This is a genomic window from Francisella salina (genome assembly GCF_000219045.1).
Lineage (GTDB): Bacteria > Pseudomonadota > Gammaproteobacteria > Francisellales > Francisellaceae > Francisella > Francisella salimarina.
In genome coordinates, this window is the sequence record NC_015696.1 from 1,211,104 (window position 1) to 1,268,774 (window position 57,671).

Sequence of the window (57,671 nt, forward strand, 5' to 3'; positions counted from 1 at the left end):
GAATGCAAATTATGTATAGTTTTTCTGAAGAAGGAAATACAGATTGTTTAGGTATTTTTCCTGAAAAAGTAAAAGCTTTTAAGAAAACTCAAGGTTTTAGCATTCCACATATGGGTTGGAACAGTTTACAAAATATAAATAAGGATCATTTTCTATTTAAAGATATCGCAGAAGATGATTATGTATATTTTGTGCATAGTTTTTATGCTGAGCTTAATCAATTTAGCATAGCTACTAATAACTATATAAATGATTTCACTGCGATGGTAAATAAAGATAATTTTTATGGCATTCAATTTCATCCTGAGAAGTCGGGTAATGTTGGGATGAAGATTTTAGAGAATTTTATACAGGGAGCTTTGTAAATGAATATATTTCCAGCGATAGATCTAATAAATGGCAAATGTGTTCGTTTAGAAAAAGGTGATTTCAATAAAACTACTACTTATGAGCTTGAGCCTAAAGATGTTGCAAAAGCATATCAACAAGCAGGTGCTGAATTTATCCATGTTGTAGATTTAGATGGTGCTAAAAAAGGCCAAACTTGTCAATTTGAAACTATCCAACAGATTAGAAAAAACTGTAATATGACTTTACAAGTTGGTGGAGGAGTCAAAGACTTTGAGACTATTGAAAAGCTTCTGGAGATTGGGGTTGATAGGGTGGTTGTTGGTAGTTTAGCTGTTAAGGATATAGCATTAACCAAGAAATTTTTTGAGAAATATGGTGCTGAGAAGATAGTTTTAGCTTTGGATGTATTTATCAAAGAAGGAATACCTTATATAGCAACGCATGGTTGGCAAGAATCAAGTACAACAACTTTAGATGAGGTATTACAAACTTATCTTGGTGATGGTCTTGAGTATGTCTTATGTACTGATATTTCTCGAGATGGTATGTTACAAGGTCCAAATTTTGAGCTATATAGAATCTATTCATCTATATATCCAGATATTCAGTTTATGGCTTCTGGTGGGGTTGGTAGCTTAGAAGATTTAGAAATTCTAAAAGAGCAGAATACTTATGGTGTCATCATAGGCAAAGCTTTATATGAGAATAAATTTACGCTACAAGAGGCTTTAGAATGTTAACAAAAAGAATAATTCCATGTCTTGATGTCAAAGATGGCGTAGTTGTTAAAGGTGTAAAATTTAGAAATCATAGAATCATTGGCGATATTATTGAGCTAGCTCAGAAATACTCAGATGCAGGAGCTGATGAGCTAGTATTTTATGATATTGGTGCTAGTCCTGATAATAAGCTACTGTCTATCAAATGGATACAAGAGATAGCCAAAAAGATAAATATCCCATTTTGTGTAGCTGGCGGAATAAAATCTGTAGAAAATGCTCGAGCTATACTTAATGAAGGGGCAGATAAAATATCTGTAAACTCAGCAGCATTAGCTAGACCTGATTTGATAGATGAGCTAGTTTATGAATTTGGTAGTCAGTGTGTGGTCGTTGGTATTGATAGCAAATTTATTGATGGTGAATTTAAAGTTTGCCAATATACAGGTAGTGCTGATAAGACTGTACAGACATTATTAGATCCCGTTAGTTGGGCAAAAGAGGTAGAATCTCGTGGTGCTGGTGAGATAGTACTTAATTGTATGAATCAAGATGGTGTCAAAGGTGGTTATGATCTAGAGCATCTTAGAGAAGTTCAATCAAATGTCTCAATACCTGTTATTGCCTCCGGTGGTGCTGGAGAGATTCAGCATTTTATCGATGTATTTAAGTACACAGAGATTGATGGTGCTTTGGCAGCTAGTGTGTTTCATGATGATATTATTGCTATACCTGAGTTAAAACAAGAGCTTTTTAAAAACAATATACCGACAAGAATAGTAAAATAGGATACAAAATGGATAACAAAATTATAGAGTCTATAGCTTGGCAAAAAATGGATAATTTAGTTCCAGCTATTATTCAATCAGCAATTGATAATAGTGTCTTAATGCTAGGCTATATGAGTAAGGAATCTTTAGAAAAAACTTTAGAAATTGGCAAAGTAACTTTCTATAGTCGTAGTAAAAAACGCTTATGGACTAAGGGCGAAGAAAGTGGTAATTTTCTTGAGTTAAAAGATATAGCTGTCGATTGTGATAATGATTCTATACTAATCAAAGCTATACCATACGGCCCAACTTGTCATACTGGTAGCAAATCATGTTTTACAAAAAATGAAGAAAATAGCTCCTTGTATATAATAGACAAGTTAGAAAAATTAATAGCTGAAAGAAAAGACTATTTACCTGAGAATAGCTATTTGACTGGTTTATTTAAAAAAGGATTACCTAGAATCGCTCAAAAAGTTGGCGAAGAAGGAGTCGAAGTTGTAATTGCTGCAATGAAGCAAGATTCAGAAGATGAACTAATTTCTGAGACAGCGGACTTATTATTTCATTTATTAGTTTTACTGAGAGAGAAAGGTATTTCATTAGAACAAATTTGTCAAAAGTTAGTTTCTCAAAATACTTCTAATTAAGTTATAATTATTATTTGAAGTTAACCAAAAATTTACTTATATGAAAATAACAATTCGTACCTTAGCGATTGTCTTCTTGGCATTAGTTACTACATCAGTGTACGCAGTGCCTGCTAAAGGTACATTTACAGCAGAGTCGGCGTGTCAAGCGTATATATCAAAAAACAAAATGACTAACCCTGATAATACTTATGTAATTGCAGGGCAAACTTACTCTATTCAGGAAAAAAATAAAGATACTAATCCTGATTGGTTTAGAGTATTTATTTCAAATGCTAGTGAAAGCCAGTTGCACTGGGTAAGTAGTAGTTGTGGTATCGCAGATATTGAAGAAGGAGGTGATACTCCTGCTAAACAATATGTCCAAGAGCCTGGACTTGCTGATAGCTATGTATTAGCTTTAAGTTGGCAGCCTGCATTTTGTGAGACTTATGGCTTCAGTGCTGGAAAGCAAGAGTGTAAAAATCTACCTGTAGATAGTGCAGCGGCTAAGAGTTTTTCGCTACATGGATTTTGGCCAAATCAAGATACTTGTGGTACTAATTATGGTTTTTGTGATGCTCAGAAACAATCTGATTTTTGTAATTATGCGCCATTAAATTTAGATGATAAAACTATGGAGTTGCTGCATAGTGTGATGCCAGGATATAATGACTCTTCATGTTTACAACGCCATGAATGGTATAAGCATGGAACTTGTCAATTACATGATCAAAACCAATATTATACTCAAGCAGTTACTTTTGTAAACCAAATAAATGATTCAAAATTAGAGCAGCTATTTAGCCAAAATATTGGTAAAGATATAACTATTGAACAGTTTGATAATGCTTTTAATCAAAGCTTTGGGGCAGGTACTAGTAATAAAGTATATCTAAATTGTAAAGATGGTATGCTAGTTGATGTGTATATATCATTATCTAAAAATGCTGATGAGCCAAACCAAAAAGATTTGTCTGCTTTGCTAGCTAATGCACCAAATGCTAACCAAAGTACATGTCCAAATACATTTAAAATTTCTAATTTTTCTCATAATGTGGGTTAGTTCTATAGATATAAAATATCACTCTATTTTGTAATATTTTGGAATGACATAATGAAAAAATGATGTCATCCTATGGCTTGACCATAGGATCTAAAGGATATTGATAACATCTCTACTCTGTTAATGGATACTACGGTCGGAGCCGTAGTATGATGAATAGTATTGATTTTATTTTCTAATAATTTATTTTATGGACTACTAACTGCTAATGTACTGTGATTATATATGTTAATTAATTCAAAACTCGATATTATGATAAGTATTTATTTTATTGAGATTGAAACTAGTTCAGAATGATAGAATAGATAGAGGAACTTGCAAATTTAGTTTTGTATGATATTAAGTAAATCTCTATCCATCAAATGACTAGGTAATACATTTGAAAGCGAATTTAAGATGTTGCTAGGTACTTTTGGATTTTCATGTGCTAGATCTTGGATAAGTTTTTTAACCTTTTTTCTTTTAAGATTTTCTTGTGATCCACATAGGTTACAAGGGATTATCGGAAGCTGCTCTTCTTTAGCAAATTCGATAAGATCTCGCTCTTGAACTAGTACCATTGGGCGAATTACAGTATTTTCACCATCTTGAGTTATATACTTAGGTGGCATAGACTTGATTTGTCCTTGATAAAGTATCGACATTAGCAATGATTCGATCAGATCATCGCGATGATGTCCTAGAATGATTTTATCCATTTTATGCTCTTTTGCATATCTGTAGATGTTACCACGACGAAGTCTCGAGCATAACGAACAATAAGTCTTACCCTCTGGAACCTTATCTATAACAACACCATAAGTGTTTTTTGTTTCAATCTCATAAGATATACCTAGATCGTCAAGATATTTTCTAAGTTGACTATCATCCCAACCAGGTTGAGACTGATCTAATGTATACACATGAAGATCAATATCATAAGTTCCATCTTTGACAAGACCATGCAAAACTTTTAATAATCCAAAAGAATCCTTACCTCCTGATAGACATAGCATAACCTTATCACCTTTTTCGATAAGCTTATAATCAGCTATAGCCTTAGTAATATAGTGACGGAGTTTTTTTTCAGTTTTGCTTATTTTTATTTCAGTCATTTTATCTATGCGCCTTCTTAAAGATTCTATCTTTTTCGCGAGCCCAATCTTTATCTTTTTGAGCCTGACGCTTGTCGTGAACTTTTTTACCCTGAGCAAGAGCTATCTCAACTTTCACACGAGGACCTTTCCAATACATAGCTAAAGGCACACATGTAAATCCCTTTTGCTCAATTCGTCCCATGATTTTATCTATTTCACGGCGATTAAGTAATAGTTTACGATTTGCTGAAGCATCAGCTACAACATGAGTAGATGCTGATAATAGAGGAGTTATTAGACAATTAAAAAGCCAAGCTTCGCCACGCTTGATATGCACATGGCTATCTATCATCTGTACTTTACCAGCTCTGATACTTTTTACTTCCCATCCTTGTAGTACTACTCCAGCTTCAAATTTCTCGAGAATAGTATAATCATGGAAGGCTTTTTTATTCCTAGCAATAGTTGCTGGAGAAACCTTATGTTTACTCATAACTTTATTATTTTTTGTAAAAGATATACAATGTAACGCTATATATTATCAGCAAAACACAAAAGATTAAATAAATGAATAAAGTTAATAAATCTGCAATTGTTAATTATACTGCTTCACAAATGTATGATCTTGTAAATGATATTAAAAGCTATCCTGAATTTTTGCCGATGTGCTATGATATTGAGATTTTTGAACACACGGAAACAGAAGCAAAAGCATCTCTAAAAATCAAATCAGGATTTGTGAAATTGGATTTTGCTACACATAATACAATGGTAAAAGATGAGCATATTCATTTAAATCTTATGAATGGACCATTCAAAAGTTTAACAGGTGATTGGAAATTTGAACCTCAAGATGAAAATTCATGTAAAGTATCATTGGACATGGAGTTTACCTTTGAAAATAAATTTGTGGAAATGGCTCTTGGTCCAGTATTTCGTGGGCTTGCAGATAAGATGTTGGGAGCATTTTGTAAACGTGCAGAAGAGGTTTATAAATAGTGAAAGTAGAAGTCATTTATGCTTTACCTAATGAGCAGAAGTCTTTTTATGTTGAGTCTGATGATTCTCTGACTGTTAGAGAAGCTATTATTCAGTCAAAAATCTTAGATGTTTATTCTGAATTAGACAGTATCGAAAATCTTAAAGTTGGTATCTATGGACAAATGATTGATCTAGATCATGTCCTTGAAGATAGAGATAGAATTGAGATATACAGAAATCTAACTATTGATCCAAAACAAGCCCGTATGCTAAGAGCAGAACAAAAGCGTAAAAGAGAAGGCATTAGAGGTTTTGGTGCTTAAAGTACAAATTTCTGCCATCAAATTATTGGTGATGCAAAGTGTTTTATATAACGATTTCTTTGATCCTCAGTTGCTCTGTTCCTTACCCACTCTCTTATTTGGTATTCGCTAGCAGGAATATTGAAAGTATCATTTGTTATATTAGCCCAGTTGTGAGCAAGTACTTCCCAAGACTGACTCCATGGATTTTTAGTAGCACTTCCATCATTATACACAAGTTCTTTATAGTAGGATGTAAATCTGATTGCTTCTGCCAGTAATGCAATACTTCTTACGTGCTCATCAGCAAACTTAGATTTAAAATTGACTCCATTAAAATAACCTTTTGCCATAAAACTATTCATAATTGTTTCTTTAGTATAGTTTTGATTTTTTCCGTCAACATTTGCATAGTTTTCATTTGTTAGTTTATGGAATTTGTAGCTTGCTAGATCTTCATAATCTAGGTTGTCATCAGTTTTTCTTCCAACCTCTTTAAAGTAAACTCTATTATCAAATTTAAAGGCTATATTTGTATCAGAATTATATATTATAAGTGATTCATTTCCCTTTACTTTATTATTATTCTCATTGGTGTATGCATTCAAAGCACAGCTATGTAATTCTCTAAATTCCATCTGATTATTTACTTCGCAAAAATGATTATTTGCATATAATGAGGTTGCTGTAGATATACATATAATAAATCCAGTAATTTTTTTCATTTTTAATCCTTATTTAAATGATTTCTGTTATTTAGGATATATTATTCATCTTTTAATGTTACTTATTGTTTTAAAATGTAAATTATTGTTAAGTTTAATTCTTTGTAACTCCAGCTAAAGAGTGTGAATTTAGTTGTAATTGCAAAAAATAATGATTTGTACAAATTATTTCTAAGTTAGTAAGAAAATTAAGATCTAAAGTTATCTAGGTCTTAATTTGATTTGGATTTTTTGTGTACAGATTATAGAAAAAAGAGATATCATTATCTAGTAGTATATGAGATACTTTTTTTGTGAAAAATGGTAATGATTTTAAATAAAAAAATAGCTATTATAGGAGCTGGACTAGCAGGATGTTCATTAGCTTATGAATTAAGTAGGTTCGCTAACTTTGGTATAACTATATTTGATAAAAACTCTGATACTGCAACAGAAGCTTCTGGTAATTATGCGGGAATTTTAGAACCATATCTGACTTCAGATAATAATTTTTCAGATCAGTTTCATACACTAGGATATAGTACATTATTAGAGTTTATAAATCAGTATCGTAATGATATCGAAATTTGTAATCAGGGTGTCTTGCAAATATTAAGTGATGAAAAAGAACTAAATAGATATCAAAAGATTTTTACAAAAAGAGTGATAGCTGATGATTTAGCTAGAATAATATCTCATCAAGAGCTTTCGCAATTACTTGGCAAAGATACTCATAACATGGCTGTATATTACCCTAATGCTTTATCTGTGGTACCTAAAAGTATTTGTCAGCTATGGCTTAAATTATCAACTGCTAAATTAAAATTAAATAATGAGCTCTTGGGTATTAAGAAATTAGAGAATAATACTTGGCAATTAGAATTTAATAATTTTACTGAAGATTTTGATATTGTGATATTTGCTGGAGGGTATCCATTATTTAAAAATATTTCTCTGCTGCAAAATATTCCGGTATACCCATCACAAGGACAGCTAACAGTTATCAAAAGATGTTTTGATATCTCAAATAATATTATGGATAAAGGATATATAATCCCTAATTATAAAGATAATCTACAAGTTATTGGAGCAACATTTCGAGATAATAATGATACTAGCGGAGATATAAGACAGAAAGATAATGTTTTTAATATTAATCAAATTAAGCAAATATTTGATGACAAAGATTATAATGTTGAAATTATTAATTCAAGAGTAGCTACGAGATGTGTAACTTCTGATCATTTACCACTTGTTGGTAGGCTGGCAGACTATAATAGTTTTGAACAAGTTTTTTATAAGCCTCTGTCTAAAGGCTATCCAAAATCAAAAATGCCAAATATTGAGTATCAACAAGGTCTATATATATCTTCAGGATTTGGCTCAAAAGGTTTATGTTCATCATTATTAGCGGCTCAGATTATCACAGCATACATAACAAATCAAAATCAAAAATACTCGGATAAATTATTAGAAGCACTTGCTATAGAGCGTTTTTGGACTAGAAGCTTCAAGAAAGGTCAAAAATTTTCATAAAATACTACTTCAGTATGTATATATAGCAATTATTAGCTATAATTGTGAAATTTTTAGGAATCAATTTAATAAGTTCATGAAATTAAAAATAAAAAAGAGTATTTTGTTACTCGCCACTATCATAGCATTATCAGGTTGTTCAATTAAATGGGAGACACCAGTTAATGATAGAGATCCTTATGAAAACTATAATCGTAAGATGTTTCATTGGAATAATGAATTATATGAGGATCTGACACCTGTAGCAAAAGCCTATAATTTCATTATGCCAGAAGCAGCACAAACAGGTATATTTAATTTTTTTCAAAATCTTTTTGAGCCCAGTCGAGTAGCGAATGATCTTTTTCAAGGCGAGTGGAGTTATGCTGGAGATGATAGTATGAGATTTTTGGAAAATACAACTCTTGGGATAGTAGGTATTTTTGATGTAGCTGGTAGTAGGTTTGGATTGCCAATGCGTTATCATCAGGATTTTGCAGTTACTCTTCATAAATGGGGGGTATATAAGAAAGGATATGCTTCACCATATATTGTTTGGCCAGTTTTTGGACCTGGTACGATAGAGGGAGTTAGTAATGGCGTAGATGCTATGTTTAATCCTCTGTCGTATTTGTTTTTGGCTCCAGGAGTAGGTACATTTACAGCCTATGCTGTAAACTATAGTGTATATGGATTATATTATACCAATGAAGGAGTCTCTTATTTACCGGCATATTCAAACTTAGAAGAAGTATCGGTAGATCCATATGCAGCTATGAGAAATGCCTACCTCCAGAACTATGACTATGGTATGGCAAAAGTCCTTAAACAAAAAGATCCATCACTTGATAGTTCTCAAAGTGACCAAGCAATATTAAGTGTTTTAGGTATTAAAAACAAAAATACTAAATCAGAAGTTGCCTATAGTGATGAAAGCTTTGTCCAGGCATATCAAAACACTCCACCAGTTCTAAAAAGTAGTCTTGCTAGTGTAAATAAGGTTACTGAAGTTTAGTCTAAGTTATAAACAAGTCTTAAAAAATATCTTTTGTTTAGCTTAAAAAGTTTTTTTAAGGTATCGTTTTTTGATATCTTATATACTATGTTTGAAAAATAGTTACTGAGGTTTATTAGTGAAAAAACTATTTGTAAGTTTGATGTGTATGGTAATTTTTTTACCAAATTTAGCTTTGATTGCTGCACCAGTACCAACAGGTTATGATTTTATTCCTATTCAAGAAGAGATGCAAATTGCTCAACCAGTAGTTGCAACACATGGTATGGTTTCTTCTCAAGAGTCTTTAGCAAGTCAGGTTGGTTTAGATATATTAAAACAAGGTGGCAATGCTGTAGATGCAGCTGTTGCGGTTGGCTTTGCTTTGGCTGTTACATTACCTAGAGCTGGTAATCTTGGTGGTGGTGGCTTTATGATTATCCACTTACAAGATGGCAATAAGAATATAGCTGTAAACTACCGTGAAAAAGCTCCTGCAAAAGCATCTAAAGATATGTTTTTAAATGACAAGGGAGATGTTGATTATGCTAAAGTTTCTGGCTCATACAGTGCTTCAGGTGTGCCAGGTACTGTAGCTGGTTTAGTAGATGCTCAACAAAAATATGGTAAATTGAAATTATCACAAGTTATTGCTCCAGCTATCAAGCTTGCTGAAGATGGTATCCCAGTAAGCTATGACCTAAATCAGTCGCTTATAACTGCAAAACCATGGCTTGAAAAATCACCAGAAGCTATGAAGATTTTTTATCATAAAGATGGTTCTGCTTATAAGGTTGGAGAAATTTTAAAGCAGCCTGAACTTGCAAATAGTCTGAAACTAATAGCAAAACAAGGTAAAAAAGCTTTCTATGAAGGAGATATTGCTCATAAGATAGCAGATAGTATGGCTAAAAATGGTGGTTTAATCACATTACAAGATTTGAAAAACTACAATGTCGAAGAGATGAAGCCACTTAAAGGTACGTATAGAGGTTATACAGTATATTCTATGCCGCCACCAAGCTCCGGTGGTGTAATTCTGATAGAGTTATTAAATATTCTAGAGAACTTCCCATTAGCTGACTATGGTAACAATAGCGCTAAAACCATTAATCTTATGAGTAATGCAATGAGCTATGCTTATAATGATAGAAACTCTGATTTAGGAGATCCTGATTTTGTTAAGATGGATTTGGCTAAATTCTTGTCTAAAAAATATGCGAAACAGATTGCTCAAAAAATCACTACAGATAAGCATATCCCGAGTAAAGATATAAGTACAGTTGATCCAGAAGATCGCGAAAAGCTTCAGACTACTCAATTTAGTGTAGTTGATAAAGATGGCAATATGGTATCTAATACTTATACGCTTAATTATTCTTATGGGAATGGTATTGTTGTGCCAGGAACTGGTATATTGTTAAATAATGAAATGGATGATTTTGCAGCAAAAGTAGGCGTGGCAAATGTGTTTGGTTTAGTTCAAGGTGAAGCTAATACAGTTGCTCCAAATAAGCGACCATTAAGCTCAATGACCCCGACAATTGTTCTTGATAAAGATGGCAAGCCGTTTTTAGCTACAGGTTCACCAGGTGGAAGTCGTATTATTACAACAACATTACAAGTGATTTTAAACATCATAGACTATAATATGAATCTACAATCAGCAGTTAACAATCCTCGTATACATAGTCAACTATGGCCAGAAGAAATTGGTGTAGAGCAGGGTGTATCTGTGGATACTATCAATCTACTTAAAAAAATGGGTAACACTGTTACTCCTTATGCTGCTATGGGTGCTGCAGAGTCTGTAATGTCTGATGGACAATATGTCTATGGTGCAGCAGATCCACGTAGAGGTAATGCTTTAGCAATAGGCTATTGATTTAATCAAGTTATTTAAATTTTCTCATTCCTTTCTATCTCTAGGCGCAGCAGAGCTACCAGCAAGTATTCCTCCATCAACATTTAGCTCAATACCTGTAACATATTTTGACTCATCAGATGCTAAATATAATGCTGCATAAGCTACATCTTTTGCTTCGCCCATTCTTTTTAGAGGAATATCTTGAGAAATAATTTTTATTGTAGCTTCTTTTTGAGTTTCATCTTTCGGCAACATTTCATCCCACATTGGAGTCAATATAGCTCCGGGATGTATAGAATTACATCTAACTGAATAGTTCATATCAGCACAATATAGAGCAACTGATTTTGTATGATTTCTTACAGATGCTTTACTGGATGCATAAGCTACAGCCTGAGGGATTCCAACAATACCAGAGCGTGAAGAGATATTAACTATACTTCCACCATTTTCTTTCATAAGCTTGATAGCATATTTGCATCCTAATGCCACACCAGTAGAGTTTATAGAATGAATTTTATGCCAAGAATCCATGTCTAAATCTTCAGGGTTATGGGGTCCAGCACTTTCTATGAAACCTGTAATACCAGCATTATTAACTAAAATGTCTAATTTACCAAACTTGGATTCAATATATTTACTAATTTCTATCCAATTGCTTTCATTACTAACATCTAAATGCTTATATTCAGCATTAGCTGATTTAATGTTTTTAACTGTTTGATTACCTAAAGTATCATTTATATCAGAAGCAATAACAGTTGCCCCTTCACTAGCAAATAGTTCTGCTATAGCTTTACCTATTCCTCTAGCAGAACCGGTCACTAAAGTTATTTTATTTTTTAATCTTTTCATAATATGATCCCTAATTTTTTTAAAGGAGTTTTTAGATTAAAGAGAATTATAAGATGTATAAATTGTTATTATTATAGGGGGAGAATTTAATTAAAGCATACCACGAGCAGCTTTTTTACGATCAGACTCTGTTAGATGTTTTTTTCTTAATCTAATAGATTCAGGAGTAATTTCAACAAGCTCATCATCTTCAATAAACTCTAAAGCATACTCAAGAGTAAGTTTGATTGGTGTAACTAATGTAAGAGCATCATCTTTACCAGATGCACGAACGTTAGTTAGCTGTTTACCTTTACAAGGGTTAACCGCTAAGTCGTTATCTCTACTATGAATACCAATAATCATACCTTCATAAACATCTGTGCCATGAGAAATAAACATTTTGCCTCTTTCCTGTAGATTCCAAAGAGCAAAAGCTACTGCTTTACCTGCTAACATAGAAACTAGAGTACCATTCTGACGAGTTTCAAGAGTTTGCTTTTTCATAGGCCCATAATGATCAAATACTTTATTTAAAATACCTGATCCTGATGTAATAGTTAAAAATTCTGTATAAAAACCAATTAAACCGCGAGAAGGGATTATAAATTCAAGTTTTACACGACCTTTACCATCTGGCTCCATATTCTTAAGCTCACCTTGACGTAAGCCCATTCTTTCCATTACAGTACCTTGATGCTCTTCTTCAATATCTATAATTGCTTGCTCATACGGTTCATGTTTTTCGCCATCAACATCTTTGAAAATTACATGTGGACGAGATACTGCAATTTCATAACCTTCACGACGCATATTTTCAAGTAAGATTGAAAGATGAAGCTCACCACGGCCAGAGACCTTAAATTTATCAGGATCATCAAGCTGCTCAACTCTTAGAGCTACGTTTGTAAGTAGTTCCTTATCTAAACGATCTTTGATCTGGCGAGAAGTTACAAATTTACCTTCTTTACCAGCAAATGGAGAGTTGTTAACTTGGAAAGTCATGCTAATAGTTGGTTCATCTACAGAAAGCTCAGGTAACGCTTCTACTTTATCAGGACTACATAGTGTATCTGATATATTCAAACCTTCCATACCTGTTACACAAACAATATCACCAGCTTGTGCTTCAGGTACTTCAACTCTTTCTAATCCCATATAACCTAATATTTGTAAGACTCTACCGTTACGAGTTTTACCATCTTTACCAACAATAGTTACAGGAGTATTTGTTTTAACTTTACCTCTTTGGATACGACCAATACCAATAGTACCTGTGAAGTTAGAATAGTCTAAGGAAGATATTTGCATTTGGAATGGACCATTTTCATCAACAGCTGGATGCTCAACATTTTCAACAATAGCCTTGAAAAGATCTGTCATATCTTCTTTTTGTTCGCCAAGCTCATTAGTTGCCCAACCATTGATAGCTGAAGCATAAATAATAGGAAAATCTAATTGTTCATCAGTAGCACCCAGTCTATCAAATAGATCAAATACTTGATCGACTACCCAGTCAGGGCGAGCGCCATCTCTATCGATTTTGTTGATAACTACAATTGGTTTTAAACCTTGAGCAAAAGCTTTTTCTGTTACAAATCTTGTTTGAGGCATAGGACCATCAACAGCATCAACTAGTAGTAATACTGAGTCAACCATAGATAATACACGTTCAACCTCACCACCAAAGTCAGCATGGCCTGGAGTATCTACGATATTAATTCGGTAGTTATTCCATTTTAGAGCAGTGTTTTTTGCAAGGATTGTAATCCCTCTTTCTTTCTCAATGTCATTTGAGTCCATGACTCTTTCAACTTCTGGGCCACGAGTGTTTAGTGTACCAGATTGTTGTAATAGTTTATCAACCAGTGTAGTTTTACCATGGTCAACGTGTGCGATAATCGCAATATTTCTTAAATTCTCAATCATTAAATTTTACCTATTTTTATAAAATCACCAACAATTATAGACTAATAAGGTTTAAAAGTACCTAAAAATTAAATACTTTGATTTGATAATTGGTTTTCTAATTTCAATATCAAAATAATCTTTTATGAATTTGGGGTTGCTGAATGGTTTTGTTAAAATATAAACTAAACTTATTAGCAAATTATAGTTGGGGTATTTTGTTACAGCTCAATAGAATAAAAGCAATATTTAAAAGTAGAAACTCGTATAATAATACCTATGTTAGTGAACTAATATCATCGATTCATCGTGCTGATGTCAAAGCGGCGATACTATCTATACTTTGGGCAGCTGGACCAGTCACGATTATAGCTATAACTTTGGGGTATTATTTAAGTCATGGTCAAGGAGTTCCGCTAGTTACAGTTGCATATTTTTCTTTTTATGTGTTTTTTGTCGGTTTAGTAGGTTTTATTAGTAAAATAATTTTTGATTCTATCAAGCACCGTGAAAAAGAGTTGATGCAAGATAAGTTTCTATCTGTAATTGAGGAATCATATCAAAGTTTATATATGTCTAAAAAGCTTACTCTTAGTAATCTAACCGATCAGGTAAGAGATAATAAGATTGCTTATGAGATTCTTGCTAAGTCTCATCCAACAAGTAAAGAAATATTTTATGCATTTAAATTACATTTTAATAAGGAAATGGCAGAGTTTGCTGAGATCATATACCTGTATAGAGATAATGGTTTTCCTATAGACACTCCGAGTAATAAGCGTAAATTAAGAAGCTTCTATAAGCAAATAAATAGTAACCAGAATATTCCTGATGATTTAAGGATCAAGTTTCAAAATGCTTTAGTTGGTAAATATTCAGATTTGAAGAAAGGCCTTGATAGGAAAATAGGCTTTTTGTCTAAGATTTACAGTAGTGCAGGGATGTATAACTTGTATGATTTAGAAGATGCAAGTAATGTTATAACTCTTTTTATAGAATTATTATCTGGTAGAAAAATTTATTATTTGAAAGCAGTTTCTAAGTTTGAAGATACTAAAAAAGATTATTTATTTAATTCTATAGAGAAGTTAAGAACAGGAGTTCTTGAAAAATATAATCATATTTTAGGTATTTATAAACAATGTTATTTAGCTGTATCTGAAGTTGCGCCTGATCTAGATTTGATAGAAGTTGTTGATACAGCTCCAGATATAACAAACAATCTAAATCAATTAGAGCAATCAATAAAACAGCTATCTACAAAAAATCAGCCTAAAGAAATCAAAAAGCTAATACAGCAAAATAAAAATAGGTTTCATCAAAGAATGCGCATCATAAAAACTCAGCTTAAAAGGATGAATATTCTATTGAACCAATGGAAGTCTTTAGAGTTTGGTAGTGATGAGAAGTTGAGTAAAAATATAGAACATCAATTAGCTTATATCTTTCTCGAAGAGCAAATGAGAATGTCTATAGCTTATAAAATGTTTGAATATACCAACCATGAGCATGATTTTTCTTCGAAAACTGAGCAAATCAAAGCCTATGCTCGACAGATAGTAAAAATATTACAGGAGCCTCTAGATTTACAAGAATCTACAGTCTTAACGGCTATTGAAAGTTCTCCAAGGGCGAATCTTAGTAGTATAAGGTTTAGTAATTCAACAACAGAGAAGCTTAATACTACATATAATCTATGTAGATCTGTGAAGACAAATATTGTTGAATTAAGAAAGCAATTAAACAAAATATTAGTAGCACAGTATATTTAACAAGTTATTTTGTTAGTCTTGTATATCTAGCAATCATTGTTTCGTTGCCACTAGTTCCACCACAGTGAATATAGATAATAGGCTTTGTAAGTTTATGATGTTCATTTAATAATGCGCGCCAAGCTATAGGGTCGTATAGTAGCTCAAACTCAATTTCTGTCTGCTCTAGAAGCTTTTGGTATATTGCGTAATTTTGGGTATCTAGCTGCCCAAAATGAGTTTTAAAGCTTAAATTGAGAATTCTAGGATGATTTAAACTACTATCAATATCATTAAATTGATTTTTTAAGTATTTATTATCACCAACACACGCAATAGTGTAGACTTTGTTTGGTAGATACTTTTCAAGATATAATGCAGTTGTGCCAGTACCAGATGCCACAACGATACTATAATTATCAATATTATTTTCTAGACAGTACTTTTTGATTTCATTAGCACAGTCAGCTATGCCTTCTTCAGCGAGAGTATTTCTACCACCTTGATCAAAGAAATAAAGGCTATTGTCTATATTGTAATTCGTCTTTATATTTTTTAGCTTTAGAGAGCTTATAGTCTCAAATAACTGCATGCCATTTTCTATAGCTAGTTTTAGGTTGCCACTTTTTGCATTTTTAAGAAATTTTGGTAGTGGTTTTATCCAATAATGGAAATCCCAGCCTTTGATCTTAGCTAGCTGTGATAATGCCAGCATGAAATTAGATTGATTACCACCAAAAGATACAATAGTCTTGACGTGAGAGTATTTATCTGGATTTTTTAGAAGATAAGCTAGTTTTCTAGCCTTATTACCAGAGAAGATAGGGTGATTTAGATCATCTCTCATTACAATGAAATCTTTATTTTCAAAAGATATTTCTTGAAACAAGGAGAGCATTTAGGAAATTATTCTTCTAATAGTTCAAACTCATCCTTACCAACACCACAGTCAGGACATTCCCAATCTTCAGGGACATCTTCCCATTTAGTACCAGGTTCTATACCATCTTCTGGCCAACCTTCAGCTTCATCATAAATTAAACCACAAACGATACAAATGTATTTTCTATATTCCATAATTAACTCTAAAAAAATGATTAGTGAATAAAAAGTTGCAATATTTTAGCATTATAAAAATCGTATATCCAGTACCTTATTAAAACATTACAAAAGGTTATACTTAGATTCATCAATACCAATCTTACGTGATTTATTTGAAAAGAATACAATATTATTTTCAACGAAAAGATCTGTAATTTGTCTAGGTATATCTTTGTCTAAGTGTCTTCTAATGAGTCTATAGAAGGCATCTTGATTTGTTTCATTAAAGTGTTTTTTGAATGTTTTATTAACAACGCTTTCATGGCATGACAGGAATTTTTTGATACGTATTTTAGGATCAGTATTACTATTACCAGTGTCGCATTGGTTAGGAGCAGCAGTAGCTATATTGAATCCCTTACGTGTATAGTATGATGCAATACCTCTAAAAATTCGATCATTACTAAAAATTGTGATGCTAAGGTAAGTACGGAAATCACGATATCTTTCGACATACTCACCAACTTTAGCACAGATATAACCATCCATATTATCTTTGTTGCCTTCACCATAAATTATTGGTACAAGCTCAAAGTTATGATAGATTTGGGTTTTATTGAAGTTTGCTTCTAATTCTTGTGGATTTGTAAAGACAATTACTCTGTCAAAATTACCCTCAGAAATATGAGAGAAGTTGTTATAGTTTTCAGAATCAACTATTGCTAGTTTGAGATATTCCATAACTATTTGACTCCTTATCCTAGCGCTTATGGTATCTATTTTACCTCAAAAGCTATGATATTATCTATACTCTGCTAAAATTATACTAAATTAGTAAAGTATGGATTTTATGATTGATTTACAATATAGTTATACAGACTTATCTAATGAGTTTTATTCACAACAAAAAGTATACAGATATCCTGATGCAAAGTTACTGATTGTAAATGACTGTTTAGCCAAGGATTTAGGCTTAGATTTAGAAGGTAAATCAGCACAAGAGTTATTAAAAAAATTGTTATGGTATAGTAGTAAAAAGCCAATTTCACAAGCTTATGCTGGTCATCAGTTTGGTAATTTCACAATGTTAGGAGATGGTCGAGCTATCTTAATTGGTGAATATAAAAAACCAAATGGGGAGCTGGTTGATTTTCATCTAAAAGGAGCTGGCTTAACTAAGTTCTCTCGGGGTGGTGATGGTAAAGCAGCTTTAGCACCAATGCTTAGAGAATATATAATTAGTGAAGCTATGTATAATCTAGGCATATCTACTAGCCAGATTTTAGCTGTGATATCAACAGGTGAGAATATTCAAAGAAATAAATTACAACAAGGAGCAATAGCTCTTAGAGTTGCAAGTAGTCACATTAGAGTAGGTACTTTTCAGTATGCAGCTATGCTTGGTGAGAATTATAGCCAAGAGTTATTAGACTATACGATTGTTAGACATAATATTCCATACGCTGATAATAAAGCTTTGAGCTTACTTGACTATGTCATTGATAAACAGACAACTTTAATAACACAATGGGAAAGAGTAGGTTTTATTCATGGGGTTATGAATACTGATAATATGACTATTTCAGGCGAAACTATTGACTATGGACCTTGTGCATTCATGGATACTTATGATCCTGATACTGTTTTTAGTTCAATAGATCAAGATGGAAGATATGCGTTTGCTAATCAAGCATCAATCGCTGGCTGGAATATTGCAAGATTAGCAGAAAGTTTGTTGAAACTTATCTCAGAGGATGAGGAAAAAGCTATTGAATTAGCTCAAGATAAACTGCAAAGTTATTCGGAAATTTATAAGCAAAAATGGAGACAAATGTTTCTTAGTAAAATAGGTTTTAGTGTCAATAGCGAATACGATGATGAACTTATTTCCGGTTTGCTCATTGATATGTTTAAGCATAAGTTAGATTATACAAATACGTTCTATAATCTAAGCTATAAAAATTTTGATTACTTGCGGAATAAAGGCTTAAAAGATTGGTTAGATAAATATGTCAATTACGATATCAATTTTGAAAGTATGATGAAATCTAATCCAGTAATAATTCCGCGTAATCATCAAGTTGAAAAAGCACTTGAGTTTGCAGAAAATGGTAATTTTAGTATTCTTCAAAGTCTTCTGACAGCACTTGAAGCACCATATAAACTCAACGCGTTCACTAAGAAATATATGTCAGAGCCTTTAGAGCAAGAGAAAGTTAGATTTACTTTTTGTGGTACTTAAATAGTTTATTAAATATTAGCGTGTTAAGAAGCTTTGGTAGTTTTATCTACTATTACTGCTGTAGTCATGCTTCCATGTATATTTAGAGGTGTTCTAAAACTATCAATAAGAGCGTCTACGCCTAGTATTAAACCAATAATTTCCCATGGTAAATTAAAATATGTAAATACGACGCCAGCGGCTACATACGCAGTGCCAGGAATACCAGAAACACCTAGTGAAGCAAACATGCAGATTAGAGATATAGTAAGTATTGTTGCAAAATTTATATCCATACCTGTTGCAGACATAGCCATAATTGCTAATATTGCAGGAAATACTCCTGCACAACCATTCATGCCCATGGTGGTGCCCATAGTAGGTGCAAATGTAGAAATAGTCTCTGATAATCCATATCTGTTAAGACCATTTATAGATAGTGGTAGGGTACCCATACTTGATCTAGATGTAGCAGCTACAAGTAAAGCTCTCCATATACTTTTATAGAATTTTACTAAATTTGTACCGAATATCAGAAGCAATGCTATATGCATAAGTAAAACTATAAACATAGCTATATAACAAGCTAAAACAAAAGAAATAACTGCAGATATACTTCCTTTATCTAATTCAATACTCATTTGTATCATTAGTCCTAGCACTCCATAAGGTGTAGTTGCAATAACTAACTTTGCTAGTTTTTTGATTACAAAAAAAGCAGAATCAATAAAATTTATAAATGGATCAGCTAGCTTACTATCTTCACGATGAGCTATAAGCATTGAGAAACCAATTAATATAGCAAATATAACAACAGCAATAACATTATTTTTATCCATTTGTTGAAAAATATTATCCGGTAAGAAGCTTAGTATATTCTCAGATAGAGTGGCTGATTTCGCTTCTTTGGTTACTGCAGTCATTGAGCTAAGATCTATACCTTGACCAAGCTTCATTAAAATAGCAACTGTTGAGCCAATCGCAGCACTTATGCCAGTAAGAACAAGTAAAATTATGATTGTCTTTGTAGCAAGCTTTATTATATATGAGCTTTTATGGTTTCTTAGGTTTATTATTGAGTGAATAATTGATGTCAATACAATAGGGATAATTAACATTTTAAGTAAAGAGATATAACCATCACCTAAAATATTACTAATTTGTATGAAACTATTACTATAACTATTTGTCCAATTGTAAACAATGCCAATAATAATTCCTGTAACTAGTGCTAATATCGTTCTAAGGTTGAAGCTAACTTGCTTAACATGTAGATATATTAGAAGAGAGATTGATATTATAAGTAAAACCAACATATTTTTAACCTTATTATATAAAATTGTAGAGATGGATTTTAACATAGTTTACTAGATTGGTATACTACATACCTGGCATGAATTTTTCTTATCAAAAATTAATAACAATTGTCTATATTTGATAGATGTTTTTATTGTAAAAATAAAAAAAAGAAGCCTATAATTGATTACCTATAATTTTTACTTTATCAATTAATATGACAAAAACGCTTATGCATCAAGAAGCTAGTAGTAGTTTCGAAAAAGTTGCCAATCAACTTAAACTTAACAAAGATATCATTAAATCTATAGTCAAAACTCTTAAAGAAAAGAACATTAAAAGAGTTATTACTGTAGCAAGAGGAAGTTCTGATTGTGTGGCAAATTATGCAAAATATTTATTTGAGACTCAGTTTGGATTTAGTGTTTCTTCGCTACCACCTTCTGTAACGACTATTTATAATAAAAATATAGGCGATGAGCATACATTAGCTATAGGTATATCACAATCAGGTGGTAGCCCTGACTTGCGTCTAGCTCTTGAAGGTTGCAAGAAAGCAGGGTGTACTACACTAGCTATAGTCAACGTGGAAAAGTCATCTTTAGCAGACAGCGCAGATTTGGTCTTACCTGTGAGAGCTGATGCAGAAAATGCTGTTGCAGCAACCAAGAGTGTAATAACTTCATTAGTTGCACTAGTAAGTATTGTAGCTGAATATAATCAAGATCAAGCTCTTTTGGAAAGTTTGAATAGTTTCCCTGAAACACTGGAAACAAGTCTAAATTCTGATTGGACTCCAGCTATAGAAGAGCTTAAGAAAAGTAAAAACATGTTTGTCATCGGAAGAGGTTTTGGATTCCCGATAGTCCAAGAGATGGCTTTGAAATTCAAAGAAACATGTGGGATACATGCAGAAGCATTTAGTTCAGCCGAAGTATTACATGGTCCATTTGCTTTGATGAATCAGACTTTTACAACATTTACCATACTGCAACATGATGAGAGCGCTCAAGGTACACGTGATATAGTCAAGAGAATGACTGATTTAGGAGTTGGAACTGTTTTCGCTACAACAGATAATCAATCTGATGCAAAAGTTCATCTACATGTTAATGTAGCAACACATCCAATTCTTGAAACTGTAGTTATATTACAAAAATTCTATTTGATGGTTAATGATCTAGCATTGTCGTTAGGTTATAATCCGGATAGCCCTAGTAATCTAAAAAAAGTTACCGAAACAGTTTAGTTTAGGTATTTACTATAGTTTTATCTTTGAAGGAGAAAACAATGAAAGAAGCTAATAAGCTAAAGGTGTTTATGATTATATTTTTCTCAGCGATGGGTGGAATGTTATATGGTTATGACATCGGTATAATCGGAGGAGCTTTGCCTTTTATTAAATCTGAGTTAGGTATGACTGCTGCTCAAGAATCATTTTTAGGTGGTTCTGTGTTATTTGGAGGAGCTTTTGCAATTCTTATAGGTGGAGTATTAGCAGATATTTTTGGTAGAAAAAATATTATCACGGCATCTGGATTAATATTTGTAGTATCAGTATTTATGATTTACTTTGCTGAAAGTTATAATTTCTTACTTTTTTCGAGGTTGGTACAGGGTGTGGCTGTTGGTTTTATATCTATAACAGTTCCATTGTATTTAACAGAATCTGTGCCTAGCATGATTCGAGGATTGGCCGTTACATGTTTTCAGCTATTTCTCACAGCAGGTATATTAATATCTGTTGCTGTAAGTCTACTATTTATATCAACTGATCCTACAACTGGTTTAGAAACTGGTGATTGGAGAAATATGTTTCTTACAGCTTTAATCCCTGGCTTAATCGTATTCATAGGCGGTTTTCTTTTAATCAAGTCTCCTAGGTGGTTGATTATGAAAAATAGAGAACAAGAAGCAGAGAAGATTTTGACAGAAACAATAGGTGTAGAAGCAGCAAAACAGCAAATGCAAGAAGTTAAGGCTTTGATTGAAAAAACTAAGAATGAAGGTAGTTTATTATCAAGTCTTACTAAAAGACATTATTTGATGCCAATGCTTATAGTATTCTCTGTTGCTATTTTAGCTCAAATGACAGGGATTAATAGTATTTTGCAATATGCTCCAACAATGCTAAAAGAAACCGGCTTAGGTTCTGTCTATGCTGCTGTAGTTGGTGGTGTTGCAATCACAGGTCTTAATTTTGTTACAACAATTATAGCAGTAGCTATAGCAGATAAAATTGAAAGAAAATTTGTAATTACTTTTGGGACCTTAATGGTTTCTATTGTTTTACTGACTCTCGCTGTGCTTATGTATACGATGCCTGATACTTCAGCAAAAGGTATAGTTTTGCTTATAGGATTTATTTTATATATATTCTTTTTTGCAATTGGTCCAGGAGCGTATATATGGGTTATTATGTCTGAGCTTTTACCAACTAATATCAGAAGTAAAGGTTTAGCAGTGGCTCTATTCTTAAATAGTATGGCTTCTGCAATATTAGCTTCTTCAGTGATGCCTGTAACACAATATTTTAATGGAAATTATGGTGTGATTTTGGGTATATGCGGAGTATGTACTTTGGTGTATAGCTTTATAGCATTTAAATTTGTACCAAAAACAAATGGACGTACTCTAGAAGAAATCGAACAAGATTTCATTAAATAATTTTTTTACTCTATATTTTCTCTTATCTTTTATTTTCAATATATCAAATAGTTTAGATAATATCTCTAATAATTGTTATTATTTTAAATTAATTCAATTTGATATAAGGCATATATGAAAAAGAATTTAATAGCTGTATTACTTAGCTCTCAGTGTTTAATTGGTAGTGGATTTGCAACTGATTTTGATGTTCAAAAAATTCAAATAAAAAATATTAGTCAAAATAATCGTAATTTTGATATGAATATTGATGTCAAGATTAATCAAAATCAAACAGGAAATTGGCTTTTTGGTTTTTATATGCCGAGAACTTATAACTCATCTAAGGATGTAAATCCTGATCTTACTCTTAAGGTAACTGATTTAAGCACTAAAAAATCAGCAAATCTAAGTTATGTTAAAAAAGCAGACAATCTGACTACTATGCCGATCTATGCTGATGGTTATAGTAATTTGTTTAGAGCTACTACTGATTTTGAACTAGAGGCAGGGCATACATATAGATTTAATTTTGAGAATAATAACCTGTGGGTTCCTGGTAATATATCATCTCTTCCTCAAAGCTTCTTTTTGATTGACTCTAACGGTAATGTAATAACTTCCAATGCTAATCCAAATGCTTATATATCTAAAAATACTAAGGAAATCTCAAGCATTCAAGGCTATGATTCAGCTAAGATTGATATAGAAATCCAACAAAATTTACAATCATATATTGATAACTCAATTGCCAGTGATTCTTCAGAGTTTGCTAATCAATATCATCTGATACCAACTCCCCTAAGTATTAGTGATATTGGCTCAAAGCAAAATATAAATTTAGACAATGGAGTATATGTGGATGATTCTAATAGTAAGCAGAATATCAAATTGTTAAATCAATATTTTAAAACAGATAAGATTACAACTAATGACTTAAAAGTAGTTACTGATAAAAGTCATGCGAGCATTATTCTTGAAAAAGACTTATCTATTAAAAATAAAGAAGGCTATATTTTAAAAATAATTGATAATAAGATCTATATTAGATATCAGACAAATGCTGGTTTATTTTATGCTATCCAAACACTGAGAAACTTTTATCAAAAAGATAATGTTGGTAGTAAGAATACTAGTAATATATTGATACTTCCTCAAGTAACAATTAATGATCAACCAAGATTTCAGTATAGAGGTATATTGTTAGATGTCGCTAGACATTACTTTAGTGTTCAGACAATAAAAACACTAATTAATGCTATGGCAAGCCAAAAACTAAATACTTTACATATTCATTTTTCTGATGATGAAGGTTTTAGGCTAGCTCTAGATAGTGTAGATGTTAAAAGAGCCAGTACAAGAGGATATAATGACAACTCAATTATTCCGGCACAAATGTATCAACAAGCAAATTTAGATAAATCAAATTACTTTAATCAGAAAATAAAAGATAGCGATATTGTATCGCCTAATTACCCAACAGCTGCAACGATTTATGAGGGATATTATTCAAAAAAAGATATTCAAGAGATTATTAGTTATGCAAATGCTAGACAAATAACTATTATTCCTGAAATAGATCTACCAGGTCATGCTAAAGCATTAATTGATTCAGCATCTGATATATTTTTTAATAAATTTGATAAAAGTGACTATATAAGTGTACAAGGGTATTATGATGATGTTATACCAGTGTGTTTATATAACAAGTCAAATACTCAAGGAGAAAAGTTTACAGCTAAGATTGATCAGATTGTAACTGAGATATATAAACTTTTTGATAACCAAAATACAGTATATTTTGAGCCACAAATTAGTGTAGGTGGTGATGAAGTTTCCGCTGATGCCTGGACTAATGACTCAACATGTGAAAATCAAAAAGATTTAAATGCATTAGAAAAGTCGCATAAGTTTTTCAAAGAGTTGCAACAAAATACTAATCTAAGAATATCTGGATGGCAACAAACTGTCCAAAATGATCCTAATCGAAATTTAGCTGGAGGTATTGATAAAGACTCAATACCTTCTGAGAAAACCGGATATATTTGGGTTTGGAGTGCATTTAATAGCTCTGGATACAATGAAGCACAGCAACTAGCAAAGGCTGGTTACTCTACAGTATTAGCATATGCTGATGATACATATTTTGATTTATCATATAATCCAGATTTTTGGGAGCCTGGTTTTTACTGGGCTACTGAATATGCAGATACACATGCCGCTTTACATAGTGCTTTAGATTCAAAAACTACAATTACAAGTTTATCAACAAAAGACGCTAAAAATATAAAGGGTCTAGAGGGAGCTCTGTGGTCAGAGAATATTAATAATGCTAATCATTTATGGTATATGGCATTTCCGAAAATGACTGGTTTGGCTGAGGCATCATGGGCAGATCCAAATATTACTGTCAAAGATAAAAAAATAAACTGGAATAGTTTAGTATATAGGCTAGGAACTGATAACACTAAATTTTTGGGATACATAGATAGAATTATTAACCCAAGTAATGATAAAAAGATTATCTCTTACAGGGGATATCCTGAAGGAGTCTCTCAAGAATTACCTCGGAAATAATGAGTATGACTAGGCTGGATTATCTATATCTATAAATTTTGTATCTAAAGTAAACTCTTGTTTAAGCAAATTAGCAATAGCCTTTGCACCTTCTTTTTCTGTAGCGTGATGTCCTGCTGCGATATAGTTTATACCTAGTTCTCGAGCAGCATGAGTTGTTCTTTCAGAGATTTCTCCTGATATGAAAGTGTCAGCTCCTGCTTGATATGCATATTCAATATAGTCTTGTGCCCCACCAGTACAAATAGCTACTTTTTTATTTTGCTGTTTTGTAGAAATTACGGTTGGCTTTTTATCAAGTTTATTTTCTATTAAATTGCTAAAAGTATCTAAATCTAAATCACAGTTGCCTATCACTGAAATATCAGGCTTGGAACCTGTTTCAAAAAACTCTAGATTTGTAAGATTTAGTTTTTTTGCTAATAAGATATTATTACCAATTTTAGAATGTCCATCTAGAGGTAAGTGATAACCAAATAGGTGTATACCATTTTTTATAAGTTTTGAGATACGCTCATACTTCATACCTATGATAGGGTAACTTTCACCTTTCCAAAAATAACCATGATGTACAATAATAGCATCAGCATTCTCTTTTACAGCTTGGTCTATAAGTGCCTGACATGCTGTGACACCAGTGACAATCTTTTTGATATCTCTATCTCCTTGAATCTGTAGACCATTTGGGCAATAGTCCTTAAATTGAGCAATATCAAAGTAGTTATCTAAGTAATTTTCTAATTCTTTAAAGTTCATAGCTTATGAAAATTAATCTTTATGATGATATAATCTTACATTGTATACTTTTCGTGAAATTATTTAAAAATATAAATATAATTTTTTGGGTTCTTATATGAGTAAAACAAATGTTGTAAGAGTTGGAGATGTCTTAATTGGCGGAAATAATCCGGTTGTTGTCCAATCAATGACAGATACATATACTGCAGATATTGAAAAGACAGTTAAGCAAATTTTAGCTCTTCATAAAGCAGGTAGTGAGATAGTTAGAATTACCGTTAATGATGAGCCAGCTGCTGCCGCTGTGCTAGAGATTGTTAAAGAGTTGGTAAAGCATGATTGCTATGTACCTTTGGTTGGTGATTTTCACTATAATGGTCATACTCTACTTAGCAAATATCCAGAGTGTGCAAAGGCATTAGCAAAATATCGTATAAATCCAGGTAATGTGGGTTTTGGTAAAAAGAAAGATACTCAGTTTGCAGAGATTATCAAGATTGCCATTGCAAATGATAAGCCTGTTCGTATTGGAGTTAACTGGGGAAGTTTAGATCAGGCATTATTAGCTAGATTAATTGATGAGAATAATGCTCAAGAAAGTCCATTAACATTACAGCAAATAATGCATAAAGCGCTTATTACTTCGGCATTAGAGAGTGCAAAGTATGCACAAGAGCTTGGTCTAGCAAAAGATAAAATCATTATTTCATGTAAAGTTAGTGAAGTTCAAGACTTAGTCGCGGTGTATCAAAAGCTTGCTAAAGAGTGTGACTATGCTCTACACTTAGGGCTGACTGAAGCAGGTATGGGTACAAAAGGTATTGTTGCTAGTGCTGTTAGCTTGGGGATATTATTACAACAAGGTATAGGGAACACTATACGTGTATCATTGACTCCAGCACCAAATGCTCCACGTACAGAAGAGGTTAGAGTTTGTCGAGAGATTTTACAAAATCTTGGTATGCGAACATTCACTCCAAGTGTGACATCTTGTCCAGGCTGTGGAAGAACTACTAGCTCATTTTTTAGAGAGCTAACTAGTACAGTTAAAGATCATTTAGATGAAAAAATGCATACATGGAAAGACCAATATCATGGTGTTGAAGCTATGAAAGTAGCGGTAATGGGGTGTGTAGTAAATGGTCCAGGTGAGTCAAAAAATGCTGATATTGGTATTAGTTTACCAGGCAGTGGAGAGTCTCCTGTAGCACCAGTATTTATAGATGGCAAAAAAGCTCATACTCTCAGAGGTGATAATATCTCAAAAGAGTTTATAGAGATTGTCGAGAATTATGTTAAAAATCGTTACGCTAAAAAATAGGTAAGTTTAAGAGGATGTCAGTAGTTTTTGTAAATACGCCTTTTGCTAGACTTAAACTAGGTTATACAAATAATACTCAAGGCTTTAGTAAAGATAAATATGCTAAATTTAATCTAGCAAATAATGTTGGTGATAAGCATTTAGCTGTAGAAAAAAATCGTAATTCATTTAGATCGTACATCAACGCTGATATTAAATGGTTAAGGCAAAATCACACAAATATTGTCACATATTTTGAAGAATATAGTGGTGATTTTTGTGATGCTATAGTTACAGATAAGCCTAAGCAGGCTTGTGTAGTTTTGACAGCAGATTGCCTGCCCATAATACTTTTTGATAAAAAGATGACAAAAGTAGCTGCTATTCACGCTGGTTGGAGAGGTTTGTTGCAAGGAATATTAGAGCAGACTCTCAAAGAGTTTGTTGGCTTAGATCTAGTAGCTTGGTTTGGTCCTTGTATCTCTGGAAACTTCTATGAAGTAGGCTGTGATGTTCATGATAAATTTGTAGAGCAGCATGAAGCTTATGGACAAGCATTTCGCTCAAAAAGTGAAGATAAATATCTTTTTGATATGAAAATGGTAGCTCGACAAATATTAAATGATAATCACTGTTTTGATATAGTCGACTCTGGCTTATGTACTTACAGTAACAAAAGATTTTATTCTTATCGTAAAGAAGGTACTACAGGTAGACAAGCTACATTTGTATGGTTTGAATGAATTTAAATATATCTAATGGGGATAAAATGTCTGAAAAATTACAAGTTTTAAAAAGGTTGATGAAAGAGAAGGGCTATGATTTTTATCTAGTTCCATCTATAGATGATCATAATAATGAATATGTTCCAGAATGCTGGCAGTACCGTAGTTGGATTAGTGGGTTTGATGGCTCAGCAGGAGATGTGCTTGTAGGCTTAGATAGGTCTTATCTTTCTACAGATGGAAGGTACTTCACTCAAGCAGATTTTCAACTTGATAAAAATGAATTTGAACTATTGAAGCAAACAACTTTTTCTTCAAAAATAGAAGAGTGGCTTGAAGAAAATTTAGCTGGTAAAACACTTGCGATAGATCCAAAAAAAATAGGTATTACTAGAGCGGAAAATTTATTATCAATAGCAAAAAAAGTTGATGGTAAAATTGTTTTTGATAATACTAATCTGGTAGCTCAGGCTCAAAAAGAGCTTAATCAAGAAGTAGCATTGCCTAAAGAGAAAATATTTGCTCATGAGATTCAATATTCTGGTCAATCTGTTGATTCAAAGTTGAGAAATCTTAGAACATATTTGAAATCTATCAAAGCTGAGTGTTTGATAGAAACAAGCTTAGACTCAATTATGTGGACTTTAAACATAAGAGGTAGAGATATCAAAAATACGCCATTAGCAATTTGTTATATGGTGGTTACAGTTGAAAGTACTTTCTTGTATATTGATAAAGATAAAGTCACGGAAGATGTTCTAAGTGATTTTGAGCAAAACAATATTATTGTTCTGGATTATAAAGAGTTTTTTACAGATCTGAAAAAGTTTGCTGCAAAATTTGTTATTGATAGTAATATTGCAAGCTATGCTGTTAAGTTAGCAATCAAAGAAAATGAGCATAGTAAACTTATCGAAGATACTAGCCCAATAATTTTAAGTAAAGCTCTTAAAAATTCTGTAGAAATAAATGGATCAAAAGATGCTCATAAAAAGGATGCTGCAGCATTTATTTCGTGGTGGCATTGGATGGAGAACAACTATCAAGGGATAGATGAACTTGATGCGATGGCAAAGCTCAAAGAGTTTCGTGCTAAGCAAAAGGGTTATGTTGAAGATAGTTTCTCATATATTGTTGGTCATGCTGCTAATGGTGCGATTATTCATTATTCAGCTAAGAGAGAAGCAAATCTAAACAAAATTGATGATCAAGCACCTCTACTATGTGACTCTGGAGGTCAGTACAAAGAAGGAACAACTGATATTACTCGTGTACTTCACTTTGGTAGACCATCTAATGAACATAGAAGATACTATACATTAGTTTTAAAAGGTCATCTTGGTTTAGGCAGGGCAGTCTTTCCAAAAGGAACTACAGGATCTCACTTAGATATATTAGCACGTGAGCATTTATGGCATTTCTGTTCAGATTATGCTCATGGTACAGGTCATGGAGTTGGTAGTTTCTTAGGTGTGCATGAAGGTCCTCAACGTATAAACTCAGCTTCTAAAGTTGAGCTAATGCCTGGCATGATTCTAAGCAATGAACCAGGAGCATATTTTCCTGGTCAGTTTGGCATTAGAATTGAAAATTTGTGTTATGTAAAACAACGTAATCAAGATTCTCCTACAGGGCATGGACCTTTTTATTGTTTTGAGGATTTGACATTAGTACCTTATGAATATAAGTTGATTGAAACATGGATGCTAACTTATACCGAGAAAAAAACTATAAACAATTACTATAGTAGAATTAGAAAAGAAGTATTACCATTAATCGAAGATCAAGAAGTCAAAGATTTCTTATTATTCAAGACAAGACATATTAAATAGCTGAATAATTTTTTATTTCTAATATTTTTCAATTAATATAGATGAAAATTTCTAGTGATATTTTTGTGATAAAAAATAGGTAAACATGGCAGCAAAAAAGAAAAACTCTAACAAAGATAATAAGAAGTCAATTAGCTATGTAAAGATAGTATTATTTTTGGTATTAACTATTAGTGGAGGTTTTTCAGGACTTCTATTTGATAAGTTTGATATTAAAGAAAAATTTATAGATTTACGTTATAAAATATATAACTATTTTACTAGCGAGCCACTAAAGCAATATACTGCTAAAGATAATCAAAATATAATTGCAAAATTCTTTTCTGAAAGTGATAGTGCAAAAGGTCTGCAACAGCAAATAAATCAATTCGAGAACCTAAAGCAGTATCCGCCCGTTAGAACACTGCCTGCAGTGACTGATTATTGTCATGGTTTTTTGGCTTATGGTAATCCTAGTTATGATGTGACAGAAGGGTTAGGACAATCAAATCTCTATTTATGCCGTGATGGTTATGTGGTTGGATATAATTATCAGACTAAAGAGGCAAGCTGGGTAGCATTTAAGCTTACAAGGTCAAAAGTCGCTAATAAACTAAAAAGAGATGATAAATTTAAAGAGGATGGAGATATACCTTTTGTTTATCGAGCTACATTAGATGATTATTATCGTTCTGGTTATGATAGAGGACATTTGGCATCTTATGCTTCAATGGACTTTAGTAAAAAATCTGCTGATGAATCGTTTTTATTATCAAATATGTCTCCTCAAAAAGCCGGATTAAACAGGCAAGGTTGGGAGAGATTGGAAACAGATGAGCGAATTTGGGCAAATATGTATGATTCAATCTATGTATATACAGGTCCTATATATAAGAAACAGAAAATACATAAAACAATAGGTGATAATAAGATAGCGGTGCCGGATTACTTCTTTAAGATAATATATGTACCTTCTAAAAATCAAGCCATAGCTTTTGTAATGCCTAATGCAAGAGTTGAGAAGACAAAGATTGCAAATTATAGAGTATCAATCAAAGACATTGAACAACGAACTGGATTATATTTCTTGACTAATATTCAAGATAGGGGTTCCGTTGTAAATAATGTCTCTTCTATGTGGCGTACATCTTATTTATAGCTATTATTTAATAGACTATCTGCAATGAGCTTAGATGCTTGCTGAATAATTTTTTCATTACTTGGAGCTTTTACATCACTAGGATTTGTATATAAAACACTTAGAGCAAAAGGTTGTTTATCCTGTGGCCAAATTATCGCTACATCATTAGTAGCTGCATACTCTCCACAAGTTCCTGTCTTATCACCAATTATCCAATTTTTAGGCATACTGTAAGCTATTCTATTTGCACCAGTATTATTTTTTTGTAAATATCTTATAAAAATTTCACGATGTTTTTTATCTAAAATATTACCAAATGCTAGATTATAGATATCTTGAGTTATAGCTTTAGGTGTTGTTTTGTTGATATCGCTATCTAGTTTTGTGCGGTTAATTTCAGGCTCATCATTCTTGATAATAGTATCTTTATCTCCAAGCTTTGCTACCAGTTTATTAAGGTTTTCCAAGCCCCCAATCTCTCTAACAAGGATATTAGCAGCAGGATTATCACTTAGAATAGCTGCGTAATTGAGTTGTGATATTGTCAAGGTTTTACCAATATTTTTGCCTGTTACTGGAGCATAACCTAGAGTACCAATATCGTCTTGTGTTATTAGAATTTGTTTATCCAAAAAACCTTTGTGTTGCATATCATATTCTAGAACTGCACCAACTAATAAAAATTTAAAAACACTACAAATTGGGAAGTGATAATTTTCATTGTAGCTGATATTAGTTTTATCATCTGTATTGACGGTGTATATTCCGAGTTTACCATGATATTTATCTTCCAAATTCTTAAAAGAGTCATCTATAGTAGTGTTTGCTAGTAAAAATGTTGGAATTAAGGATAAAGATGTAAATAGTAGGCGTTTCATTTGAGTTTAACATATTGTCATGAACCAGTAGTTAGAGTTTATAGAAGAGTTGTATTAAACAAAAATTTTTATATAGCAAGTATTTATCTTTTTTTAAAGTCGGACAAGGAATATCTAAATGTTTATAAGGTATCCTTTACAGGAGAAAAGTATAATTATTTGCGTATTCGTCAGGTGTTTATCACTTTTAATTTTAAGATATCATATAATACTACCGACGTAGTTACGCTATCATAAATATGGTAAAAAAATTTTTGAGAAATTAACTTAGAAAAAGTTTTACTTAATTATTACAGTATACTTCAACATGTCTTGGTGTATAAATTGCTAAAGTTGCGTAAGACCACACTACATCACTAGTCGTTTGTATGGAACCAACTTTTGCAATATGATCTGCACCCTTACATATAGATGTTGCATCATAGTCTGTAGATTCACCAAATCCGAAGAAAAAATCATCTTGCTTTGAAAATGTTGGCTTTTCTGGCGCTGTAGTTTGAAACATAGCTTCTTGGCTTGCACAACCTGTTAGAATCAAACAGCTTAAAAATATACTAGCTATTTTCTTAAAGTTTTTTAGCATTTTTTCTTCACAATATATTTTAACTTCATCCATGTTTATGAGTATAGATCTTACAAACTTAAATAAGATAAGGGGGCGTCCTGGATAACTAAGTTATGTTAGGATAGTTTTGATGAGAAGAAGTAGGTTAAGTTTATACAAACAAGAAAAGTTAATAGAATTATTTATAGCTGGAAGTAGGGCATGAACTGCATCAGAATTAGTATCAGTAAATAAAACTTCAGCTCTATTATTTTCATAGATTAAGATTGCTTATTTATTAAAACAGAGAGCATTTAAAAATGTTTGATAGAGAAGTTAAAGTAGATGAAAGTTACTTTTGCAGGAACTCGTAAAGGAAAATGAGGTAGAGGGGCTGGTGGTAAAGTTCCTGTATTTGGTTTACTTAAACGCAATGGGAATGTATACATAGTAATTATTTCGGATACTAAGAGTGATACTTTATTACCAAAAAATAGAGAAAAGCTTAGGCATGATAGTATTTTTAGATGTATCTGAGTTTAAACATTACAAAATTAATCATAGTAAGTTATTTGCTAAAAAGTATAATCACATAAATGGCATAGAGAATTTTTGGAATCAAGCAAAGAGACATTTGATGAAATTTAATGGTATTCCTAGATAACATTTTCACTTGTTTTTTGAAGGAATGTGAGTAGAGCTTTAACCACAGTGATTCTAAAGCTGATTAGATATTGGGTTAGAGAGACTTTAAATTAAACTTATCTAGGACAGTCCCTTAAATTCTGATACATTTATAAAAATGCTGCAAATCTTTTATTAGTATATAATATACTATATAATCTTTGTTTAAAAAAAAAGTTCGTTATAAATGAAATTTTCTAAAGTATTGTTTTACTTATTTACTATATCATCAGTCACTTCACTGACATCTTGCGAATCAATCAAAGATGCTTATCAAACTTATTATAAAAATATAGGAAGTTCCGATATTACTTCAAAATCTATATATACTTGCTCGAAATATGAAGTTGGTAGTGTAATTAAAAATAGTTTTGGAAATAGCTATACTCTTGTTGTAGGTAATATTTCTATTAGAGATGGATATGTTATTAACTTATTAACAAAAAATATATCTTTTAATTATGAAAACCATAATATTAATCATGTTTGTACCTCTCATGTTACAGATATGAGTTATTTATTTGATGGTGCTGAGGAAATAAGTTCGAATATAACTGATTTTGATACATCGAAAGTGAAGAATATGAGTTATATGTTTGCTAATACTAGAAACTTCAATCAGCCTATTGGTAGTTGGGACACCTCTAAGGTAGAAAATATGGATCATATGTTTTATAGAGCAAGAAGTTTTAATCAGCCTATTGGTAATTGGAAGGTATTTAATGTTAAAAATATGGATTATATGTTTGCTGGTACATATAAGTTTAATCAACCTATAAATGGATGGAATGTTCTGAATGTATTAGATTACTCTCACTTTATTTCAGCAACATCAGCATTAAATCCTCAGTATAAGCCTAATTTTGTAGTTTATGACTTTTCAATAGGTTTAAAAAAATAATAATCATATCTCGCAAAAACAGATTATTTATATTCTGAAGCATAAAATATTTAAAAGATAAGAGTTCTTATAGGGTATTTTTTTATAGGAAAATAAATTATTTCTTTTGTGATTTCTCTTTGAGAATTATACCAGCTATTACACTGAATATTATTAGTAACCATATTAATGACATACCAACTTTCATCCAAATAGAATGATAATCATTGAGGTAAACCGTTTGCTCAAGAGAGGTACGAGTATCTTTAGGTAGTTCTTTGACAATTATTCCATCTGAATTAATAACAGCTGTAATACCATTGCTTGTAGTTGTAAGAACATATTTGTTATTCTCTATAGCTCTTACTTGAGATATCTGTAGCTGTTGCTCACGTGCTATCGAGTCACCAAACCACGAATCATCGCTTATTATAGAAATAAGATTAGCACCTTGTAGTTGATCTCGAACCTGTTCAGGATATGCAACTTCATAGCAAATAAAGTTAGCAATAGGCGAGCCAAAGGCTGTCATAATAGGTTGTATATTATCACCAGCATTAAAACTACTAAGACCAACACTATCTACATATCCAAAAAACTTAATTGGAAAATATTCACCAAATGGGACTAAGTGATGTTTATTATAAACGCCTTCACCTTTACCAATAATGATAGAGCTATTATAAATTTTGGTTCCACCAGCTGATTGATCAGCACTTAAAGATCCTATAAGCATAGCATTATTATTTTTATTTGCAGATGTTGTAAGATTTCTAAAATATTCACTCATGAATTGTCGATAATTAGGGATAGCATTTTCGGATAGTATTATTAAGGAATCTTTGTATTTAGATGCAGCTTGTTGATAGTACTTTTGCATTTTTGCAAAGTTATCACGATCCCATTTAAACCCTTGGACAAAATCGCCCTGGATCAAAACTACTTTTTGAGGTTGATTCGTTTGAATTTCAGGTTGATTGTGTTTAATAAGATAACCACCTAAATATAACGCTACTATAATAGCTACAACACTAATTATCTTCTTAGTAGAAGTGTTGTTACAGATGAAAAAGGCTATTAGACAAGCAATCAAAGCAACTATATAGCTTACTAAATAAACACCTCCAATATTTGCATACCAAATTAGAGGTGATTCTGTCTGTGAGTAACCGAGAGAAACCCAAGGAAACCCTCCCCATAGAAGGTTTGCTTTGACAATCTCAAATAGTGTCCACAATGCAGGATAAATTAATAGCTTAGAAAAGTTATTAGCTTTACGTGTGAGAATATGACTAAAAACACCAAAAGGTATTATATGTAGGAAGCTAAGTAAAATTACTAATGCAATAGCAGCAGATAGTCCAGCAGCTACTGATTCGGTAAATAGATGAATACTTATATATACCCAAGATATACTAGTACCAAAGAATCCTATTCCAAATAATGCAGATGTGAAAAAAGCATCACGAATTCTAACTGATCTATTCAGTAAATAAAAAAAAGTTACTAAAGCTACAACAGCTAATACATCAATGCGAAATGGAGCAAAAGCTAACGTTAGTAAGGCACCACTTAATACTGGTGGAGTGATTTTTAGAATAATTTTTTTCATTACTTTTTAAACTTTTCGACTAAAATTTTAATGATTTTTCTATTATCTGCTTCTTGTACTATAAATTTCAAGCCATCAACAACAATACTATCGCCTTTTTCAGGTAATCTTTCTAACGTCTGAATTATCATCCCAGCAATAGTGTCATAATCACCATCATCATCTATCGAGGTTGCAAAATATTCGTTGAAATCTTCAATTGATGTTGTAGCATCAATTATAAACTTATCATCAGCTATTTTGATAATATTTTGACTAGAAATATCAAACTCATCTTCTATATCTCCAACAATTTCTTCTAAGACATCTTCGATTGTTATTAGTCCAGAAATTGCGCCATACTCATCAACAACAATAGCAATATGATTTTGACTATTTTTAAAGTCTTTTAGCATCGCATTAAGTTTTTTTGTTTCTGGTATAAAAATAGCAGGGCGAAGTATAGTTTTGATATCTTCTGCTTTTAACTCCTCATCATCAGATGATTCAATTTCTTTTTCAAAAATTAGTTTTAATAGATCTTTAGAATGCAAAATTCCTAGAACTTCAGATTTGTCTTTACAGTATACTGGTAAACGTGTGTGACTGGAGTTTATAGTCTTTTCTAAAATTTCATTTATAGACATTGACATATCTATAGCAACTATTTTAGTATGTGAAATCATAATATCACCCACATCTAAAGATGATATTTTCATAGCACCAATTAGCATATTTTGTGATGTTTTATCAATAACTTCATTATCTGCTGCTCTATTAATAGCATCAATAAGGGCATCTTCATTTTTAATATTAAAAATACTCGATGTAAGTTTTTTTATAAAATGATTATTTTCTGACATTTGAGTTCTCTTGTTCAATATACGGATTTGCTATATCTAGCTTAGCTAATAGCTCAATTTCTAAGCCTTCCATTTCTTCGGCTTCATGATCAGTAATATGATCATAACCTAGTAAGTGTAATAATCCATGGATAAAAATATGCTGCCAGTGATGATCTAGCTTTTTATTTTGGTCTAGAGCCTCTTTCTGAAGTACTTCCGGAGCTATAACAATATCTCCCCAAAAGTCATTAGCTATATCTTCAGGTAATCCTTCAGGTTTTTCAAATTCAAAAGAGATAATATTTGTCGGCTTGTCTTTATTACGAAATTGTTTGTTAATTTGCTGTATCTCATGATTTGATACAATGTTCACGTTCACTTCAGCTTGCGAAATATTATGTTTATTAGCTACGAGAGCAAAACATTTTTCTAGTAAATCTTGATTAGGTATGGGGTGTTCGTCATCATTGATGACATTTAAATTTAGACTATCCATTTTTAGTATTCTCTTCATGCTTGTCATAAGCATTTACAATTTTTTGAACTATTTGATGGCGTACAATATCTACTGATTTAAGATATGTAATAGCTACTCCATCAATATTATCAAGAATTGATAGGGCGTGTCTTAGGCCAGAAGTTACATTCTTAGGTAAGTCAACCTGAGTTATATCTCCTGTTATGACAGCAGTAGTATTAAAACCAATTCTTGTCAGAAACATTTTCATTTGTTCTTTAGTAGTATTTTGACTTTCATCAAGGACTATAAAAGAATCATTAATGGTTCTACCACGCATATATGCTAAAGGTGCTATCTCAATGGCTTGTTTTTCTATTAGTTTAGTTACTTTTTCGACACCCATAAAATCAAACAAGGCATCGTACATTGGACGTAAATAAGGGTCAATTTTTTGCGTTAAATCACCAGGTAGAAAGCCTAGCTTTTCACCCGCTTCAACAGCAGGTCGAACAAGTACTATTCTTCTAACTTCACCTCTTTCATAGGCAGACACAGCACAAGCAATAGCCATATAAGTTTTACCAGTACCTGCAGGACCAACCCCGAATGTAACAAAATTATTTTTGATATTATCTAAATAAATTGCTTGGTTTTGTGTACGTGCTTTGAGTTTTTTACTTCTTAATTGAACTTCAGCTTCTTCAACTTTCTTTTGAGATTTATTGCTTGAAGCTATTTTTTCTTTTGCAGTAGCGTTTAGAATTGTTGTGATTTGTTCTAAATCAAGCTCAGTATTTCCAGCTAAAATTTCAGCATAACATGACTTGATAAATCTTTTTGCTTGAGTATTGTTAGCACTTGATTCACTTGTTATCTCAAATTCATCAGAACGATGCTTAATTTCAACAGTGAAGTAATTTTCAATCGCACGAATATTTTCATCAAGATTGCCACAAAGTAGCATCATAGCATCGTAATTATAAGGCTCTAGAACAAATTGAGTTTTATTCATAAGTTAAATAAGTTCTCCTCTAAGAGAGTTTGGTAAGTTTTCCGTTATTTTAACCATAGCAAACTGACCAATCAAAGACTTATCGCCCATGAAATTAACAATTCTATTATTTTCTGTCCTACCAGCTAGAACATTATCATCTTTTTTAGAAGTACCTTCAACTAAGATTCTTTGCTCTGTTCCAACCATTTGTCTAGAAATAATTTGGGCATTACTATTTAATAAATCTTGTAGTCTTTTTAATCTATCTTTTTTTACTTCCATTGGTGTATCATCAGGTAAGTCAGCAGCAGGAGTACCAGGACGTTTACTATATATGAAGCTAAATGACTGATCAAAATTCACATCTTTCACTAAATCCATAAGTTTTTGGAAATCTTCTTCAGTTTCACCTGGGAAGCCAACGATGAAGTCAGATGAAATAGTAATATCTGGTCTGATTGCTCTTAATTTTCTAATTTTTTGTTTGAATTCTAAAATTGTATGATTTCTTTTCATATTAATTAGAACTCTGTCTGAACCATGTTGCACAGGTAGATGTAAATGGTTAGCTAGTTCAGGTACACTGCCATAAGCATCAATCAGATTTTGTGAAAACTCTACAGGGTGAGAAGTTGTAAATCTAATTCTTTCAATACCATCTATTTCAGCTATGAAGTGAATTAGTAATGCTAAATCTGCAGTTTCGCCATTTTCCATTGGACCTAAGTAGTGATTTACATTCTGTCCTAATAGAGTAATTTCTCTTACACCTTGCTCTGCTAGAGCTGCGCACTCTCCAAGTACATCTTCAAATGGTCTGTTAACTTCAGGTCCACGAGTATATGGTACTACACAGTATGAGCAATATTTATCACATCCTTCCATAATTGATACGTATGCTTTAGCACCTTCAGCTTTTGGCTCAGGTAAAAAGTCAAATTTCTCAACTTCTGGGAAAGATATATCAACCTGCGATTTTTGAGTTTCTCTTTTTTGCTTGATCATTTCAGGCAGTCTATGAATTGTTTGAGGACCAAACACTAAATCTACAAAAGGAGCTCTTTTAATTATATTTTCACCTTCTTGAGATGCAACACATCCACCAACACCAATGACTAGGTCTTCATTTTTCTTTTTAAGATTTTTCCATCTTCCTAACTCATGAAATACTTTTTCTTGGGCTTTTTCTCTAATTGAACATGTATTGATTAGAATTATATCTGCATTTTTATAGTCATCAGTTTTGACAGTATGAAAATGCTCATCTAATACTTCATGCATTTTTTGCGAGTCATATTCATTCATTTGGCAACCCAAAGTTTTTATAAAAACTCTTTTTTGTTCTTTCATTGATTTGAAACCTTTATGTATTTATTCTGTTTAGTAATTTTTCTCTAAGTATAAGAGAGTTGTTTATAATAAAATGCTCGCAAATTCTATCATAAAATTTGATTAAAAGCACGGTAAGTGTCTAGACTAATGATTATCATTAATGCAAAATACTCGGAGTCAATTATTTTATATTCTCATTTGTAATGAAACAAAATCAGTTTACTGAAGATAGTATTTGGCAATACTGTATTGAGCATACGAGTGATTTATCAACTAATCTTAATCGTTTAAATGATGTTACTAAAGAGTCTATTCATGGTGCTCAGATGCTATCAGAAAAGATGGTGACTAAATTACTACAATTTTTTGTATTTACGACTCAAGCAAGAATTTGTGTGGATGTTGGCACATTTACTGGAATGTCGGCTATCGCAATGGCAGAAGTATCTGTTAATACAAAAGTCTATACAATTGATAGAACTAATCAGTCAGGCGAAGTAGTTGCAAAAGATTTTATAGCTCAATATCCTAACATAGAGTACTGTCAGGGTAATGCCATTGATATATTACCAACCCTACCAGATCAGATAGATATAGCATTTATTGATGCTGATAAAAGACAAACGCAACAGTATTTTGATATCTTGATTGATAAGCTATCTAATAAAGGAGTTATCATCGTAGATGATATACTTTGGCGTGGTGAGGTAATAAACCCCCAAGATAAACGAGCAAAAGCACTGGATAGTTTTAATAAATATGTAAGTCAAAGAGATGATTTGGAGACATTGGTTTTACCAATTCGTCATGGTGTGAATATTATAAGAAAAAAGTAAAGAGGATAGAATGAAGAAAGCTATATTATTTGTTTTTGTTGCCTTACAATTTTGTTGTGCTAGTGGCTATGCGACCACATGTGACAGTCCAAATATTGATGGAGTTAAGTGGTATCATGATTCTGATGAAAGAAGAGCATTATATCTTGAAATCTATAATCTAGCAGGACATAGAATAGAGTATCAAGTTGAAAAACAACATCTTAAAAAAGGTACTTGGGGTATTATCTTAGATGTTGATGAGACTGTATTAGATAACTCTTGGCAGGAGTATGATAATTATAAAGATTATAGTTATAGTGAACAAAAGTTTAGAGAAGGTATAGTTGAGCAAAGGGCAAAAGGTTTACCAGGTGCAGCGATGCTTACAAATAAAGTACATGAATTAGGTGGATATGTTAGTTTTGTAACAAATCGTTACGGTTCAGATGATAAAATAATTAAAGCTACAGAAGAGAATCTAACAAAAGAAGGTATATATTATGATCAAATTTTGTTCTCTAATGATAGTGTTAAAAAACCTCATGATAAAAATGCCAGGTTTGAAGCTGTAATAACAGGTAAATATTCGGATAATATTATCTTTACTAAAAAATTACCAGCACATAGTGTGATAGCTTATTTTGGTGATAATATTCAAGATTTTCCTAAGATGACGCAAGAGAATATGAGAAAAGTTGATAATGATAAGTATTCCGTATTTGGCAAAAAGTATTATATTTTTCCTAATCCTATGTATGGAAGTTGGCAGTAATTAAGGATTAAAAAAAGTGGCAAAATTATATTTTAGATATTCAGCAATGGATGCTGGTAAAACATTAGATCTTTTAAAAGTGGCTTATAATTATGAGGATAGAGGTAGAAAACCTTTGGTTTTAACTTCTGCGATAGATAAGCGAGCAGGATTAAATAAGGTCAAGTCACGCATAGGTATAGATCAAGATGCTTATTCTTTGACAGATCAGGATAATATATTTGAGTTTATTAAAGAATATAATAAAAAACACAAAATAGACTGTGTATTGATAGATGAAATACATTTTTTTACTCAAGAGCAAGTTTGGCAACTTTCTGATGTTGTTGATTTAATGGATATACCTGTTATATGTTATGGGCTTCGTACAAACTATTTGGGCCAACCCTTTGAAACTTCGGCTTTATTACTTGCAATTGCTGATACTTTAGAGGAGGTTAAAACTATATGTTTCTGTGGTAAAAAAGCTAGTTTTAATATGATGGTGCAAAATGGTAAAGCTGTAAAAGAAGGAAATCCAATAGTTGTTGATGATGATTCTCTAAAAGATATTGATACAAAATATGTTTCAGTTTGTCGTAAACACTGGAAAAAGGGTGAATACCAGTAAGCAGAAGAGGTTTTTATTCAATAAGCATTAAAATATGTTGAGCGTTTCTTACACCTAGCTGAGCTGCCTTTTTGTAGTAGTACATGGCTTTTTGTTTATCATAAGGCACACCGTTTTGCTCTTCATTATAGTACAAGGATGCTAATTTATAGTAGGCTGGACCATACCCTTTATCTGCGGATTTATTAAAGTAGTCAAGGGCTGTTTTATATTCTTTTGCGTTGTAGTAATATTCTCCAGCATAGTACATAGCATAAGCATCACCACCTTTTGCTGCCTGTTCTAGCTTATATAACTGTCTAAAGTCACCTTTTTGAGCAAAGATTTGCATTCTTTGGACTTTCTCTTCATGAGTTAATTGAATTTTTTCTTCAGGAGCTTTTTTAAGCTTGCTATTCTGCTTTCTATTTTCTTTTGTACTTTGAGCTTGATTATTTATAACCTTTATTTTTTCAAAATCTTTTAATTTTGGTGATAGTGATGAGTCTTTTACTTGTATGTTTTTTAAAACCTTAATAGCATACTGCTTAATAAATTTATTTTCATTATTATAGAAAAAATAAACAATTCCCTCATACTTGTTACTGTTAGCTTTTTCTCCAAAGTCAAATCTTAAAGACGATCTAATATCAATGTATTTTGATAGTATTAAGAAGTCATCAATATAGCTATAATCTAAATTATCATTAATATCTAACACATTCATATCAATAGAGGACTTTAGTATATCTGAGTAAAATTGCTGTAACTGACCTTTATTAACTCTTGATAGGTTTAAATAGATTAAACCATTTAGATTTGGTATCTCTTGTTTTGGTGTTGATAGGGCAAGTTCGATTTTTTGTTTTACTTGTTCTGCTCTTCTTGCTTTCTCAATTCGTTTTTTTCGCAAGTTTTGTTGTAATTCAATACGTTTTAGTCTTTCTTTTTCTAGTGTTTCTAACCTTTCTTGCTTAACTAGTTCTTCGACTTTTACGATTTCTTTTTTTGCTAGTTCTGCCACTTTAGGGTCAGAGCTGTACAGTAGTGTCTGCCATAACATCAGAGCCCTATAGTTATCACCTTTTTTTGTAAAGTCTCGAGCTTGAACAATAATAGCTGGTTCATAACCATTAGCTGCAGCAGTTGTAATGTATTTATCTATGTTTTTTTCATTCTCATTGGTTAATTTACCATTTTGATAAGCTAGATAAATGTCATATAAAATTTCTGAATCAATAGTTGCAATTAGGTTGTTATCTGAATTAATCATGCTTGCGATAGATGATATTGACTTTTTGTAACCTAAATCGTAGGACTTTTTAAAATATTTTATGGCTTTTTTATTATCTTTATTGACTCCTAGTCCATCTCTGTAGAGAGTACCTATCTGGTAGAATGCTTGTGGATAGTTTAGGGCTGCTGACTTTTTATAATATTTATATGCATCAAAATAATTTTTTTCTGTACCAAGTCCATACTGGTAAGAGTATGCTAAATAGAAAAAATCTTGAGCTGATGCTTCATCATCATCTACAAGCTCTTTAATAATGTTGAACGCATTCTTATAACCACTTTTATTGTGACTTTTAATATCTGTGATAGCAGTATTATATTCTTTGAGAAACTTGCTATGTCTATAATCTAGATAACTACTTACACCATAGACACCTCCACTGAGAATAGTTACAATTAGTATAGCGCCAAGTATATTCTTCTTATTTGCCTTTATGTGACCAATTCTTTTTGGCTTTTTTGAAGTGTTTTTTGATTCAGACATTAACTATAGTTTCAAATAAATGTATCTAACTATTCTATATAATAACTTTATATTTATTTTAAGACAATTAGATATTGTTGTCTTGGTTTTCTAGATTTAGAAGAAGTTGTTCTTTTTCTTGCTGTATCGTTAGTGGGTCTTCTAAGGAAATTTTACCAAAATGTCCTGCTCTGAAATCATGGACTATATTTTTAGAAGCCTGTTTTATATTGTAGTTGGTTTTTACAGCAGATATATCTTTAATTATTTCTTGAGGGTGTTTTTCTAAAAAATCTTGCTCAGATATGAAATTGTATCGCGATAAGAAGTTTTTTGTATTTCTCTCTTTGAGAAAGTTTATAAGATAGTGAGCGGTACCTTCGTAGTCCATCGCCGTATCACGAATAGAGCCAATACTTGCAATTCTATAACCACTAGCTTCACTCTTGGGGCTAGGGAACATGATTCCTGGAGTATCAAAAATCATGAAATTTTTACTAATATCGATGCGTTGTTGTAGCTTGGTTACGGCTGGCTCATTTCCTGTTTTAGCAACTTTACGACCTGCAAGCTTATTTATCATTGTTGATTTTCCAACATTCGGTAGTCCAAATACTATAGCTCTAGTGGGCTTTAAAACCGTGCCTCTTTTAGGACATTTTTTTTGAGCTAACTCAACTATTCTTTTTGCTATATTTTTGTCTTGTAATGTATTAACTGCGATAGCGCTACCACTATAGAAATCCAACCATTGTTTAGTTACTTGAGGGTTGGCTAAATCACTTTTTGATAAAATTCTTATTATCGGCTTATCTCCAACAATATCTTCTAAAACATGGTTGCTACTAGAGTCGGGAATACGTGCGTCCACAATCTCAATAGCAATATCAGTAGATGGCATTTTTTTGCGAAACTCTTTAGTAGCTTTATGCATATGCCCAGGGAACCAATGTAACATTATATATAAATAGGCTAGGATCGGTTAATATAGAACATGATTTTACATATTGTATGTGATTTATGCAAAGTTATCTTTTTTTAATGAATGATGATTTTTAATTTATTATAGTAAGGTTTATAATTCTTCAAGAATATTTTTATTAAGCAGGAGTTGTTTGGATAATGAATTTTTTGATAATTGACACATCGAGTAAGTATTGTTCCGTGGTATTATCTGCCAATGGAAGAGTATATGGTGATACTAGGGAGATTCCTAGGCAACACAATAAATACTTACTAGAGATGGTTAAAAGTGTTTTTGATAACTCTTGTATAGATATGAAATCATTAGATTTTATAGCTTATGGTGTTGGTCCTGGTAGCTTTGTTGGAGTGAGGCTTGCAGCAGCAGTAAGTCAGGGCTTTGCTGTAGGCCTGGATATTCCTGTTGTAGGGTTTTCGAGTATGTTTGCATTAGCTAAAAGTACACCAACAACATCAGACAAGGTAGCCGTGATTCTTGATGCCAAGATGGGAGATTTCTATTTAGGACTTTACGATTTGCAAACAAATCAAATAATTTCTGAGAATGTTTATAAACTTGAGGAATATTCAGAAAAGTTATACTCAGGTTATGAATTAATAGGAGAATCTATAGCTGAGATACAAATAGTTAATAATGATTTTAAAATTGACGTAGATAAGATAGTAGACTATGTATTTGATATGTATCAGCAGCAGAAACTAAATCAAAGTTTAACTCAAGAGACCTTCCCAATTTATTTGAGAGGGACTAGTCATTGGAAAACAAAAGGAGAATAATCTTATGTGTAGATGGCTAATGTATCATGGCGATAAAATTAAAATGAGTGATTTATTGGTAGATCCAGAGAACTCACTCATACATCAAAGTATACATTCATCTCAAAGCGCTGTTTCTGTTAATGGAGATGGTTTTGGTATTGGTTGGTATACAAGTTTGCACAAGGAACCAGGAGTTTTTAAGGACTCATTACCAGCTTGGAATAATCAAAACTTGATATCTATAGCTAAGCACATAAAAAGTAGAAATTTTATGGCACACATAAGAGCTAGTACTATTGCGCCAACATCTAGAGTTAATTCTCATACATTTGTATTTGATAAGCATCTATTTATGCATAATGGTTCTATCGGTGATTTTGATGAGATTCGTCAAGAGATTGAGCAACATATCAAACCTCAGTATTTCAAAGCAAGGTTAGGATCTACAGATTCAGAAGCTATATTTTTATTAGCTTTATCAAATGATATAGATAAAAATCCAACGGCAGCTATAGCCAAATCTATTGAGCAAATAACAAAAATCCAATCTAGAAATGGTTTGAAAGAAAAAGTTAAAGCAAGTATGGCCTACTCGAATGGACATACATCATATTCGCTAAAAATGTCTACCATTGGTAATGAACCATCGCTATACTATATAAGTTATAAAGATATTATAGAAACTCTAAAACTATCAAAAAAGCATAAGTTAAAAAATGGTTATTTAGTACTATCAGAGCCCTTGGTTGATTCTGACTTGTACACATATATAGACAATTATTCTTGTATTGAGATTAAACATAATGAGTTTAAAGTAGAAAAGTTATAAGGAACTAAAATGGCATCACTAAACACAAAGATTCAGAATGTTTCAACTTCACCAACTAATGCGATGGCAGCATTAGCAAAACAAATTAAAGACCAAGGGCATGATGTTATTTCGCTTGCTATTGGAGAGCCTGGCTTCAGCACACCAGAAGTTATAAAGCAAGCTGGTATAGATGCTATTAACAATAATATCACAAAATACACTAATGTTGACGGTATTAAGGAACTGCGAGAAGCGGTTTCAGCAAGATACAAAAGAGAATATAATGTTGATTTTGCTGCAGATCAAATTTGTATAACATCGGGCGCTAAGCATAGTCTACACAATATATTTAACTGTATTTTAGAAGAAGGAGATGAAGTTATTTTCTTTGCTCCTTATTGGGTGTCATATCCAGATATGATTGCTCTTACTGGAGCTAAGCCAGTAGCAATTGAAACTAAGTTTGAAAATGACTTTGAAATAGATGTTACAGATTTAGAAAAGCGTATTACAGAAAAAACAAAGGCTATTATTATTAATTCACCTAATAATCCAACAGGGTTAATTTACTCAAGAAAGTGTATTGAGGATTTAGCTAATTTGCTTAGAAAATATCCTAATATTTGGATAATAGGTGACGATATATATGATCAGCTTTATTTTAACAATAGAATCACTCTAGTAACAGAAGTAGCTCCTGATCTGGCTGATAGATATGTAATTGCTAGTGGAGTTTCAAAAAACTTTGCTATGACAGGTTGGAGAGTTGGTTTTACTATTGCTCCGAAGTTGCTTAATGATGCAATGAAAAAATTTCAATCACAATCAGCTACTTGTGCTTGTTCTATATCACAGTATTCAGCTATTACTGCTATGGAAATGCCTGCTAAGGATTTGCAATATTTTGTTGACTCATATAAACAAAAAGAGCAGTTTGCTACAAAGTCTCTGAAAGATATGCCATATATTGATGTCAAGAATGCCGATGGTACTTTCTATCTTTTCCCAGATATTCGTGATTTAATCAAACACACAAAATTTAGTAGTGATATAGAGTTATGCAATACGTTGCTTGAAGAAGAGTATGTTGCTATGATGCCAGGCACAGCATTTGGTTTGTCTGGATTTGCTAGAATAAGCTGTGCAAATGAAATGCCAGAACTTGAAGAAGCAATGAATAGACTTTCAAGCTTTGTAAAACGTCATACGTCTTGATTACTATTTATTAGATCTATTTCTTAATAAATCTCTTTAGAAAATATTTACTCCTAAGATTATGAAATAAAAACTTGTATTACTGAAGTGATTTTAATTAAGGCATTTTTAATTGTGATTAAACTTATCGCTTACAAACTCAGCGCATAATTTAGATTGAGCTTAGTAGCTCTTTAGCATTGACTTTACCAACAATACTTTTCTCTTTATGTCCCTTTTGGTCAAAAATAATCACGCTAGGTGGTCCAAAAAGATTAAACTCTTTCAATAACTTGCTACTATCCTGTCCAACATCGGTAACGTTAGCTTGAATTAATTTGTAATTTTTAAGCTTATTAATCACTTTTGGATCTGCAAAAGTTGTATGCTTCATATACTGACAGTCCAAACACCAGTTTGCATAATAGTCAACAATAACAGGCTTACCTTGTTTTTTAACTTTTTCTAAAGCTCTATGCAATTGTTTTGAATTAGTAACTTGCTCAAACTCTAGTTGTGGTTGGTTTATTTGAGCTGTTGTAGCTCCTAAAGGTTCAATAATACTTGTATTACCCATTAGAAATCCAATTAATAATGTGCTTCCGTAAATCAAAAATATATAAGCAAAAAGTTGCCTTACTTTTGCGGATGCTGTTTTGATATAAAAACTAAATGCACCTGAGTAAACTGCTAAGCTTAAAATCAAAATCCCGGTTAGCAATAGAGTTAATCGTGCAGGGATAATTTTTGATAACATATAAATTGCTAATCCAAGTAGCATAAATCCGGATATATGCTTGACCGTATGCATCCAATTACCAGCTTTTGGTAAGATTGAGCCACTAGTTGTTCCCACAATTAAGATTGGCACACCCATACCAAGCCCCATCGCAAATAAGATAAGTCCTCCATAAACGGCGTTACCCGAATAGCTAATATAAGCTAGTACTGCTACCAAAGGAGCTGTTACACAAGTTGAAACAATCAATGTTGACAATATACCCATTATAAATACGCCAATATAGGTGCCGCTTTTTTGTTTACTACTTAGATTATTTACAGAACTAAGTATGAATGATGGTATTTTTAATTCAAAAACTCCAAACATTGCCACAGCCATAACCACAAACAATAATGCTATAGCCCCAATTGTCCATGGTGTTTGAAGTATATTTTGGATACCACCTCCAAAAATTCCTGCTAATACCCCAACTACTGCATAACTAATTGCCATCCCTAAAACATAAGATAATGAAATGCTAAATGCTTTTGTTGTCGTTAATTGCTTTTGTCCAGTAACAATACTTGAGATGATTGGTAATAGCGGTAAAACACAAGGTGTAAATGTCAATAACAAACCTAAGCCAAAAAATATCAAAAATGCCCAAACAATATTTGTATGACTTAAAAAACTTGTATAATCGCTATCTCCAATATTTGAATGTGTAACATCTAATTTTTTCTGAAGCTCTTTAGGTAACTGGCCAAAATATTCTTCACCCTCGTAAATTTTGTTAGTTGATGATAAATCAAGGTTAAATTTTTGCTGAATAGGAGCAAAACAAATACCACTTTCAGAACAACCTTGATAAGCAATAACTAGTGGTAATTTATTAATAGTTTTATTGCTTCTACTAATTTTTAGCTTAATAGCTACACTATCTTTATAAATCTTTATTCGCCCATAAAAAGGATCATTTTTAATATTGTATGTCTTAGGAAAAATAACCTTTTGAATATTGACTTGTTGTGGGGTTAGGCTATAAAAACTAAAATTCTTTAAATACAGATAATTGCCTGGCTTAATATTCCATGTTGCTATTAAAGTATTTTCATTAAGAATTTTGACTTGTAATTGAAAATTCCTATCAACACTGTATTGCTTTAACATACTTTTATCAGCTAGACTCATTGAGCCTGGAGTAATGCTATCGATTGCATTAGCTATTAGGTTTTGTTGCGTGGCTGAAGCATTAGCAAAGCTAGATAATAAAACACCTATTCCAACTAATATTAAAACATAAAATAACTTTGTTTTCTGTAACATATAAAAATACCTTTTTTGCTATTTTTGGTATAAAACTAATAACCATTTTTACTGAGTGTTAAATGGCTAGAGATATTATTAAATCATTAACAAAAAACAAATTTTGGTGGACGATAAATACGCTCTATCAATAAAAAACTTAGTCCTGAAATCATCTTGATAAATAGAATACCAATAGGCCGATAGATATTTGAAACTTGCTTGAATCTTGCTAAAAATGCTGCAAGACTACTACTGTTACAACCTATAGTTGTTGAAGTGGATGTGCTACTAGCACTACTGCAAGGATTACTGATAGTTATGTGATTAGATATAGGTGTTACATTACTAGCAGGAAAGATGCTAAAAACAGTACTAATGGCAAATACCAATAACATCATTCTTTTTAAAATTAACTTACGACCTATTTGTCTCATATTTACTTAAGTTTTATATTTATTGCTTTATGAACCAAGCTGCAAAATTTTAACAAGGGGTTGCTATAATCACAAGAGACATCGTATTTTAAACATAGTTATGAGTAAATATTGCTTAAATATATTTCTATACCTGTTAAAATCAATATATTATTTTTATTGTGAAATTTTTATGAAAAAGTGTGGCTATATTTCAATTATTGGTAGACCTAATGTGGGTAAATCTACTTTACTCAACAATATACTAAAATATAAAGTTAGTATTACTTCGCGTAAACCTCAGACAACAAGACATCAAATAACGGGTATCAAAACACTTGGAGATACACAGTTTATTTATGTTGATACTCCTGGCATTCATATAAAAGAACCTAAAGCAATCAATAAGTTTATGAATAAAGCAGCGACAACTATGGTAAAAGATGTTGATGTAATTTTATTTGTTGTTGAGTTGGGCAAGTGGACTGAGTTAGAGGACAATATCGTAGAGAAATTAAAGCATTCACAAGTCCCAATATTTTTAGTTGTCAATAAGGTTGATAAAAAGAAATCATTAGAGGCGTCAATGTTTATTGAGTCCGTTAAAGAAAAATTAAGCTTCTATGATGTGATATATGTTTCTGCTAAGCAAGGTCATAATGTAAATGAACTTGAATCAAGAGTCGAGAAACTTTTGCCTGAGTCAGAGTATTTTTTCTATGAGGATGATCAAATCACTGATAGAAGTATTAAATTTATGGTTGCTGAAATAATTCGTGAAAAAATTATGCGAACTATTGGTAGTGAGGTACCTTATCAAATAGCTGTAGAAATAGATAGTTATAAGGTTGATCAAGAAAAAGATATCGCTGATATCTATGCTAGTATACTTGTCGAAAGAGATAGCCAAAAAGGTATAGTTATTGGTGCAAAAGGAGTTAAGCTTAAAAAAATTGGTACTGATTCCCGCATAGACATCGAAAGATTGGTTGGTATGAAAGTTAACCTCAAAACACACGTCAAAGTAAAAAGTGGTTGGTCTGATGATGATCGAGCATTGAAGTCACTTGGCTATGATTTGATCTAAAACATTGAGATTATGCAGCGATTAGAAGTCAAAAAGTCTCGAAAATATAGGAAACTCATATACTGTTGCATGGTCTTTCTGACAAGTTTTGTTATTGGCGTCTATTATAACCAAAGTGTTATTCTTTTTTTTGGTATATTTTTGATTTTAGTATCAATATTGTTCGAGGCTGTATCAAATAAGCAAGTAGTTGAAACTATTATTTTACCCAATAGCTTAGATAATAATTCTTTAACATTTGTTATAAATGCTAAAGAATCTGATTTTTGGATTGTTAGAAAGTATATTGTCATTAATAGCTGGATTTATCTTTATGCCGTCCAGCAAGGTTCGAATAAAAAAATTAAAATATGGTTGCATAAATCAAATTTTAAAAGTAAAAATGATATTCGTGACTTGGCTAAATATATGCTATTCACTGAAAAATAATTAATCTTCAGTATAATCTTAGGTATACTTCTATCAAGTATATATCTAGAAATTTTTTCCAATGTTAAATGAATTTAGATCACAGCTAAGCAAATTTTTAAAAGATAAACAAATTATTGAAAATGAATTATTGCGTTATGCATATTCTACAGATGCTAGCCTATATAGGATGGTGCCGAAACTAGTAATATTTGTTAAAACAGAAGTAGAAGTCGTAGAGATAATTAAATTAGCAAATCAATATAATGTTAAGCTAACATTTAGGGCGGCTGGAACTAGTCTTTCTGGTCAAGCGGTTACTGATGAAGTACTTGTGGTTTTATCTTCTGATGCTTGGCTTAATTATCAGGTTTTTGATAATGGTAATAAGATTAAGCTTGAACCGAGCATAATAGGGGAGAGTGCTAACAAATATCTCAAGATATACAATCGTAAAATTGGGCCTGATCCTGGCTCAATTAATAGTGCTAAGGTCGGTGGTATTATTGCAAATAATGCTAGTGGGATGTGTTGTGGTACAGCAAAAAATTCTTATGCCACTTTAGATTCAATGCGAGTTGTGTTTGCCGATGGTCAGGTGCTAGATACATCTGATTCTGCTAGTATTACGAGTTTTAAAGAGAATAATGAGAATTTCATAAATTCAATATTAGCTATTCATAGTCAGATAAAGAGTGATGAAGATTTGGTTGCTTTTCTTAAAAAGAAATTTTCAATCAAAAATACTAGTGGATATAGTCTGAATGCTTTTTTAGATTTTGATGATCCAATAAAAATTATAGAAAGATTAATCATTGGTTCTGAAGGTACTCTTGGTTTTGTTAGTAATGTGACATTAAATACTGTTGCTGACCATGAATTTAAGGCCTTGAATTTAATATATGGAAGCCTTGATGAGCTAGTACGACTGACTACAGAGCTTGAGCCATATACCCCTTCATCTGTTGAATTACTTGACTACCTATCATTGAAATCAGTAGCAGATGTAGTGGAATTACAGCCCTTTTTGATAAACCTTGAAAGTTCTGATATTGCTGCGATTATGGTTGAAGTATCTGAGGATAGTCAAGATAGCTTGGATAATAAACTTGATATAATAAATCAAAGTATTGAGCAGGCAAATATTCTTCATCAAGTCGGCTTTAGGCAAGATGAGCGAGAGATTCAAACCATTTGGAAAGCTAGGAAAGGTGTCTTGCCTACAATTGCTGGGCAAAGGCCAAACGGCAGTACTGTGCTTATTGAGGATGTAGCAGTAAATATTGCTGATTTACCAGGCTTGATAACAGATGTTAAACAGCTATTTATCAAATACAATTATTCCAATGCTGCAATATTTGGTCACGTTTTGGCTGGGAATATTCATTTCGTTCTTACTCCTGATTTTAATGATGAGAAACAGTTAATTGAATATGATGAATTTATGCAAGAAATTACTTCTTTAGTTGCAGAGAAGTATAATGGTTCGCTTAAGGCAGAGCATGGAAGTGGACGAAATATCTCACCATTCGCAATAGTAGAATGGGGTGATAAATGTTTGAATATTATGTGGCGCATTAAAAAGCTTTTTGATCCTAAAAACACTCTTAACCCTGATGTTAAACTTACTAAAGATAAGAGTCTGCATATTAAGAATCTCAAAGAATTAAATAGCGTTGATGAGAAAATAGATCAATGTATGGAATGCGGCTTTTGTGAGCCTGTTTGTCCATCAAGAAACTTAAGTTTAACTCCAAGACAAAGAAACTCTGTTGCTCGTAAGATTCCGACTCTAGATGGTAATCAAAAACAACAATGGCTTAAAGATTATGATTACTATGGTATACAAACATGTGCTACTACAAGTTTATGCAAAACTCGTTGTCCAGTTGATATTGATACTGGTGATTTTATTCTTAGTCAGAAAAAACTGCAAAACAAGCTAGTTAATCATGACAAAGAAATAACTAAAGCGAAACAAAAAGTTAAATTGGGGAACTTAGCTGCTAATTTTATAGGAAAGAAGAATCTTCAAGGTATGACTAAGCTACTACATAATAACTTCAAATCTATACCTGTATATTTGGAAACTATGCCAAAAGTACAATCCTTAGGCTTTATAGACTCTAATGGAGAAAATACAAAGCCAAAAGTACTATTGTTACCAGCTTGTCCAAATAGAATTTTCGCCAGTAGTAAAAAATATACAAAGTATCCAAGTCAACTAATATTAGAAAAGCTGGGTTTTGAAGTTAATTATCCACAGAATTTGAATAATCAATGTTGTGGGCAGATGTATCACTCACAGGCGAATCATACTCAGCAATATGCATCTCAAGGTTTATTGGAGCAGAGTATAGATTATACTCAGTATGACTATGTGGTTACTGATAATAGTTCATGTGCTAATTTTGCTAAAGATCAAAATTTGGATATTATAAATATTAACAGTCTAATTATAGATAAATTAGATAACATCAAATTAACAAAAAAGTATAATAAAATAGCTTTGCATATTGATTGTTCTACTCGTAAACAAAATATTGATAATAGTTATGTAAATGCACTAAAAAAATGTGGTACATCAGTAGTTGTTCCTGAGCAAATATACTGTTGCGGGTTTGCAGGAGATAAGGGTTTTACAACTCCTGAGCTAAATGCTACAAGTTTAGAATCTCTTAAGCCGCAAATTAAAGACTGTGAGGTTGGAGTTAGTTTTAATCGCAGCTGTCAGATAGGACTTTCATATCATGGAGAATTGGAATACATATCATTTACAGAATTGTTGCTAGAGTGTTTAGATTAAATAGCTATTTAAGTTGACTAAAAATATCCTGTGATACTTTATCAACAGCTTGATCGCCATCTATTTTTATATATTTTGGCGTTTTTGTATTTGCAGATGAGAAGTTTCTATAAAAATCAATTAGCTTAGACGTTTGAGCATGGTACACAGAGAGTCTTTCTTTAACTGTATCTTCATTATCATCAGTACGGGTTATCAGATCTTCTCCTGTAACGTCATCTTTGCCTTCAACTTTAGGGGGATTAAATTTAGTGTGATATGTTCTACCAGATGCAGGATGAACTCTTCTACCTGTTATTCTTTCTATTAATAGACTATCAGCAACATCAACTTCAACTATATAGTCTATATTTACACCCAATCTGTCTAGTTCTTCTGCTTGAGTTATTGTTCTAGGTACTCCATCTAGTAAAAAACCATTTTTACAGTCGTCTTTAGAAATTCTGTCTTTAACAATCTGGATGATAAATTCATCTGAAACTAACTGTCCGGCATCGAGCACTTTTTTTAGTTCTTGACCAATATTACTTCCTGACTTAATTGTCTCTCTAATCATATCTCCTGTAGATATATGAGCGATACTATATTTGTCTTCGATTATTTTTGCTTGAGTCCCTTTGCCAGCTCCAGGGGCACCTAAAAGTATTATACGCATAGTTAATTTAGCCTTAACGTTTTAAAACTATAGTTTACTTAATGTGGATTTAATTATAAAATAAACAAACTTATATATCTAGAAATAGAGTATCTAATTTTTGGCTACAGTTTTTTATAAGAAATTTTATGATATCGTTATTACTTGAAAAAAGACGCAAAAAAGCTCAAAGAACAGTTTTGGGTGTTGAATATGATAGGTGTTCACTTGCTAGTGTGAAGCTTGACAGAAAAGGCGATAGCTATGCGCTAGTTAGCTGTGATAGTGATATTTTTACGTCTGAAGCATATTTTGAAGGTGAGTTAACATCGGAATACGTTGGTAGCGTTATTGCGGAAATAATAAAAAGGAATAAACTTGGCCGTTTTACTAAACTAGGTTTTGCTAGTTATAATGAAATTGATGTTACAAAAGAAGAAATTTCTTGTGATAAAAGAGCACTAGAGATAATCAAAAAAGAAGGTGTACTTTTTTATATAGCTGAATACTTTTTGAAGAAGCGTTTCCCAGAGAGCTATACTGATATTGCATATGACTATTACGATCAATTGGAAAGTAATGGTACGTTAATAGTCTATTATATATCTGATAATGAAAAGATGAAAAAGTTATATAATATTGCTAATAAAGCAAAGAGAGCCTTGTCTGCATGTGTTTTAGATAAACTTGCGATTAGTGATTTTGTTTCAAATCTTTATCTTAGTGAAATATCTAAGCATGCAAATGATAGTATATTTTTAGGCTTATATTCAGATAAATTATCTATTTACAGCTTTTCTCCTCAAGGCGAATTAAAAAGTTATGAATCTGTTAAAATTTTTGATGAAAATATTAGTGATATAGCTTATGTTGATGAAGTTATCCAGTTACTATTAAGGTTTATGGATTTTATGTCTTTGGATCTTAGTGAAAGTAATTTTGACAGTTTTGATGAAGTTCAAGATAATAATGTATACGTATATGGAATTAAGCAAAATTTTGAAAGTATCTTTGAGTCAATAAAAGATTTGTCTCAAAAAAATTGTAAAATACTTGATCCATTTGTAAATATTGATTCCCAGAGTTTTGGGAGCATAGAGCATCCATATAGATATGTTTTGTCAGTGGCGATTGCTATGAAGGAGGCTTTGTAGTAATGAAAAATCTTAATTTTGTGCGTGGTCGTTGGCGCCAAAAAAAGCTTACTTACATAGGCGTTGATCTAGCATTTATGGTATTGGTAGCTTTTATATCAATGTTTATTCTTTCGATAATATTTTCGTGGTCTAGTGATGAAGATATAAAGGTAGAGAGATATATCCAGACTCAAATTAGTAAGCTTAATAAAAATGTAGCAGAATACTCAGACGTAAAAAATCAAAGAGATAAACTGTTGGATGTATCATCTGACTTGGCAAATATTAAAGCTAGCCAGTATTATATATTACTCGGTATAGAGAAGATTTCTAGAGCGATTACCGACCAGTTATATATTACCAATATTAATTATGTATCAAATACTGATATCATTGTTATTACGGGTGATGTTAGAGATTTGAAATTACTTTCAATTTTTATGAAAAACTTAGAAATAGAGTTTAGAGTTAAAAAAGTGGAACTTAAAAACCTAGGATCAGAAAAAAATGGTCAAAGAAGCTTCTCTCTAGAGTTTAAGTTTGGTGAAGGTAATGCGTTTAAAGGGGAGAGTGTGAAATGGTAGATAAAATTAGAAAATTTCTTTTATCTAACAAGTACTCGGTAATTGTTATTGATACTCCTCTGAAAATTAAGCTACCTGTACTGATAGTAACTTTTGTTCTATTTGTTTTTATATTTTATGGTATATTGGTAAGCCCAATTATATCAAAGGCAAGTCAAAGAGAAAGCCATATAAAATCTATGGAGTCTCAAATACCTAGATTAATTAAGAAAGAGAAAGACTTAAACGCACTTAAAGAGCAAGTTAAGGTGTTAGAAAAACATAATATTGAAGAAAGATTTAGTATTCCCGAGCGTCATTCTGTACCTATTTTTTTATCTGCATTAAATGAAGCTATTCGCAGTTCTGGTATTACAATTATTGATCTTTCACCTGCAGGAGCCGAAAAAAATAAATATTTAGATTTATACGCTCTTGATTTTAAAGCTAAATTAGTTGGAGATTTTCCCCAGTTAATTAAGCTTTTTGTTGCTCTAATTGATATGAAAGATATAGCGGTTATTACAAATATAAACATTAAAAAAGAGTCTGATACTAAAATAGTTACCGAACTAAATTTACAGACCTATTCACGTCAAGGAGTAGGAGCGTAAATTAAATGATTAGACATCAAAGATTAAAATTTTTAAGTTTTGTATTATTACTGAGTAGCTATGGTAGTTGCTATGCTAATTATGAAACTAGAATAAACCAAGTTAATGAGCTTATTCAAAATAGGACTAAAACTATGAAGAGTACCGAAAAGCTTGACATCCCTGAATATAAAGGGGATACATTAACCTTTGAAAGATTATCAAAGATACGTAATGTTTTTAATGTTGATCATGCACTCCCTTTTGAGAAGAAAGTTCCAATTAAAGGTATTGAACAAAAACAACAGGTTGTTAAGTTAAAACCTATAGTTGTTCCAGAAGAGCTTAAAGAGGTTATGAATACTAAACCTACAGGTTTACAACAATATCCTTTAAACTCTTTTAAATTTAAAGGAGTTGTTCTTCAAAATAAGCAAAAATGGGGTGTAATAGAGAGTTCAATGGAAACTAAGCCAATATATGTTAAGCAAGGTGAATTAATTGGACAAAACTATGGAAAAGTCAAAGATATTACCAAAGAGGGTATTGTAGTTGACGAATGGAAAAAGAATAATGAAAAAAGAGTTTGGCAAAAAACTCCAGTTGTTATACATTAGGATGAATTAATGTTTTTTAGAAAAAATAAATTATTAGCTATTTTGACCGTGATTGGAGGGTTCTTGGGTTGTGAAGTATCATTTGCTGACCCAAAAGAGGCTAACCAAACAGTTGTAAACCAGCTTCAAGAAACTAAGCAGCCAGAAACAAAAATAGTTGGAAGAGATGAAAATAAAACTACTAACTATAATAAACATATAAAAGATTTAGAATTTCATCGAAGCTTGAATGGTAGTGCTTTTTTTGATGTGGCTTTTGAAGAAAATATTAGTAATTTTGCTGGATATAAAACTAAATTATCACAAGATGGATATACTCTTACGATAACTTTTGACGATACAACCATTTCTGATAAATGGGTCAGTAATATTGATACTAAAGTATTTAACACGATAGTAGACTCTATTAAGATTCTTAAAGATAATGGTAATGTTATTTTTATAATACACTCATTAGATAGAATAGCGTTAAGCGATTTTAAAGAGGGTAATACTTTTAAATTTAAGATAGATAGACGTAACAGTCGG

The 57,671-nt window shown here is 31.9% G+C and carries 55 protein-coding genes and 2 pseudogenes (2 of these 57 only partly in view); 35 read left to right on the forward strand and 22 right to left on the reverse strand.

Annotated elements, in window-relative coordinates:
- The 5 genes in view from hisH to F7308_RS05925 are tightly spaced (at most 40 nt apart) and all read left to right on the forward strand, a layout consistent with a single transcriptional unit that may run on beyond the window.
- Positions 1 to 365 carry the 3' portion of an imidazole glycerol phosphate synthase subunit HisH gene (hisH, locus tag F7308_RS05905; RefSeq protein ID WP_013922941.1) on the forward strand. The gene continues 232 nt to the left of window position 1, outside the view, so only the last 365 of its 597 coding nucleotides appear in the window; the start codon falls outside the window, past its left edge; it ends in the stop codon at positions 363 to 365.
- Positions 366 to 1,091 (forward strand): 1-(5-phosphoribosyl)-5-[(5-phosphoribosylamino)methylideneamino]imidazole-4-carboxamide isomerase, encoded by a 726-nt coding sequence (hisA, locus tag F7308_RS05910; RefSeq protein ID WP_013922942.1) that lies wholly within the window; start codon positions 366 to 368, stop codon positions 1,089 to 1,091.
- Positions 1,085 to 1,858 (forward strand): imidazole glycerol phosphate synthase subunit HisF, encoded by a 774-nt coding sequence (hisF, locus tag F7308_RS05915; protein WP_013922943.1) that lies wholly within the window; start codon positions 1,085 to 1,087, stop codon positions 1,856 to 1,858. Before hisA ends, hisF begins: the two co-directional genes overlap by 7 nt.
- Before the next feature lie 8 nt (positions 1,859 to 1,866).
- On the forward strand, positions 1,867 to 2,490 hold the full coding sequence (hisIE, locus tag F7308_RS05920) for a bifunctional phosphoribosyl-AMP cyclohydrolase/phosphoribosyl-ATP diphosphatase HisIE (protein WP_013922944.1): 624 nt from the start codon (positions 1,867 to 1,869) through the stop codon (positions 2,488 to 2,490).
- A gap of 40 nt (positions 2,491 to 2,530) precedes the next feature.
- Positions 2,531 to 3,535: a ribonuclease T2 family protein gene (locus F7308_RS05925; RefSeq protein WP_013922945.1), complete on the forward strand. Its 1,005-nt coding sequence runs from the start codon at positions 2,531 to 2,533 to the stop codon at positions 3,533 to 3,535.
- A gap of 323 nt (positions 3,536 to 3,858) precedes the next feature.
- Here F7308_RS05925 and ttcA read toward each other — a convergent pair whose 3' ends face one another.
- Together ttcA and smpB are read right to left on the reverse strand one after the other, a co-directional pair.
- Positions 3,859 to 4,629, reverse strand: a complete 771-nt coding sequence (gene ttcA, locus F7308_RS05930; protein WP_013922946.1) for a tRNA 2-thiocytidine(32) synthetase TtcA — start codon at positions 4,627 to 4,629, stop codon at positions 3,859 to 3,861.
- A gap of 1 nt (position 4,630) precedes the next feature.
- Positions 4,631 to 5,104 (reverse strand): SsrA-binding protein SmpB, encoded by a 474-nt coding sequence (gene smpB / locus F7308_RS05935; RefSeq protein WP_013922947.1) that lies wholly within the window; start codon positions 5,102 to 5,104, stop codon positions 4,631 to 4,633.
- Positions 5,105 to 5,178: 74 nt separating this feature from the next.
- Between smpB and F7308_RS05940 the strand changes: the two genes are divergently transcribed.
- Together F7308_RS05940 and F7308_RS05945 are read left to right on the forward strand one after the other, a co-directional pair.
- Positions 5,179 to 5,610, forward strand: coding sequence for a type II toxin-antitoxin system RatA family toxin (locus F7308_RS05940; protein WP_013922948.1), 432 nt, complete (start codon positions 5,179 to 5,181; stop codon positions 5,608 to 5,610).
- Positions 5,610 to 5,915, forward strand: coding sequence for an RnfH family protein (locus tag F7308_RS05945; protein ID WP_013922949.1), 306 nt, complete (start codon positions 5,610 to 5,612; stop codon positions 5,913 to 5,915). The genes F7308_RS05940 and F7308_RS05945 overlap by 1 nt, the downstream gene beginning before the upstream one ends.
- A gap of 17 nt (positions 5,916 to 5,932) precedes the next feature.
- Here the strand turns inward: F7308_RS05945 and F7308_RS05950 are convergent, their stop codons facing one another.
- The gene (locus tag F7308_RS05950) at positions 5,933 to 6,619 is read right to left on the reverse strand and encodes a hypothetical protein (RefSeq protein ID WP_013922950.1); all 687 of its coding nucleotides are present in this window, start codon (positions 6,617 to 6,619) and stop codon (positions 5,933 to 5,935) included.
- A 306-nt stretch (positions 6,620 to 6,925) separates the two neighbouring features.
- Between F7308_RS05950 and mnmC the strand changes: the two genes are divergently transcribed.
- The 3 genes from mnmC (at position 6,926) to ggt (ending at position 10,992) form a co-directional block, all read left to right on the forward strand.
- Positions 6,926 to 8,134 (forward strand): FAD-dependent 5-carboxymethylaminomethyl-2-thiouridine(34) oxidoreductase MnmC, encoded by a 1,209-nt coding sequence (gene mnmC / locus F7308_RS05955; RefSeq protein ID WP_041263929.1) that lies wholly within the window; start codon positions 6,926 to 6,928, stop codon positions 8,132 to 8,134.
- Positions 8,135 to 8,210: 76 nt separating this feature from the next.
- A complete protein-coding gene (locus tag F7308_RS05960) occupies positions 8,211 to 9,128 on the forward strand; it encodes an MlaA family lipoprotein (RefSeq protein ID WP_013922952.1) in 918 nt (305 codons plus the stop codon).
- A 142-nt stretch (positions 9,129 to 9,270) separates the two neighbouring features.
- Entirely contained in the window at positions 9,271 to 10,992 is a 1,722-nt protein-coding gene (gene ggt / locus F7308_RS05965) for a gamma-glutamyltransferase (RefSeq protein ID WP_224728139.1), read from the forward strand.
- 24 nt (positions 10,993 to 11,016) lie between these two features.
- Here ggt and F7308_RS05970 read toward each other — a convergent pair whose 3' ends face one another.
- On the reverse strand, positions 11,017 to 11,829 hold the full coding sequence (locus F7308_RS05970) for an SDR family oxidoreductase (RefSeq protein ID WP_013922954.1): 813 nt from the start codon (positions 11,827 to 11,829) through the stop codon (positions 11,017 to 11,019).
- Positions 11,830 to 11,919: 90 nt separating this feature from the next.
- Positions 11,920 to 13,737, reverse strand: a complete 1,818-nt coding sequence (typA, locus tag F7308_RS05975; RefSeq protein ID WP_013922955.1) for a translational GTPase TypA — start codon at positions 13,735 to 13,737, stop codon at positions 11,920 to 11,922.
- A 194-nt stretch (positions 13,738 to 13,931) separates the two neighbouring features.
- Between typA and F7308_RS05980 the strand changes: the two genes are divergently transcribed.
- On the forward strand, positions 13,932 to 15,488 hold the full coding sequence (locus F7308_RS05980) for a hypothetical protein (RefSeq protein WP_041263930.1): 1,557 nt from the start codon (positions 13,932 to 13,934) through the stop codon (positions 15,486 to 15,488).
- 4 nt (positions 15,489 to 15,492) lie between these two features.
- Here the strand turns inward: F7308_RS05980 and F7308_RS05985 are convergent, their stop codons facing one another.
- The 3 genes from F7308_RS05985 to F7308_RS05995 form a co-directional block, all read right to left on the reverse strand.
- The gene (locus F7308_RS05985; RefSeq protein WP_041263723.1) at positions 15,493 to 16,365 is read right to left on the reverse strand and encodes a 1-aminocyclopropane-1-carboxylate deaminase; all 873 of its coding nucleotides are present in this window, start codon (positions 16,363 to 16,365) and stop codon (positions 15,493 to 15,495) included.
- A gap of 8 nt (positions 16,366 to 16,373) precedes the next feature.
- On the reverse strand, positions 16,374 to 16,544 hold the full coding sequence (locus tag F7308_RS05990; RefSeq protein ID WP_013922958.1) for a rubredoxin: 171 nt from the start codon (positions 16,542 to 16,544) through the stop codon (positions 16,374 to 16,376).
- 87 nt (positions 16,545 to 16,631) lie between these two features.
- Positions 16,632 to 17,249: a PIN domain-containing protein gene (locus F7308_RS05995; protein ID WP_013922959.1), complete on the reverse strand. Its 618-nt coding sequence runs from the start codon at positions 17,247 to 17,249 to the stop codon at positions 16,632 to 16,634.
- Between the two features lie 109 nt (positions 17,250 to 17,358).
- Between F7308_RS05995 and F7308_RS06000 the strand changes: the two genes are divergently transcribed.
- Positions 17,359 to 18,750: a protein adenylyltransferase SelO gene (locus F7308_RS06000; RefSeq protein ID WP_041263932.1), complete on the forward strand. Its 1,392-nt coding sequence runs from the start codon at positions 17,359 to 17,361 to the stop codon at positions 18,748 to 18,750.
- 23 nt (positions 18,751 to 18,773) lie between these two features.
- On the opposite strand, the gene F7308_RS06005 is transcribed toward F7308_RS06000, so the two are convergent.
- Complete coding sequence (locus F7308_RS06005; protein WP_013922961.1) at positions 18,774 to 20,045, reverse strand: dicarboxylate/amino acid:cation symporter; 1,272 nt, start codon at positions 20,043 to 20,045, stop codon at positions 18,774 to 18,776.
- Positions 20,046 to 20,242: 197 nt separating this feature from the next.
- On the opposite strand from F7308_RS06005, the gene F7308_RS06010 reads away from it, so the two are divergent.
- The 3 genes and pseudogenes from F7308_RS06010 to F7308_RS10495 form a co-directional block, all read left to right on the forward strand.
- On the forward strand, positions 20,243 to 21,274 hold the full coding sequence (locus F7308_RS06010; RefSeq protein WP_041263725.1) for an SIS domain-containing protein: 1,032 nt from the start codon (positions 20,243 to 20,245) through the stop codon (positions 21,272 to 21,274).
- Positions 21,275 to 21,315: 41 nt separating this feature from the next.
- Positions 21,316 to 22,692 (forward strand): sugar porter family MFS transporter, encoded by a 1,377-nt coding sequence (locus F7308_RS06015; RefSeq protein WP_013922963.1) that lies wholly within the window; start codon positions 21,316 to 21,318, stop codon positions 22,690 to 22,692.
- Positions 22,693 to 23,115: 423 nt separating this feature from the next.
- Positions 23,116 to 25,005, forward strand: a pseudogene (locus F7308_RS10495) (family 20 glycosylhydrolase); the annotation flags it as partial.
- Positions 25,006 to 25,257: 252 nt separating this feature from the next.
- Here the strand turns inward: F7308_RS10495 and F7308_RS06025 are convergent.
- Positions 25,258 to 26,004 carry a Nif3-like dinuclear metal center hexameric protein gene (locus F7308_RS06025; RefSeq protein WP_013922965.1) on the reverse strand — a complete coding sequence of 249 codons (747 nt, stop codon included), beginning with the start codon at positions 26,002 to 26,004 and terminating at the stop codon, positions 25,258 to 25,260.
- Positions 26,005 to 26,101: 97 nt separating this feature from the next.
- On the opposite strand from F7308_RS06025, the gene ispG reads away from it, so the two are divergent.
- From ispG to F7308_RS06045, 4 genes are all read left to right on the forward strand, one after another.
- Entirely contained in the window at positions 26,102 to 27,307 is a 1,206-nt protein-coding gene (gene ispG / locus F7308_RS06030) for a flavodoxin-dependent (E)-4-hydroxy-3-methylbut-2-enyl-diphosphate synthase (RefSeq protein WP_013922966.1), read from the forward strand.
- Positions 27,308 to 27,321: 14 nt separating this feature from the next.
- Positions 27,322 to 28,029 carry a peptidoglycan editing factor PgeF gene (pgeF, locus tag F7308_RS06035; RefSeq protein ID WP_013922967.1) on the forward strand — a complete coding sequence of 236 codons (708 nt, stop codon included), beginning with the start codon at positions 27,322 to 27,324 and terminating at the stop codon, positions 28,027 to 28,029.
- A 26-nt stretch (positions 28,030 to 28,055) separates the two neighbouring features.
- Positions 28,056 to 29,843 carry an aminopeptidase P family protein gene (locus F7308_RS06040; RefSeq protein WP_198006043.1) on the forward strand — a complete coding sequence of 596 codons (1,788 nt, stop codon included), beginning with the start codon at positions 28,056 to 28,058 and terminating at the stop codon, positions 29,841 to 29,843.
- A gap of 85 nt (positions 29,844 to 29,928) precedes the next feature.
- Positions 29,929 to 30,981 carry a DNA/RNA non-specific endonuclease gene (locus F7308_RS06045; RefSeq protein ID WP_013922969.1) on the forward strand — a complete coding sequence of 351 codons (1,053 nt, stop codon included), beginning with the start codon at positions 29,929 to 29,931 and terminating at the stop codon, positions 30,979 to 30,981.
- Here the strand turns inward: F7308_RS06045 and bla are convergent.
- Together bla and F7308_RS06055 are read right to left on the reverse strand one after the other, a co-directional pair.
- Positions 30,972 to 31,841: a class A beta-lactamase gene (gene bla, locus F7308_RS06050; RefSeq protein WP_013922970.1), complete on the reverse strand. Its 870-nt coding sequence runs from the start codon at positions 31,839 to 31,841 to the stop codon at positions 30,972 to 30,974. The two genes, F7308_RS06045 and bla, sit on opposite strands and share 10 nt — an antisense overlap.
- Before the next feature lie 283 nt (positions 31,842 to 32,124).
- The gene (locus F7308_RS06055) at positions 32,125 to 32,457 is read right to left on the reverse strand and encodes a Bor/Iss family lipoprotein (protein WP_013922971.1); all 333 of its coding nucleotides are present in this window, start codon (positions 32,455 to 32,457) and stop codon (positions 32,125 to 32,127) included.
- 79 nt (positions 32,458 to 32,536) lie between these two features.
- On the opposite strand from F7308_RS06055, the pseudogene F7308_RS06060 reads away from it, so the two are divergent.
- Together F7308_RS06060 and F7308_RS06065 are read left to right on the forward strand one after the other, a co-directional pair.
- Positions 32,537 to 33,083, forward strand: a pseudogene (locus F7308_RS06060) (IS1595 family transposase).
- A gap of 173 nt (positions 33,084 to 33,256) precedes the next feature.
- Entirely contained in the window at positions 33,257 to 33,970 is a 714-nt protein-coding gene (locus F7308_RS06065) for a BspA family leucine-rich repeat surface protein (protein ID WP_013922973.1), read from the forward strand.
- 97 nt (positions 33,971 to 34,067) lie between these two features.
- On the opposite strand, the gene lnt is transcribed toward F7308_RS06065, so the two are convergent.
- From lnt to miaB, 5 genes are read right to left on the reverse strand one after another with little or no spacing between them, the layout of a single operon-like run.
- Positions 34,068 to 35,561: an apolipoprotein N-acyltransferase gene (gene lnt, locus F7308_RS06070; protein WP_013922974.1), complete on the reverse strand. Its 1,494-nt coding sequence runs from the start codon at positions 35,559 to 35,561 to the stop codon at positions 34,068 to 34,070.
- Positions 35,561 to 36,403: an HlyC/CorC family transporter gene (locus tag F7308_RS06075; RefSeq protein WP_013922975.1), complete on the reverse strand. Its 843-nt coding sequence runs from the start codon at positions 36,401 to 36,403 to the stop codon at positions 35,561 to 35,563. The genes lnt and F7308_RS06075 overlap by 1 nt, the downstream gene beginning before the upstream one ends.
- Positions 36,390 to 36,881, reverse strand: a complete 492-nt coding sequence (ybeY, locus tag F7308_RS06080; protein ID WP_013922976.1) for an rRNA maturation RNase YbeY — start codon at positions 36,879 to 36,881, stop codon at positions 36,390 to 36,392. The genes F7308_RS06075 and ybeY overlap by 14 nt, the downstream gene beginning before the upstream one ends.
- Positions 36,874 to 37,857 carry a PhoH family protein gene (locus F7308_RS06085; protein WP_013922977.1) on the reverse strand — a complete coding sequence of 328 codons (984 nt, stop codon included), beginning with the start codon at positions 37,855 to 37,857 and terminating at the stop codon, positions 36,874 to 36,876. The genes ybeY and F7308_RS06085 overlap by 8 nt, the downstream gene beginning before the upstream one ends.
- A 3-nt stretch (positions 37,858 to 37,860) precedes the next feature.
- The gene (gene miaB, locus F7308_RS06090) at positions 37,861 to 39,189 is read right to left on the reverse strand and encodes a tRNA (N6-isopentenyl adenosine(37)-C2)-methylthiotransferase MiaB (protein WP_013922978.1); all 1,329 of its coding nucleotides are present in this window, start codon (positions 39,187 to 39,189) and stop codon (positions 37,861 to 37,863) included.
- Between the two features lie 185 nt (positions 39,190 to 39,374).
- Here miaB and F7308_RS06095 point away from each other — a divergent pair, with 185 nt between their 5' ends.
- From F7308_RS06095 to F7308_RS06105, 3 genes are read left to right on the forward strand one after another with little or no spacing between them, the layout of a single operon-like run.
- Positions 39,375 to 40,007, forward strand: a complete 633-nt coding sequence (locus F7308_RS06095; RefSeq protein ID WP_013922979.1) for an O-methyltransferase — start codon at positions 39,375 to 39,377, stop codon at positions 40,005 to 40,007.
- A gap of 10 nt (positions 40,008 to 40,017) precedes the next feature.
- Positions 40,018 to 40,761 carry an HAD family acid phosphatase gene (locus F7308_RS06100; protein WP_013922980.1) on the forward strand — a complete coding sequence of 248 codons (744 nt, stop codon included), beginning with the start codon at positions 40,018 to 40,020 and terminating at the stop codon, positions 40,759 to 40,761.
- Between the two features lie 16 nt (positions 40,762 to 40,777).
- A complete protein-coding gene (locus tag F7308_RS06105) occupies positions 40,778 to 41,371 on the forward strand; it encodes a thymidine kinase (RefSeq protein ID WP_013922981.1) in 594 nt (197 codons plus the stop codon).
- A gap of 13 nt (positions 41,372 to 41,384) precedes the next feature.
- Here the strand turns inward: F7308_RS06105 and F7308_RS06110 are convergent, their stop codons facing one another.
- Together F7308_RS06110 and ylqF are read right to left on the reverse strand one after the other, a co-directional pair.
- The gene (locus F7308_RS06110) at positions 41,385 to 43,130 is read right to left on the reverse strand and encodes a sel1 repeat family protein (protein WP_013922982.1); all 1,746 of its coding nucleotides are present in this window, start codon (positions 43,128 to 43,130) and stop codon (positions 41,385 to 41,387) included.
- A gap of 67 nt (positions 43,131 to 43,197) precedes the next feature.
- The gene (gene ylqF, locus F7308_RS06115; RefSeq protein ID WP_013922983.1) at positions 43,198 to 44,067 is read right to left on the reverse strand and encodes a ribosome biogenesis GTPase YlqF; all 870 of its coding nucleotides are present in this window, start codon (positions 44,065 to 44,067) and stop codon (positions 43,198 to 43,200) included.
- 164 nt (positions 44,068 to 44,231) lie between these two features.
- On the opposite strand from ylqF, the gene tsaB reads away from it, so the two are divergent.
- Genes tsaB through F7308_RS06130 form a run of 3 tightly spaced genes read left to right on the forward strand, consistent with a single transcriptional unit; the run spans position 44,232 to position 46,878 of the window.
- Positions 44,232 to 44,870 (forward strand): tRNA (adenosine(37)-N6)-threonylcarbamoyltransferase complex dimerization subunit type 1 TsaB, encoded by a 639-nt coding sequence (gene tsaB / locus F7308_RS06120; protein WP_013922984.1) that lies wholly within the window; start codon positions 44,232 to 44,234, stop codon positions 44,868 to 44,870.
- Positions 44,871 to 44,874: 4 nt separating this feature from the next.
- Positions 44,875 to 45,681: a class II glutamine amidotransferase gene (locus F7308_RS06125; protein WP_013922985.1), complete on the forward strand. Its 807-nt coding sequence runs from the start codon at positions 44,875 to 44,877 to the stop codon at positions 45,679 to 45,681.
- Positions 45,682 to 45,690: 9 nt separating this feature from the next.
- Positions 45,691 to 46,878, forward strand: coding sequence for a pyridoxal phosphate-dependent aminotransferase (locus tag F7308_RS06130; protein ID WP_013922986.1), 1,188 nt, complete (start codon positions 45,691 to 45,693; stop codon positions 46,876 to 46,878).
- Between the two features lie 151 nt (positions 46,879 to 47,029).
- On the opposite strand, the gene dsbD is transcribed toward F7308_RS06130, so the two are convergent.
- Together dsbD and F7308_RS06140 are read right to left on the reverse strand one after the other, a co-directional pair.
- Positions 47,030 to 48,904: a protein-disulfide reductase DsbD gene (gene dsbD, locus F7308_RS06135; RefSeq protein ID WP_013922987.1), complete on the reverse strand. Its 1,875-nt coding sequence runs from the start codon at positions 48,902 to 48,904 to the stop codon at positions 47,030 to 47,032.
- Between the two features lie 86 nt (positions 48,905 to 48,990).
- Positions 48,991 to 49,320, reverse strand: a complete 330-nt coding sequence (locus F7308_RS06140; protein ID WP_041263728.1) for a hypothetical protein — start codon at positions 49,318 to 49,320, stop codon at positions 48,991 to 48,993.
- A 172-nt stretch (positions 49,321 to 49,492) separates the two neighbouring features.
- On the opposite strand from F7308_RS06140, the gene era reads away from it, so the two are divergent.
- The 3 genes from era to F7308_RS06155 all read left to right on the forward strand — a co-directional run bounded on the left by era (position 49,493) and on the right by F7308_RS06155 (position 53,600).
- Positions 49,493 to 50,386, forward strand: a complete 894-nt coding sequence (era, locus tag F7308_RS06145; RefSeq protein WP_013922988.1) for a GTPase Era — start codon at positions 49,493 to 49,495, stop codon at positions 50,384 to 50,386.
- Positions 50,387 to 50,398: 12 nt separating this feature from the next.
- On the forward strand, positions 50,399 to 50,815 hold the full coding sequence (locus tag F7308_RS06150; RefSeq protein ID WP_041263730.1) for a hypothetical protein: 417 nt from the start codon (positions 50,399 to 50,401) through the stop codon (positions 50,813 to 50,815).
- Between the two features lie 61 nt (positions 50,816 to 50,876).
- A complete protein-coding gene (locus F7308_RS06155; RefSeq protein WP_013922990.1) occupies positions 50,877 to 53,600 on the forward strand; it encodes an FAD-binding and (Fe-S)-binding domain-containing protein in 2,724 nt (907 codons plus the stop codon).
- Between the two features lie 4 nt (positions 53,601 to 53,604).
- Here the strand turns inward: F7308_RS06155 and adk are convergent, their stop codons facing one another.
- Positions 53,605 to 54,255 (reverse strand): adenylate kinase, encoded by a 651-nt coding sequence (adk, locus tag F7308_RS06160; protein WP_013922991.1) that lies wholly within the window; start codon positions 54,253 to 54,255, stop codon positions 53,605 to 53,607.
- Between the two features lie 128 nt (positions 54,256 to 54,383).
- On the opposite strand from adk, the gene F7308_RS06165 reads away from it, so the two are divergent.
- The 5 genes in view from F7308_RS06165 to F7308_RS06185 are tightly spaced (at most 9 nt apart) and all read left to right on the forward strand, a layout consistent with a single transcriptional unit that may run on beyond the window.
- Positions 54,384 to 55,388, forward strand: coding sequence for a hypothetical protein (locus F7308_RS06165; protein WP_013922992.1), 1,005 nt, complete (start codon positions 54,384 to 54,386; stop codon positions 55,386 to 55,388).
- A 2-nt stretch (positions 55,389 to 55,390) separates the two neighbouring features.
- Entirely contained in the window at positions 55,391 to 55,954 is a 564-nt protein-coding gene (locus F7308_RS06170) for a PilN domain-containing protein (RefSeq protein WP_013922993.1), read from the forward strand.
- Positions 55,948 to 56,547: a type IV pilus inner membrane component PilO gene (locus F7308_RS06175; RefSeq protein WP_013922994.1), complete on the forward strand. Its 600-nt coding sequence runs from the start codon at positions 55,948 to 55,950 to the stop codon at positions 56,545 to 56,547. The genes F7308_RS06170 and F7308_RS06175 overlap by 7 nt, the downstream gene beginning before the upstream one ends.
- A gap of 5 nt (positions 56,548 to 56,552) precedes the next feature.
- Entirely contained in the window at positions 56,553 to 57,143 is a 591-nt protein-coding gene (locus F7308_RS06180) for a pilus assembly protein PilP (protein ID WP_013922995.1), read from the forward strand.
- A gap of 9 nt (positions 57,144 to 57,152) precedes the next feature.
- A protein-coding gene (locus F7308_RS06185) for a type IV pilus secretin PilQ (protein WP_013922996.1) crosses the window boundary here: on the forward strand, positions 57,153 to 57,671 show its beginning. The gene runs 1,236 nt beyond the window's last position; 519 of the gene's 1,755 nt are visible here — the first part of the coding sequence; its start codon is at positions 57,153 to 57,155; its stop codon lies off the right edge, out of view.

Excerpts from the sequence above, each read along its gene's own strand:
- hisA (WP_013922942.1), top strand. The coding sequence starts at position 366 with ATGAATATATTTCCAGCGATAGATCTAATAAATGGCAAATGTGTTCGT.
- hisF (WP_013922943.1), top strand. The coding sequence starts at position 1,085 with ATGTTAACAAAAAGAATAATTCCATGTCTTGATGTCAAAGATGGCGTA.
- hisIE (WP_013922944.1), top strand. The coding sequence starts at position 1,867 with ATGGATAACAAAATTATAGAGTCTATAGCTTGGCAAAAAATGGATAAT.
- F7308_RS05925 (WP_013922945.1), top strand. The coding sequence starts at position 2,531 with ATGAAAATAACAATTCGTACCTTAGCGATTGTCTTCTTGGCATTAGTT.
- ttcA (WP_013922946.1), bottom strand. The coding sequence starts at position 4,629 with ATGACTGAAATAAAAATAAGCAAAACTGAAAAAAAACTCCGTCACTAT.
- smpB (WP_013922947.1), bottom strand. The coding sequence starts at position 5,104 with ATGAGTAAACATAAGGTTTCTCCAGCAACTATTGCTAGGAATAAAAAA.
- F7308_RS05940 (WP_013922948.1), top strand. The coding sequence starts at position 5,179 with ATGAATAAAGTTAATAAATCTGCAATTGTTAATTATACTGCTTCACAA.
- F7308_RS05950 (WP_013922950.1), bottom strand. The coding sequence starts at position 6,619 with ATGAAAAAAATTACTGGATTTATTATATGTATATCTACAGCAACCTCA.
- mnmC (WP_041263929.1), top strand. The coding sequence starts at position 6,926 with ATGATTTTAAATAAAAAAATAGCTATTATAGGAGCTGGACTAGCAGGA.
- F7308_RS05960 (WP_013922952.1), top strand. The coding sequence starts at position 8,211 with ATGAAATTAAAAATAAAAAAGAGTATTTTGTTACTCGCCACTATCATA.
- ggt (WP_224728139.1), top strand. The coding sequence starts at position 9,271 with ATGTGTATGGTAATTTTTTTACCAAATTTAGCTTTGATTGCTGCACCA.
- F7308_RS05970 (WP_013922954.1), bottom strand. The coding sequence starts at position 11,829 with ATGAAAAGATTAAAAAATAAAATAACTTTAGTGACCGGTTCTGCTAGA.
- typA (WP_013922955.1), bottom strand. The coding sequence starts at position 13,737 with ATGATTGAGAATTTAAGAAATATTGCGATTATCGCACACGTTGACCAT.
- F7308_RS05985 (WP_041263723.1), bottom strand. The coding sequence starts at position 16,365 with ATGCTCTCCTTGTTTCAAGAAATATCTTTTGAAAATAAAGATTTCATT.
- F7308_RS05990 (WP_013922958.1), bottom strand. The coding sequence starts at position 16,544 with ATGGAATATAGAAAATACATTTGTATCGTTTGTGGTTTAATTTATGAT.
- F7308_RS05995 (WP_013922959.1), bottom strand. The coding sequence starts at position 17,249 with ATGGAATATCTCAAACTAGCAATAGTTGATTCTGAAAACTATAACAAC.
- F7308_RS06000 (WP_041263932.1), top strand. The coding sequence starts at position 17,359 with ATGATTGATTTACAATATAGTTATACAGACTTATCTAATGAGTTTTAT.
- F7308_RS06005 (WP_013922961.1), bottom strand. The coding sequence starts at position 20,045 with ATGTTGGTTTTACTTATAATATCAATCTCTCTTCTAATATATCTACAT.
- F7308_RS06010 (WP_041263725.1), top strand. The coding sequence starts at position 20,243 with ATGACAAAAACGCTTATGCATCAAGAAGCTAGTAGTAGTTTCGAAAAA.
- F7308_RS06015 (WP_013922963.1), top strand. The coding sequence starts at position 21,316 with ATGAAAGAAGCTAATAAGCTAAAGGTGTTTATGATTATATTTTTCTCA.
- F7308_RS06025 (WP_013922965.1), bottom strand. The coding sequence starts at position 26,004 with ATGAACTTTAAAGAATTAGAAAATTACTTAGATAACTACTTTGATATT.
- ispG (WP_013922966.1), top strand. The coding sequence starts at position 26,102 with ATGAGTAAAACAAATGTTGTAAGAGTTGGAGATGTCTTAATTGGCGGA.
- pgeF (WP_013922967.1), top strand. The coding sequence starts at position 27,322 with ATGTCAGTAGTTTTTGTAAATACGCCTTTTGCTAGACTTAAACTAGGT.
- F7308_RS06040 (WP_198006043.1), top strand. The coding sequence starts at position 28,056 with ATGTCTGAAAAATTACAAGTTTTAAAAAGGTTGATGAAAGAGAAGGGC.
- F7308_RS06045 (WP_013922969.1), top strand. The coding sequence starts at position 29,929 with ATGGCAGCAAAAAAGAAAAACTCTAACAAAGATAATAAGAAGTCAATT.
- bla (WP_013922970.1), bottom strand. The coding sequence starts at position 31,841 with ATGAAACGCCTACTATTTACATCTTTATCCTTAATTCCAACATTTTTA.
- F7308_RS06055 (WP_013922971.1), bottom strand. The coding sequence starts at position 32,457 with ATGGATGAAGTTAAAATATATTGTGAAGAAAAAATGCTAAAAAACTTT.
- F7308_RS06065 (WP_013922973.1), top strand. The coding sequence starts at position 33,257 with ATGAAATTTTCTAAAGTATTGTTTTACTTATTTACTATATCATCAGTC.
- lnt (WP_013922974.1), bottom strand. The coding sequence starts at position 35,561 with ATGAAAAAAATTATTCTAAAAATCACTCCACCAGTATTAAGTGGTGCC.
- F7308_RS06075 (WP_013922975.1), bottom strand. The coding sequence starts at position 36,403 with ATGTCAGAAAATAATCATTTTATAAAAAAACTTACATCGAGTATTTTT.
- ybeY (WP_013922976.1), bottom strand. The coding sequence starts at position 36,881 with ATGGATAGTCTAAATTTAAATGTCATCAATGATGACGAACACCCCATA.
- F7308_RS06085 (WP_013922977.1), bottom strand. The coding sequence starts at position 37,857 with ATGAATAAAACTCAATTTGTTCTAGAGCCTTATAATTACGATGCTATG.
- miaB (WP_013922978.1), bottom strand. The coding sequence starts at position 39,189 with ATGAAAGAACAAAAAAGAGTTTTTATAAAAACTTTGGGTTGCCAAATG.
- F7308_RS06095 (WP_013922979.1), top strand. The coding sequence starts at position 39,375 with ATGAAACAAAATCAGTTTACTGAAGATAGTATTTGGCAATACTGTATT.
- F7308_RS06100 (WP_013922980.1), top strand. The coding sequence starts at position 40,018 with ATGAAGAAAGCTATATTATTTGTTTTTGTTGCCTTACAATTTTGTTGT.
- F7308_RS06110 (WP_013922982.1), bottom strand. The coding sequence starts at position 43,130 with ATGTCTGAATCAAAAAACACTTCAAAAAAGCCAAAAAGAATTGGTCAC.
- ylqF (WP_013922983.1), bottom strand. The coding sequence starts at position 44,067 with ATGTTACATTGGTTCCCTGGGCATATGCATAAAGCTACTAAAGAGTTT.
- tsaB (WP_013922984.1), top strand. The coding sequence starts at position 44,232 with ATGAATTTTTTGATAATTGACACATCGAGTAAGTATTGTTCCGTGGTA.
- F7308_RS06125 (WP_013922985.1), top strand. The coding sequence starts at position 44,875 with ATGTGTAGATGGCTAATGTATCATGGCGATAAAATTAAAATGAGTGAT.
- F7308_RS06130 (WP_013922986.1), top strand. The coding sequence starts at position 45,691 with ATGGCATCACTAAACACAAAGATTCAGAATGTTTCAACTTCACCAACT.
- dsbD (WP_013922987.1), bottom strand. The coding sequence starts at position 48,904 with ATGTTACAGAAAACAAAGTTATTTTATGTTTTAATATTAGTTGGAATA.
- F7308_RS06140 (WP_041263728.1), bottom strand. The coding sequence starts at position 49,320 with ATGAGACAAATAGGTCGTAAGTTAATTTTAAAAAGAATGATGTTATTG.
- era (WP_013922988.1), top strand. The coding sequence starts at position 49,493 with ATGAAAAAGTGTGGCTATATTTCAATTATTGGTAGACCTAATGTGGGT.
- F7308_RS06150 (WP_041263730.1), top strand. The coding sequence starts at position 50,399 with ATGCAGCGATTAGAAGTCAAAAAGTCTCGAAAATATAGGAAACTCATA.
- F7308_RS06155 (WP_013922990.1), top strand. The coding sequence starts at position 50,877 with ATGTTAAATGAATTTAGATCACAGCTAAGCAAATTTTTAAAAGATAAA.
- adk (WP_013922991.1), bottom strand. The coding sequence starts at position 54,255 with ATGCGTATAATACTTTTAGGTGCCCCTGGAGCTGGCAAAGGGACTCAA.
- F7308_RS06165 (WP_013922992.1), top strand. The coding sequence starts at position 54,384 with ATGATATCGTTATTACTTGAAAAAAGACGCAAAAAAGCTCAAAGAACA.
- F7308_RS06170 (WP_013922993.1), top strand. The coding sequence starts at position 55,391 with ATGAAAAATCTTAATTTTGTGCGTGGTCGTTGGCGCCAAAAAAAGCTT.
- F7308_RS06175 (WP_013922994.1), top strand. The coding sequence starts at position 55,948 with ATGGTAGATAAAATTAGAAAATTTCTTTTATCTAACAAGTACTCGGTA.
- F7308_RS06180 (WP_013922995.1), top strand. The coding sequence starts at position 56,553 with ATGATTAGACATCAAAGATTAAAATTTTTAAGTTTTGTATTATTACTG.